Consider the following 57,671-nt stretch of genomic DNA (forward strand, 5'->3'; position numbering starts at 1 on the left):
ACCAGTCTGGCCCCTTTGAGGCTGAGGATACAAAACGCATTAAATCCGGCAACCGATTCCTTCGCTATTACCTGGTTGAAGCTGCCAACTCGGTGAAAAACTGCGATGAAGAATTCGGCGAGTATTACCGGAAGAAGTATAAGGAAGTTCCCAAGCACCAACACAAACGCGCCCTCGTCTTAACGGCAAGAAAACTTGTGCGTCTGGTCGATGTGCTGCTACGCAACGACCAACTTTATACGCCACGGAGGAAGGTGAACAACGCGAAGGGATAACGCCTCCTTTGTCAAAGTCCTTCAAGGATTCCCAGTAAAATTCTGGTAAAAAATCGGATTTTAGGCTGGGTCTGATTTGATGCGTCCATTTTTCCTGACTGATCTACTTTACGGCCAAGAAAATTTCCAATTCGATTGAATCAGGGACTTGACATCATACCGCTGGACTTAACAAATTGGGATGATCAAGCATATGCATATAATTTCCAATTTTCTTCCATTTGTTCCATATCCGCTGCGCCGGTAAAAACGAATACTCTATGTTTGAACAGCTGAGATTGCCCCAGACCGAGCTTCCATTCCCCTGCGATGCAGCGGCTCGGCGATATGCCGAGCTGTCCGTCGACCCGCCAGGGCACCGGATGCTCCGGGTTGTCCGGATGATCCATGAAGGCTACGCCCGCCATACCGATCCTTCCCTCGATCGGCATGCTTACCGCGACCCAGCGGGCGCGCTTTCCTTCCGCCTCCGCATTTTGCAGCCCCTCGCTGTTCATTGCATTCCCGCCCGACTCTTTGCGGTATGGCATGCGGATAAACAAGCCGCCATATTCATGCCGGCCGAAGGTCAGCTCCTTCTTGGCTTGCAGCGTCCATTCCAGGTCGAGGAGGTAGGCTGTTCCAAGATCGCGCAGCGTCCATGCCTGCGTCTCCGCAAGCATAACTTCCCCTGACGGGTGCTTCCAGTCCGTTTCGACAGTCCACCCGGCTTGATTGTCCTTCATGACGGCAGGCTGCAGCGGCTTCGGATGAAAGGTGCCGTCGCTCGGATTGCCGCGGACGCCTTCCTCCCAGAACCCGATTCCGTTAACATCGTTTAACCCGACATAGAGCCCATGCTGCCATGGATGATGCGGCGGCGCATTCTCGGTCAATACGCCCGCTCCGTCGGGAGCGGCGATTGGATGAATAAACGGGCGTTTGTCTGGTTCGGCATTTTGCACGAGAATCGGTTCCTCGCCGCCTGACCTGTAGATACAAACCCTATGCTCCGAATGTGATACCCGCAATCCATCCTTGGATATATCGTTCATGGAATGATCCTCCTATTTTTTAAGTTATATTGAAAGTATAAGATTTTATGCTTAGCTTCGCACAACCTAGACAAACGTGCTCGTTCTCGAAGGAAGGCAGCCGTTTATCCTGGTTGGACCTTCGAGCTTTAGCGAAATACCGGAATATCGACCTGCCGCCCGTTCTGCATCGCCGACTGATGCGCGCAGATGCCCGCACAGGTCCAGTTCGCGGCTGTATACGCATCCGGAAAGGCGGGACGCCGCTCCACGATACTCATCACAAACTCATGCGCCAAATGAGGATGCGCTCCCCCGTGACCGTTCCCCTGCAAAAACGACAAATGCCGGTTATCGTCCGCATCGTAAACGCCTTGCATTGTATACTTTTGTATACTTTCCGGCAGCAGATGCGCATAGTCGGGAATCGTGACCCGTTTGCCTTCTTCTCCCGTAAAAATAATCGGCGCTTCCGCTTCCAGCTGCTGCCATTCGAAGCTCATCCGGTCCGCGTAAATATCGAAGCTTTCGATATATTCCCGGGACGTCTCAAACAACGAGCGGGTGACTTCCATCGCCAGATTCGAATCCCGCAGCCGGAACAAGGCGGATTCCACGGCAAACGGCGAGCCGTATTTGGCTGCGAGCGAGTCCGCTATGGCGCCGGAGCCCAAGCAGGAGACGAACTCCGCCTCCTTGCCGGCAAGGGCAAGCAGCGGGCTTACCGCATGTGTGGCGTAATGCATCGGCGGCAGCCCTTCCCAATAGCCCGGCCAGCCGCCCATTTCCTGCTGATGCGAGCCGCGAAGAAATTGAATCCGGCCGAGGCGCCGACTGTCCCGCAGCTCCCTCACGAACAGAAACTCGCGCGTATATACGGCGGTCTCCATCATCATGTAATTTTTCCCCGAAGCCTGCTGGGCCTGAACAATCCGTCTGCAATCTTCTACGGTCGTCGCCATCGGGACCGTGCAGGCGACATGCTTCCCGGCCATCAACGCCTTGACGCTTTGCTCGGCGTGATCAGGGATAGGCGTATTAATATGCACCGCATCAATGTTCTCATCCTCGAGCAAGGCGTCGAAATCGGTGTATCGGGCCTCTATGCCGAAATGATCCCCGATCTGCCGCAGTTTGTCCTCCGAGCGCTGGCAGACGGCATACATCTCCGTATGCGGATGATGCTGATAAATCGGAATAAATTCGGCGCCGAAGCCCAATCCGACGAGGGCGACGCGTATCGGTTTACTGCTCATGCCTATGTCCTCCTTGATCTTTTCTTATTGCCTTGTCATCTTTATTCCTTTAATCCAGTCATCGTGATGCCTTCGACGAAATACCGCTGGGCGCAGGCATACATAATTAGTACAGGCATCGTCACGATGACGGCTCCCGCCATCAGATAGCTCCACTGATTCGTATACGTGCCTTGAAAAGTCGCAAGCCCAAGCGACAACGTCTTCAACCGGTCGCTGTTAATGTAGATTAACGGAGCCAGGAAATCGTTCCACGTCCCCATAAAGGCGAAAATGGCCAATGTCGTAAGCGCCGGCTTGGCATTCGGCAAAATTACGTGCCAAAAAATTCGCGGGTAGCCGCAGCCGTCGATCATCGCCGATTGCTCCAGCTCCTTCGGGATCGACAGCATAAATTGCCTCAGCAAAAACGTGCCGAACGCGCTGAACAACCCCGGGATAATAAGCGCGTAGTGGGTATCCAGCCAACCCAGCAGTTTAATGATTTTGAAAATCGGAATCATCGTCACCTGATATGGAATCATCATCGTGCCGAGAAACATCAGAAACATCGCATCCCGCCCGGGAAAACGCAGCCGGGCAAAGGCGTAGGCTCCCATCGAAGAGGTTACGAGCTGACCCAGGATGACAAACAGCGTTATTTTGACCGTATTGAAGAAATACAGGCCCCAAGGCGCATTTTGAAACATGTAGCTGTAATTGGCCCACAAAATTTGCTTCGGAATCCATATGGGCGGAAACATATACATCTCATTCGAGCTTTTCAATGAGGTGGAAATCATCCACAGAAATGGGACGATCATCGCCACCGAGCCTGCGATCAACAGGAGATGCAGCACAGCCCGGAACGAATGCTTCCCCCATGAGGCTCTGCGCGTGCGGACAGCTTCCCCCGTCAGCCCGATCGCTTTGTCTCCGGTCATGTTCATTCAGCTTACCTCCTTCCATTCCGCCATCATCGCGCAGCGGTTAAGCTCAATTGACATCTTTGCGCTGGGCGAATTTCATTTGAATCATGGTAGCGATAAAAATAATGGCGAACAAGATGTAAGCCATTGCCGAAGCGTACCCTTGCTTGAAAAACTGAAACGCATTTTGATAAATCCAGTAGACGACCGTCGTTGTAGACGAAGCAGGGCCGCCTGCGGTCATAATATACACCTGATCGAATACCTGGATCGCGCGGATGGTCGACATAACCAGAACGAACAGCGTCGTATGTCTGAGCAGCGGCACCGTAATATAGATGAACCGTTTGAATGCCCCGGCACCGTCTATTTTGGCCGCTTCGTACAGCGAAACGGAAATGCCTTGCAAACCGGCAAGAAAGATGACCATATTGAAGCCGATATGCTTCCAAATACTCATGAGCATGACAGACGGCATCGCCCATGTATCGCTGGTAAGCCATGGAGGCTGATACAGCCCCCATTCGGACAATAGTCCGTTGATCAAGCCATAGTCTGTGCTATACAGCCATTTCCATACTTCCGCCACGGCGACCGTCGAGGTCACGACCGGGATAAAGAAAGCCGTCCGGTACAACACCTTCAAACGAAGATTCATGTTGAGCACGATGGCGATGGTCAAGGCGATGCCGGCGTCCAAAGGAACGGTGCCCAGCGTAAAATATAGCGTATGTGCGAGCGAAGCGAGAAATTTGGCATCCGTCGCCAGCTGCACATAGTTATTGAAGCCGTTGAAGGTTGGCTCCGTTAACCCGTCGTATGTGGTCAAGCTGTAATAGAAGGAAACGATTACCGGAATGCAGGTAAAGACGAGAAAACCGATAAAGATGGGCGCCACAAAGATATACCCCCAGAGCGCTTCCTTCGCAGACAACGAATTGCGAGCCTGAACTGCTCCCGTATGCATGGTTATCCTGTCTCCTTTACTTACTCGCTGACTTCGCTGACTTACTCGCCCATAATTTGATTCATATTGGTTACGATATTTTTCTGGGTCGCATCCGGAGCTTGTTTGCCAAGCATGAGAAGATCCATTTGCTCTTTAACGGCCTGGTGAATTTCCGCCCACTTGGGATGACGGAATTCGTCCATATTGATCAGCGGAGCGCTGTCCACGAACGCCTTCACATTTTCCGGAAACTTGGAATCGATAATCAGCTGGTTCGCTTCCTTATCCGTTGTGGCCGGCAGCGCCATGTTATATTTCGCCACGATCATCATGCCTTCGTGGCCTTCAAAAAACTTCAGCACCTCCCACGCTTCCTTCGGATGCTTCGTCTTGGCCGACATGCCCCAATTGAGCACGCCTGCCTTGACATTCTGATTCACGCCCTTCGGCTGCATCACAACATCCCATTTGAACGGCAGCGGTTCCGCCTTGAAGGGAGGCAAAAACCATAATCCGGCCTCGACCATGGCCGCCTGCTGATTGCGGAACAGCGCATCGGTGCCTTGACCCATCGAGGTGACTTCGGCCGTATTCGGCGTCGAATGATCGTCGACGACCATCTTTTTGATCGTCTGCAGCGATTTGAGCGCTTCCGGCGTGCCGTAGCCGCTTTTTTTGAAATCGGGAGTGAAAATATTGTTGCCGTTGCGCAGCATCCAGCCGCCCCAATTGGACAAACCGTTCGAAAGGACGAAGCCGTACTGCTTTTTTTCAGGGCTGCTGAGCTTTTTGGCAACATTCAGGAAATCATCCTGCGTCCAGCTGCTCGTCGGATAGGGAACCCCGGCCTTGTCGAACAGATCCTTGTTATAATAAATAACGATCGGCGATATTTCCTGGGGGAGCGCATACAGCTTGCCGTCCAGCTTCAATGCATCGATGACGGAAGGATAAAACTGATCGACTTTAAAATCCGGGTCGGACTTAATAAATTCATCCAGCGGCTTTAATACCCCTTTTTGCGCCAATGGAGTCACCCAGTCGTTAATGTACAGGATGTCGGGCGCATCGCCGCCGGCGATCAAAGTCAACGTTTTTTGATAACGGTCTTTTCCGATATCCACCCAGTCGATTTTGATATTCGGATGCTGTTTCATGAACAGCTCCGCCGTTTCTTTTCTCAGCTTCATTTCTTGGTCGCTGCCGCTGATCGTCATTTTGATCGTAACCTGACCGCCGCTTGATTTCGCATTGTCATTGGCGCCTGCGTTCGTGCTTCCATCGCTGCAGCCCGCCAGTAAGCCGATCGGGAGCGCCATGCTGAGAGGCAATGCCATCCATTTCTTCATCGTTTATTTCCTCCTGCATCTCAAGAGATTTTCAATGATTGATTTCGCCACGCGGAAACTGATTTGGAAACCGAGACTGTGAAAGCGCTTCACGTTTTCATTATAGGGGAGTGCTTGTATTACCGTAAATTTGAAATAATTGATTATTTTGTTTGATTTTTTAACTCCCGGTATTGCTTCGGCGTCATTCCGACCATTTTTCTGAAAATTTGGCTGAAATATTGCTGATCGATATAGCCGACCAGCTCGCCGATTTCGTAAATTTTAATGTCGCTGCTTTGCTCAAGCAGTCTGCAAGCATGATTGATCCGCAGCTGGGTGACATACCGTATAAACAGCTCGCCGGTCTTCTCCTTGAACAAACGGCTGAAATATTGGGGGGACAAACGCGCATGCTCGGCGACCTCGTTCAACGACAAGGAGGGCGAAGCATAATGGGATTCGATGTAGCGAATGGCAGACTGGATGGCGCTTTCGTATATGGCCGTCTCGTTATCCGGCTCCAGCCGCTCGCACATTTCAATCAGCTGCTCGTATTCAACCGGCTTCAGCAGCAAATCATGCACGCCGTAGCGAAGCGCGGTCCGTGCATATTCGAACTCGGCATAGCCGGTCAAAATAATAACCTTGAGCGAAGGCTGTACGGCAATCGCCCGTTTGGCCAGCTCCAGCCCGTCCATAAGCGGCATCCGGATATCGGTAATCAATATGTCGACGTGATGCTTCCAAAGCAATTCCAGCGCAGCCTCCCCATTGGCAGCTTGTCCGACAATATGCCAGCCCGGCTTGTGCTTATGAAACTGCATCGATAATCCTCTCGTTACCAGCATCTCGTCATCCGCAAGCAAAATATTCATTTCGTCTCCTCCTCGTTATTTGGCTTCGCTCGATTCCATGCGGCCGTGCAGCGGAATTCGGATTGTAATCTCGGTGCCCTCACCCGGCTCGCTGCTAATATCCATCCCATAGGCCTCGCCGTAAAACAGCTTGATGCGCCGGTGTACATTTTCGATTCCCATCCCCAGGCGCTCTTCCAATATTTGAAAATGATCGGCCATCCGCATCATCGATCGAATGAGCGCAAGCTGCTCCGGTCGAATGCCCGCTCCGTTATCACGGATCGTAATGAGGACCAATCCTTGATCAATGGCTTTCGTCGCAATCGTCAGCTTGCGGTTGCCCGACTTTTTCTCCAGTCCGTGATAAATCGCATTTTCCACCAACGGTTGAAGCAACAGCTTTAATATAGTCACATTCCCGATCGTTTCATCCCATATGCATTCAACCTCCAAATCCTCGAAACGAATTTGCTGAATCTGCAGGTAATTGCGGATATGCTCCAGCTCGGAACGGAGCGGCACCGTTTGGCCTTTCCCGCCAATCGAATACCGGAACAGGTGCGATAAGGAAACGACCACCTTCGCCACTTCCTCCTGACCTCGAATAATGAGCATCCAATATAAAGAATCCAGCGTATTGTACAGGAAGTGAGGGTGTATGTTGGCCTGCAATGCTTTCAGCTCGGCTTCCCGCCGGCGCAGCTCCCCCTCGTACACCTGATTGATGAGAATGTTCAGCTTGCCTACCATGTGATTGAACGATTGGCTCAGATCGTTGATTTCCAACGTATGCGTCACCGGCAAATTCACCTGCAAATTTCCCTGTTCCACCCGCTTCATATTTCGTTGAATGTTGCTGATGGGCTTCGTAATGCGGGCGGATAATAATCTGGCCGTTATAAACACAAGCAGTATGGTGGCGCAGCCCGTTAATATTAATAAGTAGTTTACGTAATCCATCCCCTTCGTTAAGGAAGAAACGGGCAGGATTACGACAGAAGTCCAGTTCGTCCGGTGCAGCTTGTTGTATGTAACGAGGGAATGCACGCCGTTGACGGAATGAATAAAATGACCGGACACATCGTTCCGATCCTTGAAATTGTCGGCTAAGTAACGCTTCGTCTCCATCTCCATGGCTTCGTCGCTGCTCACTATGGCAAGGCCATCCTCATTGACGATGAACATGCTCCCGCCTTGGCCGATATCAATATGAATGAGATCGTTCTCAATTTGCTTTTTATCCAATACGACCATGAAATAGCCGAGCGGGGTGTCGGTAATAAAATTCGGAATGGTCCGGATGCCGAATATAAATGGGTACACATTGTCGCCGACGCCTGTTTTAACCTCAATCCATATCATGCGATCGTCAATATGGGCCAGCTTCTCCGGGTGCTGCAGCGTGAGCTGCCGAATATCCGATTGCTGCAAATAGCTGTTGTTAAATCCGTAGTAGCCGAATCGCGGCGAATACACCTGAGCGGCAATGACGTAAGGCTCCTGATTTACCGCGTTGTAGATCAGATGGCTTATTAAATCGCGGTCGGGCAGCTTCAAAACTTGACCCGAATAAACCTGGTTCAGCATGTTCTGCATCTCGTTATTGCTTAATACGGTGGAAGCGCTGCTCTCCGCCTTGGCGATGATCTTATCGACCTTCTCGTTCTCCTGTTTAATCGTAACCAGAATGTAGTCGGTCGCTATTTCCTGAATGACTTTGACCACGCCTTGATAGACGAGCAGACCGACAATTAAAAAACAACCGATAAATAAACATGAAAATTGGACGGTCATACTTGTCTTTATGCTTGGTTTGCCTTCGCGCCAGGGCGGGCGGAGACGGAATGACATTGGCATCACCTCTCGAGTTAGTGGATTCATATGCCATTATATAACGGTTTTTCCACAACACGGAATGAAAACGAAAAACAGCCCGAAAAATCGGGCCTGACGGCAAACGGGTAGAGGGTCGAACTTCTATCCATTTGTCACGCGTTTGGTGATTTATCGTTTTAAAGTGTTAAAGTATTGTTATTCAGAACAGTCAGCTGGGTTCCGTTGTATAGTCAGCAAGGAATATGTGAATACGGTATCGAATAAGAAGAATATGTTGGTCGTCTCTTGCTTGTTCACTGTTAATGAGATAAGCACTTAAACTTCAACGAACATCCTAAATAAACGGAGGTGAATGTATGCTAACATTCATTTCAGAAATACCTACTGACAAAAATATCAGCGGAGTGCATTGCATACCGGTCTTAGAAAACGGAAATTTAATTTTGACCTGGGATAAAGATGATAAGATATTAACAACAATTGGAGGAAGGCTGGAGAAAAACGAGTCTTTAGAAGATGGTTTGAACCGAGAATCTATGGAAGAGGCGGGTATTGAATTAACCGATGAGAGAGTTCCATTCGCTTGTTGGTATTGGAAGGAATTTGACTCGTGTAGAATTTACTTTTTAACAAAGGTCAAGCGATTTATTGAAATGCCAAAAGGTTTTGAAACAACAGGATACATAATTACTAATTTTGAAACTGCAATAGAAATGATTCAGAAAATAGAAGGTCGTGAAGAACGTATTGCTGTAGTAAAAAGAGCAGGAGTGCTATCAGGTTGGCTCACTAAAAAATAAAGCCCGCCGGTCTTGTGCCGGCAGGCTTATGTATGGCTGAAAACCGCTTTAGCCTTTAATTCCCGTCGTCACGATCCCTTCGAGGAAAAACCGCTGGGCGAGCAAAAACAGGACGATTAACGGCAGCGCCACGACGGTGGTTCCCGCCATAAGCAGCTCCCAGTGGATCACTTCATTTTTAAACACGGTCAGGCCGAGCTGGACATTCATTAAATCCTCTTTATTGACGATAATTAAAGGCCACATGTAATCGTTCCACATATCCGTAATTTTCAGCACGGCGAAGGTGGCGAGCAGAGGCTGACTCAGCGGCAAATAAATTTGGAAATACGTTCTCCATGGCGAACAACCGTCAATCGCGGCGGCCTCGTCCAACGACTTGGGGAAGTTTAAAAAATATTGCCGGCATAAAAACACTCCGAAAGCGCCGGCGAAATGATTGATCATCAAGCCGCCGTACGTGTTGATCAATCCGGTTCCGCCGAAACCGAATATATTGTTGCCGCCGGTCAGCGGAAACGTTTTGATGATCAAAAAAACCGGAATCATCGTAATTTGTGACGGGATCATCAGTCCCAGCATCATGAGCATGAACAGCAGATTCCTGCCCTTGAACTCCAGCCTGGCAAAAGCGAATCCACCGAGCGAATTGAACAGCAGGCTCACCCCCGTAACGACCGCCGTCACATAGACGGTGTTCAGAAACCATCGTCCCCATTTTCCGTTCGCAAACACTTCCGTATAGTTGTGAAATGTAAGCTTCTCCGGAAGTAAATGGAACGTTGCGGCATGGATTTCGGCGGACGTTTTGAACGAAGAGGATACCATTAAAATAAACGGCAGCAGCATAATAACGGATAAGAGCAGAAAGATGACCGAAAGCGCCGTCGAATTCCAAAATTGCCGGCTGCGGTAAGCTGTTTTATATATCGTCAAAGTTTTGTTCCCCCTCCGCTTCCTAACCCATATCCACGTTCTGCCCTTGCTTGCCGAAATAAAAGTTAAGCAAAGTGACAATTAATACGATGAAAAACATAAACACGGCCATGGCCGACGCGTAGCCCATCTGGTACTGTACGAAAGCCCGTTGAAAAATTTGATGAATGACTGTCGTCGTTGCGTTCAAAGGACCGCCCTGCGTCATCACATTGACCTGCTCGAACACCATAAACGAGCTGACACATGACGTTACGAACAAGAAGAACGTCGTGGGCCGCAGCAATGGAACCGTAATGTTGAAAAATTTGTGCACGCCCGTTGCGCCGTCGATCGTCGCCGCTTCGTACAGATGTGAAGGGATTTGCTGAATGCCTGCCAAATAAATGATCATAATGAATCCGACCATTTTCCAAATCCCGATGATAATGAGGCAGAGAAGCGCCAGATTGAGATCGAAAAGCCATTTTTGCGCAGGCAGCCCGAGCGATTTCATCAGCATGTTCAGCAAACCGTCGGAAGTGTCATAGATCCACAGAAAGATCATGGAGATGGAAACCATCGAGATCACATGCGGCATGTAAAAAGAAATCCGGAAAAATTTGCGCCCGATCAGCTTCATATTGAGAAACACGGCCAGCAAAAGACCGATGACAAGCTCCGGCACAATCGTGCACACCGCATAAACAATCGTGTTTCGCAAAGCGATTAAAAAAACCGGGTCGGCGAACATGCGGGTATAATTTGCCAGACCGACGTAATCTTTTGTTTTATAGAAGTCGTAATTGGTAAAGCTTAATTCGAACGTCATCAAAATCGGAATCAACACGAACACAAAATAAATCGAGAAGCTGGGCAGCACCATCAAATAAGGGGTGAGCGACAGCCGCCGCTTCCGTCCGGTTTGCGCGAGCCTGTTTGCCTGTGTCATTCGGGCCAGCATCATGATCACCAACTGTTTTATAGAATGGCTTGCGTTTACCGCCCTGAGCTATGCTGCGTGTTTTATCGGGCGGCTTCATCGCGCTATTTCATTTGCGCAATCTCCTGCTGCAGCGCTTTGGCATTTTCTGCGACGGCCTCGTCCGGCGTTTTTTGACCGAGCAGTACCTGCTGCAGGAAATGAGCCGTATATTTGCTCAAATAAAGGTTCGACCAGGTTACTTTAGGCGAAGCGACGCCGTTTTCTAGCGAGAAGGCGACAGCCGGGCTGAGCCATTTGTCATCCTCGTTCGCTTTTTCCAGCAGCGACTTGCGGACGACCGGCATCTGCGCCTGCTTGTACCGTTCCCACACCTGATCCGCGGTGCTCATATATTCGATAAACTTCCAGGCGGCTTCTTTCTTTTTGCTGTCCGAGCTGATGAAGAAAAATTGCAGTCCGGACCAGTTGGCCGATGCCTTGTCTTTCAAATAAATAAACCCGATTTTATCTTTGGCCGCAGGATCGGCCTTCGTCATTTGCGCAAGCTCCGACGGATACAGCGCTTGTATCGCCGCCTTGCCATTGACGAATTGGCTTGTCTTCTTCTCGTTGCTGCCCGTCGTTTCCGCCGATACCTTTTTATTGCGGTACAAATCGGCTAAATACGTCAGCGCCTTTCTCATTTCCGGTGTGTCGAAGGACGGGTCGGTCGCATCGAGGCCTTTTTTATCGCCGAATATTGTGGCAAACACATACGGAAGATTGCTATCGTCCTGCGGGATGACGAACCCGGAGCGGGTGATCGTGTTCCCGTCCCGCTTGGTCAGTTTTTCCGCCCATCCGGCGAACTCCGTCAGAGTGACCGGCGGCTTCTCCGGATCAAGGCCGGCTTCCTTGGCAAAATCTTTGCGGAAGGCCAAGACGCTCGCAGTCGGATTAAATGGAATCCCGTACAGGTGATTTTTATAAGAGCCGATTTCGAGCAACTTCGGAATAAAATCGCTTTTGCCTTCCCACTTGTTTGCGTACTCCTCCAGCGGCGCAAACTGGCCTTTGGCCGTCCGCTCGCCGATTGTCGAGATCGCATGCGTAATGACATCCGGCACATCGCCGCTGGCATATGCCGCATTCAGCTTCACATCGTAATCGTCGTAGGAAGCCTCGGAAAAGTCGATTTTGTAGCCGGGATTGTCGGCCTCAAATTTTTTGATCGCGTTCAACCAATACGTATGCATAACCGGGTCGTTGCCGCGTCTCCAAAACCGCAGCGTCACCGGTCCTTCACCGCCGGCTTTGCCAATTTGCGGGTCCGCCCCGCTCACCGCCTGCTGCGGCTGGGTAGCCGCGCATCCCGCCAGCAAAACCGATGCGATAAAACTAAGCGTCAGACCTGTTGCAATGCCCTTTTTCATGAACAATCTCCTCTTTCTCGATGAAATAGCAGTCTCTAAGAATGAGAAAAGACACACTCCTTCTTGCTTCGCGCATGCCGAAAGCAAAAAAGAATGTGTCTCCAGCTATCTGGTAGACCACAAATTTCCGTTTATTCTGATAGACTTACTACGAATAGACTATAGCACCGGTCATTTGAGTTTGTCAACGCCTATATCGGTACATGCTCGCTCCATGACCCGGATGTCCATAGCTTGCCATATTGCGCCAGAAACGGCTCCGCGGGACGCAGTCCGATTCCCGCCCGCTCCGGAGACAGATGGTACCGGCCTTCCCGGACGGGCTCGGCCGGATAGGTCGCTTCATGTCTGACGGCGGACACTCCCCATGGGAATTCGAGTGGAACCGCAAGCCGACACAAGACGGACAGATGCGCGGAAAAGGCGGTCGAGATCGGGCCGCTCGGATTGTGTAGCGTAACCCAGACGCCCTGGGCCTCCGTCGCCGGGATCAGCGTCTTGACGGCACTGACGCCTCCGATATGCTTCACGTCCGGCATCACTACATCCAGCCCTCCGTCACGCAACCGCTTCAGCAGCTCCGTGACGCTCAGGGCGGTTTCCCCCGCGACCCAGCGAATATGCGGATAGCCGGCGCGGAACAAATCCAGTCCGATCCGGTCAGCTAGCGGAAATACATCTTCAATCCAGTAAGGCGTCACCCGTTTGTCCTGCAAGTAGTCCATAAACTGCGCCAGGCTTGAGCGGTTAAACCGCTGATGGCAGTCGATCGCAATACGGGACCAAGGGACGGCGTCCGCCAACGCTTCCAGCCGTGCGATCGCCGGCTTCAGATCGGCCTCATACCGATGTGGAGTAAGCTCGTCAAACGGCGTGCACTTGACAGTTTGGAACCCGCTATCCAGCGCCGACCTTCCTCTCTCCGCCAACGCTTCCGGCGCCCGATTGCTCCGTAGCCCACGGTTCAGGTTGGCGTATAACGGGATGTCGTCCCTTCCGAAGGCGCCCAGCAGGTGATACAGTGGAAGACCGAAGGCTTGAGCAGTCAAATCCCAAAGCGCCTGATCGATTCCACTCCAGGCCGTAATCGCGATCCTGTCGGCCAGACGAGAGGGGAAATGCCATTCCCCGACAGGAGCGGTCAGCTCCATCAGCCGCCGCGGATCCCAACCCGCCAAAGAAAGGGCCGCGTGGCTTACGATTTCCGCAGCCGCTTCGTCGTTGCCGCTGTTGGAAATTTCCCCCCAGCCGGTTAACCCGTTCTCCGTCCGGATCGCCACCCAAATCCATGTATCGCCCGGCGGCTGTACGCGATAAACTTGCACGTCCTTGATTTTCATAGCCATACCAACCTCCTTTTTCCATCTCGTGTTTCCGGTTCGTCTGGTCGACCGCGAATTTTAATCACATTGCAATAGTAGGAATTATAGGCGCAAAGCTCCGTATCGTCAATGCTCATCCTCGTCCGATTATTGATTGACAAGCCGGTGGATTGATGATAATTTGGGTTAAACACGTAAATTCCAATATGTTTAATCTACTTTATAGTTGGACGATACGGAAGCAGCCCACCGGACCACCGAAGGCTCTCCATTTGAGGCATGTTATGTACTTAATTGCCACAATTCGGGCCTTTTTTGTTTACGGCAGGTTACCATTATAATATCGAAAGGAAGTAAAAAATGAGCGCAATCCGACGTTTGGAGACGAATCCTATTATTTACCCTGCATTGAATCCCGCCATCTGCGATAACATTAACGGTCCGTCCCTGATCAAAGTGCCTGACTGGATCGAAAATCCGCTGGGTGCCTACTATCTTTATTTCGCCCATCATGAAACGGGACAAAACATCCGTTTGGCTTACGCGGATTCTTTAACCGGGCCGTGGACCCTGTATGAGCCGGGGACGCTGCAAATCGGGCAAACCAAATGCGTCCGGCATGTCGCTTCCCCAGATGTTCATGTCGATCACGATAAAAAGCAAATCCGCATGTATTATCACGGCCCTGTAGCCGGAGAGCAGTTTCAGCAAACGTTCGTCGCCACGTCAAGCGACGGCATCCGTTTCGAGACGAACGATGTCGAGCTGGGCACTTCGTATTTCCGTGTATTTTACTGGGACGGCTACTATTACGGCATCGTGATGCCGGGATTGATTGTCCGGTCCAAGGACGGATTGAGCAACTTCGAAAAAGGGCCCCTGCTGTTTACGGAACATATGCGCCACAGCGCGGTTTACTTGAACGGCAGCACGCTTCTTGTCTTTTACAGCAATGTGAAGGATGTGCCGGAGCATATTGTCGTGTCGCGAATCAACCTGGCCGACGATTGGCTTGAGTGGAAACCGACGGAGCCTGTCTCGGTCATTCAGCCAGAGCTCGACTATGAAGGTGCAGACCTGCCACTTGAGCCGTCCGTAAGAGGCTGGAGCGAGCCGCCGGTACGACAATTGCGCGATCCTGCCATTTATAAGGAGAACGGGGCAGCGTACCTGCTCTATTCCGTTGCGGGCGAACAGGGCATCGCCATAGCCGAAATCGATATTGACGCATTTCTATAAGTGACAGCCCGGCAGCCCGCAAGCTTGTGCGTGCTTGCTTGCCGCAAACCGCATGCCATCCGATTTGCGCCGGTTTCATCGTAAACAAAGGGGCAGTCCCAAATGGGTATCAACCGGTGGGACAATCCCAAAACATATGCAAAGCCGCCTCCAACACCACTGTAAGCGGAGATGGAAGCGGCTTTTCACATGCAATTTCATATCAGAGTCGGAGGCTCAAAATCCAAAAAAGACTTTAATCGCCAAATCCCCGACGTCGGTGGAGCCGTCGCCATTCAAATCGGTCGCCGCGCTTGTTTGTAACGTGCGAACGGATACGGTAGGACCGTAGTCGCTCCAGTTGCCGGTCCGGTCTGCCGCCTTGAATGCCGCAGGAATTCCGCAATTGTTGAACGCTGACGCCAAAGAAGCCGTTATTATCGTACAAATTGAAACGGTCAGCAGCCCGGCGGCAGACGAAATTTCCAAGAAAGCGGCTCAAAGCGGATTGAACTTGTCAGGCGACAGCATCGATTACAAGCTGATCGCGCAAGCACGCTGCATACTTGGTAAATATTCACATCTATCGAGCATTTAAATTCCAAGTCCCTGCTGGATAAACTCGCGGCTAGCTTTGGCACATTCAAACGGTTGCCTGCCACGGCTCAGCCCGTCGTTGCCATTTTGTTCTACCGTAATCCAGCCATGATACCCTTTTTCCTTTATAAGCTGAAAAACTGCCGCATAATCGCAATGTCCTTCCCCTAACGGCGTATTCAAATCGGTCGTTTCATTCCAGTCTTTAAACTCCATAAATTTTATTTTACTCCAATATTTACTAACGAAATGAATCGCCCGCTCCTTGACCGGCAAATCCGTAAAATCTTTGGTGGCATGGCCCAAATCCAGCATCACGAATACTTTATCCGGATCGACATGCTCATGCACCCGCTCCACTTCCGCAAACGTTTCACCAATGCCGCGCGTATGATTATGGTACAAAGTGCGGACACCGTACTGCAAGCTGATTTTCCCGACCTCATTCATCCGCTCGCCCAGCTTGGAAAATTCCTTCGGCAACCCTTTCGGATCGATGTACGCCATATTCGGACAGCGGTTATAAGCTAAAAACTCCGATACTTTTTTGTAATAATCCAAATTTTCCTGATACGTCACATCCAGGCTGGACAGCCCCAGCCCGAAATGATCAAGCAAGTCGTACAGCTCCTTCGGGTGCTCCAAAAAATATTCGAATGCGTGGTTATGGGCGAAGCCCGTTATACCGTCATACCCGGCTTCCTTCACTTCTTTCAGCCATTGAGGAAACTGATCATGACTCGGGTTATTCCACGTGAGCGTCATTGCCGCGAATTTAATGTCCATGCTTATTCCCTCCATTCCACCTTTTCCAATTTTCCGGAATGAACAGATTTCATCAAAGCGTCCGTCACTTTATAATTGGCCAACGAATGCTCCAGCGGCATATTCAAGCTTGCCCCTTCGCGAATGCAGCGGTATATATTTTCCAACTGCAGGGCGTAGCTGTTATGGACGTCGAATGAATGAGCTTCGATCTGCATCGGGCGTCTTTCATAGGAGCCTTCGAGCTGAACCTCGATCGTTCTCGTCTGCGATTTGGTTACGATAGCATGGGGAATGACCAGCGTGCCGAGCGTACCGCATACCTTGATTTCCTCCCTCCAGCACGAACGATGGTTCGTTTCGAATTGCGCGGTGACCCCGTTTTCATATAAAATGGTTCCGGTTTCTCCAATTTCTACGCCGCCGTAATCCGAATCGTTCGATTCGATACAAAAGGCCGCCGCTGCCCGGGCTCCGGAGAACAGATTGCACGCATCTACGAGATAGCAGCCTTTTGCGGTCATTGAGCCGCCGCCAAGCTTGCTGTCGTTGCGCCAATTGCCGGGATTCAAATTTCTGTAATCCGAAAATTGGGCGTGAATATAACGAACGTCGCCAATCGTCCCATTGCCGATAAGTTTCCGGGCTTGCCGGATTTGCGGATGGCTGCGGTACATGAGTCCTTCGACAACCGTCGTTCCCGTTTGTTTTGCGACTTCAATAATTTCTTGCACTTGCCCGGCGTTAAGAGCAACCGGCTTCTCGCAGAGGATCGTTTTAATGCCGTAGCCGACGGCTTCTTTAATTAGCGGCGGATGCACCGTCGGAAACGCGACAATGATCAGCAGATCGAGGGAATGGTTTTGCGCCATCTCCTCCAATGAACCGTAGCTGTATGGCGCTCCATGCGTCTCCGCAAAAAGCCGTGCGCGTTCGGGATCGATATCCGCACAAGCGACAAGTGTAGCAAACGGGCTCTCCGCAATCGTTGCACCATGTGTGTTGGCGTGACCGCCGCAGCCGACAATACCTATTTGAATGGTCATGGATGATTCGCTCCTTTTTCGGTTAAATGATTCAAGAGGGTCCGCGCGCACAATTCGGCAAATGCGAGATCGTTGATCGGACAATCCCGCTCGATCACCTCGATGTCCGGGCGCAGCGACTCCGTTAACGAATCGAACAGCGCCTGATCCGCTTCCGGCCAATAAAAAGCTCCTCCATCGGCGGAAATGACGCTCAGCCCTTGTTTGGGCAATAAAACCGTCACCCGTCCTCTGCTCATATTCAACTTCTCGGCGATCCGTCTGCCGAGCTCGCGATTTTCCTCGATATTCGTTCGCATCAAGGTTACGTTGGGGTTGTGCCGGTAGAGCGTTCGATCGGCAAACCGACCCGGCACCGTCTCCGGAGCGCCGAAGTTGACCATATCCAGACAGCCGGGAACGACGATGGCAGGAACGGCTCCCCGGGCCGCCGCTTCCAAACGGCGGGGCCCCGCGCTGAACACCCCGCCGACCAACTCGTCAGCCCATTCGGTCGTCGTCATGTCAAGCACACCGGCAACCAGGCCGCTTTCAATCAAGGCTTCCATCGTTTTGCCGCCTTGACCGGTACAATGGAAAACTATCACCTCGAAGCCCGCTTGTTCCAGCGTCTTCTTGGCAGCCTCCACCGCCACTGTCGTATTGCCGAACATGGACGCGGCGATAATCGGTTTATCCGCCCCCTTCGGCGGATCGGCCTCCAGCATGCCGCATACCGCTCCGGCCGCCCGGAGAAAAATCTCCCGGCTAATCCGGTTGATGCCGGATACATCGACGATGCTTGGAATCATCGTAATATCTTTCGTCCCCACATAGGCCGACACGTCGGTTCCGGCAACGGTAGACACCATCACCTTGGGCACCCCCACCGGCAGCTCGCGCATGCCGGCGCAGGCGACGGATGTCCCGCCGGTACCTCCCAGCGCCAGCACCGCCTGAAACCGGCCGGCCGCGTAGAGCTCGCCCAGCAGCTTCCGTACACCCCGGCTCATCGCTTCGATAGCCTCGCCCCGGTCCTTCTTCTCCGCCAATTCGGAAAGCTCGGCCCCCGCAGCTTTCGCGACGGCTTCGCGCGTAATATCCGGCTCCAAATACGGCGCTTCCAGTACCCCTACGTCGATCAGCAGTACGTTGTATCCTTTGGACACAATATAATCGCGAACGTAAGCGTACTCCATTCCTTTCGTATCCAAAGCGCCAAGTAATGCTACCGTTTTCGCCATAGCCATCGTTCACCCCCGCTGCCTTTGAATTCGGGCAAACGCCTCGGTTTGTGCTTGAATCGCCCTTTCCACCGGCAGCCGCTCCATCGAGCTCGCTCCGTAGAAGCCGTCCGCCTGCGGACAACGCGCCAGGATGTATTCGGCATCCTCCGGCTCGGCAATCGGTCCGCCATGGCACAGCACGATTACGTCCGGCCGCATTTTTTTCGCTTCACGGGCGATCGCCGCTATTTCCACAGCGCAGTCATCCAGCGATTTGGCCGTTTGGGCGCCGATCGAGCCTGTCGTCGTCAGCCCCATATGGGCAACCAAAATATCGGCTCCCGCTTCCGTCATTTTCAAGGCGTCTTCCACATTAAAAACATAGGGCGTCGTCAGCATATCCAATCGACGGGCGATCCGGATCATTTCGACCTCTTTATCGTAGCCCATGCCCGTCTCTTCCAGATTGGCGCGAAATAGGCCGTCGATCAATCCGACCGTAGGAAAATTTTGCACGCCGGAGAAGCCCAACCGCTTGATTTGCGGCAAAAAGTATTCCATTCGCCTGAGCGGGTCGGTGCCGTTCACTCCGGCGACGACCGGCGTACGCTTCACGACCGGAAGCACCTCACGCGACATTTCCTCAACGATGGCGTTGGCGTCTCCGTAGGCGAGCAGCCCGGCCAGCGAGCCGTGGCCGGCCATCCGGAACCGTCCGGAATTGTAAATGACGATCAAATCGATGCCGCCGGCCTCTTCGAATTTGGCGCTGATCCCGGTTCCCGCTCCGCCTCCGATAATCGGCCGCCCCGACCGAATTTTGTCCTGCAGCCTGCCCAAGATTTGCTCTCTCGCGAACATAGGCAATTCCTCCTCAAGCCAGCTTATTTGACCGAATTGTACCAGTCGTTAACTTCCTTCGTGATTTGCTCCCCGCCGCCGGCTTTCCAGTCCTGGACGAATTTATCGTAGTCTTCGAGCGGCGCCTCTCCGTAAATGATCCGGAAAAACATTTCCTTCTCCATTTTCTCCAGCCGTTCCCATTTCGCTTTCATCGTTTTGGTTGCGGCTCCCGTAAAGATGGTCGGAACCTCCGTATTTTTATATACATTGTTGGATAAATGGCCGGCCTTGATTTGCATCGGCCCGAAAGCCTCGAATTCCTTCTCGATGGACGATTCCGCTTTGCCGCCCTCGTGCAGCTTTTTGTAAATGACCGCTTCTTTTCCGGGGAAATACGCGCGGTTATTCGTCAAATGTTTATCCTTAACCTCTTGTTTGCCGCCCGGTACATTGTACTCCGGCTTTCCGTTCACCATCACATAATCGTAGCCGTCCGCAAGACCGTAACGGAACAGCGTCCCCTGCGGGTTCCAAAATTCGTACAAAGAGTTGAGATAAAGCATGAACGCGTCCATATACTTGAAGTTTTTGTTGATGACCATCACGCTAGAATAAGACTTCTCTCCGGCGTAGCCGACTTTTCCGTCGGGACCCGTCGGCAGCGCATAAAAGTCGTAGCTGGCTCCCGGCACATTTTTTAACAGGTTTTTTGCCGAATTCAAATTCGTATGATGCGGTCCGAACATCACCCCGGCCTTACCGGCAGCGAATGCTTCACTCGCTTTCGTTCCGTCCGATAAGGCGACCTCTTTGGTCAAATAGCCTTTGGCCATCCATTCGCGCAGCTTCGCGAGTGCAGGCTTGATCTCCGGCTGAACCGAGCCATAGCCGATCTCGCCGTTCTTCAGCTTCATCCATTGGGACGGAATAGCGCCATAGGCGCCGAAAATCGGGCTGACGTCCGCCGTTTGCTCGATCAAGCTATTTTTTAAACCTGCGGTAAGACCGATCGTGTTTTTGGCTCCGTTGCCCCCCGGATCCTTGGTCACGAAGGCGTCCAGCACTTTTTCCAGCTCGTCGATCGTTTTCGGCGGCTGCAATCCGAGCTTGTTCAACCAGTCGTTGCGGATAAACATCAGCCGGCCTCCGGGAACGCCCGAGGTTAAGGTCGGAATTCCGTAATGCTTGTCGTTTCGTTTCGTTACATACCATGCCGCAGGATCGACCGAAAACGCTTCCTTCACCGTCGGCGACGCCCATTTGTTAAAATAATCGTCCACCGCCATAATTTTACCGGCATCGATCAATTCTTCCAGCAGCAGCGGGTCCTGAATGAGCATCAAATCCGGCAGCTCCTCGTTTGCGGAAAGCAGCAGCCTCACCTTGGCATTTAAATTATCCCAGCCTTGCACGGTCCAGGGCGTTTTCAAATCGATCCCCAGCTCGTTTTTCATCCAGCGCGTATGCACGTTATCCTGAATATTTTCCCCTTCCTTGTACTTGATGGTAGGAATATTCAGCCTGCCCATGCTGATGGTAACGGTCGGGTCGTACTTGTAGCCGAGCCGCGGGCCGTCCGCCTTGTATTTGTCCGAGCTGTCCGCCTTGGCTGCGTCGTCGCCGTTCTTGGCCGTACAGGCAGCCAGCAAACCGGCGAGCATCACGGTTGACAGCAAAGCGCAATAACCGTTCATTTTCATTTTTTTCATCCTGACGATGTCACCTCTTTGACTTTAATGGATGGATAGTCGACCTTTATTCTTTAACCGATCCAAGGACGATTCCTTTTACAAAATAACGCTGCAGGAAAGGATAGACGACTAAAATCGGCGTGACCGTAATGCAAATCTGGGCCGCCTTTAACGTGCGATCCGACAGCCTCTGGTATTCCTCGGGATCCAGCGTCAGCTTGCTGAGATCCAGCTGCACGACAATCGTTTGCAGCAGCGTAGATAGAGGATAATTTTGTACGTCCGACATGAAGAGCAAGCCGTCGAACCAGGCGTTCCAATGATATACGATCGTAAACAAGGAAATGGTGGCGATCGCAGGCATGGAAATCGGCAAATAGACGAAAACAAGCGTCTTAAAATGTCCCGCTCCATCCAAATAAGCCGATTCTTCAAGCGCTTTCGGCACGGATGTCCGGAAAAAGTTCAACAATAAAATCAGGTTGAACACATTGACGCAGTTCGGTAAAATAAGCGCCCATACGGAATTGATCAACCCCAGTTTTTGTACCACGATATAGCCGGGAACAAGTCCTCCGTGAAACAGCATCGTAAATACGAAAAACCAGACGTACCATTTGCGGCCTTTAAACTCTTCATTTTCCCGGGCCAACGAATAGGCGATCATAAGCATGATCGACATGCCGACGACCGTACCGAGAACGGTTCGCAAAATCGTCGTTTGCAATGCGCCGACGAAATTCCCGTTGCCCAGTACTACGCCGTATGCATCCGTAGCAAAATCGACCGGCCAAAACGAAACGAGATTCGCATTGGCGGCGTGAGCTCCGCTGAACGAAACCGCAAAAACGTGAATCAGCGGCAGCACGCAGACAATGCCGAGCAGAGCCAGCAAAATATTGTTGCACAGGCTGAACATTTTGTAGCTGAAGGAAGAAAAATACACGGCACACCTCCTGAAAAACACGTTAAAAAATCCGGTAATTGGCAAATTTGAAAGCCAGCCTATAACCGATGACGACGAGAACAAGACCGACGACCGATTTCAGCATGCCGAACGCGGTTCCGAAGCTGAAGCTTCCGCTAAGCAGCGCTACCCGGTATACGTACGTGTCGATAATGTCGCCTTCCTTATACACGAGCGGGCTGTACAGATTGAAAATTTGATCGAACCCCGCATTCAGAATATCCCCCAAAGACAAGGTGCCGACTACCATGATCATGGGCGTCAAGGACGGAAGCGTCACATGAAGCACCTGTTTCCACCGGTTCGCTCCGTCGATCGCTGCGGCCTCGTACAAGCTCGGATTAATCCCTGCAAGCGCTGCCAGAAACACGATCGCTCCGAAGCCGAATTCCTTCCATACCGCGCTTAGCACGACCGTAAACCGGAACCAGCTGCCGGATCCGAGAAAAAATATCGGCTCCACGCCGAATGCCGCAAGCAGTTGATTGGCCAGCCCTTTGACGGAGAGCATATCGAGCAGTATCCCTCCGAGTATGACCCAGGACATAAAGTGCGGGAGATAGACGAGCGTTTGGACCGAGCGCTTCAGCCACGAGATTCGGAACTCGTTGAGAAGAAGGGCGAACAAGACGGATGCGGTCAGCTGCGCAACGATTTTCAGGATCGAAATGATTAGCGTGTTCCAAATGATTTGACGCGTTTCCCCCTGCATAAACATGTCTTTAAAATGATCGAGTCCGACCCAAGAGGAACCTGTAAACCCAAGCCAAGGCTTGAATTCCTGGAAGGCCATGACCAAACCGAACATGGGGCCGTAACTGAACAGCAGCACGAGCATAAATCCGGGTAACAGCATGGCGTGAAGCGGCCAGTTACGTTTCCAGTTCCATGACTGGGCAACGGGTTGTTGCCGTGGCAATGCCCCGGTATCCGCATCCAAGTCTGCCACGCTGCGGCTCCCCTGAACTACCATAGATTCACCTCCTTCGTTGAGAATTTCATGCAAGCTTTATTCTAAACACAAACTTACGGATTGAATATAACGAGATTTTTAGCTTGATGTTCCGTTTTTAAGGAAATGATTGTGTTTTCATGTACAGCCTTTTATTTGTGCTATAATTATAAAAACTTACGAAGCCCTTGAAGGAGCCTCAACCATGCCGCTGCGCAAAAACACTTTTCATAAAATGGTAGCCGTGATCGGGTTGCTTGTGCTGCCGATTATCATGATGTACAGCTACTCGAATCAAATCAGCATTCAAGTGGTTGAGCGGCAGCTCACGGAGAATAGTCTGGACAAGCTTCGCTTTCTGCTTAACGACATTGAAGCAAACGTGGAGCAGCTATCCAAGCTCACCGTCATGCTGGCCAACGATCCGAGCATAAAGGAATTCATTGAAGCCAGCAAAAACGGCGAACGGCTGTACAGCTCGATTAAAAGAAAAATGGATTTAATGGATGTGCTGAATTTGTTCAGCTTAACGAGCAACTGGCAGAACAGCTTCACCTTGTATTTGCCCGCATCGGACGAGCCGATCGGCATCGACAACTACAGCACCAAGCCGTTCGACGCCGCTTATCTGAAGCGCTACGCCTCCAAAAGCTGGAGCTATATCCCGGTTGAGACGGAAACGCCTGATATGTTTGTGCGGTTGTTCCCTCAGCCCGCCTCCTCCATGGAAACGATCGAACGGGCGAATTATATTCTGGAAGCCAGGTTTTCCGCCAAAAATATCATTTCCATGCTGAATCATTATCAATATACAAGCAGCAGCGACCCCTTTTTGTACCATCCGGACTTTGCTCCTCTCTTGAACAATAAATCCGATAAACAAACTGTTCGGCAATTGCTCGCACAACTGCAGCCCATGAAGCTGACGGACCATGGCAATATTACGCTCAAGCTGCAAGGCAGCACATATCTGGTCAGCTACTACCGTTCGAACAGTTTGGGGTGGTATTTGATCGATTACGTTCCTTTGAATGAAATCGTGTCTCCGATTAACAAGACCCGGAACTTCTTTTATATCGGCATTACTTTCCTTCTCGCCATGAGCGTCATTTTGACCTTCTTGTTATATCGCAATGTACAGGTGCCGATTCGCGAACTGATCTCCAGTCTGCAAAAATTAAAAAGAGGGGATTATTCCGCCCGATTGACCTCCAACCCGGATAACGAGTTTTCCTATTTGTTCGGAAAGTTTAACGACATGGCCCAACAAATACAGGAATTGATCGAAAAGGTGCTGGCAGAAAAGCTCAGAGCGAAGGAAGCGACACTGAAGCAGCTCCAATCGCAAATCAATCCGCATTTTCTTTACAATTGCCTCTTCTTTATTGTCGGTATGTCGCGTTTGAAAGATCATGACACCGTTGAGGCCATGGCACAGAACCTCGGAGACTATTACAAATATACGACAAGACTCGAAAACGATCAGGTAACCGTTGAAGAGGAGCTGCAGCTGATAACCAATTATATGGAAATCCAAAATATGAGAATGCGTCGGTTGTCCTACGAAATTGTGGTGAAAGACAGGTTGGGGGAAACTATAGTTCCACGACTGCTGCTCCAGCCTATTGTGGAAAATGCAGTTGTTCATGGAATTGAACCGAAGGATGGCCGGGGAATTGTCCGGATTGAAATAAGCGCCTCGAACGAAATGCTTCGGATCGAAATCGAAGACAACGGCGTCGGCATGACAGAAGAAGCGATTCAGCTTATGAATCAAAGGCTGCTGTCCCCCATTTCTCAAGAAATGGGCTTCGCCTTATGGAACGTTCATCAGCGGCTGGTCACATTATACGGCGAGCAGTCCGGCGTAAAACTGTCCCGCTCGGGATTGGGCGGCCTGAAAGTAGAGCTGGTTGGAGTCCATCTGTCGCACCACCAATAAAAGCGAACGAGGGTGAGATTATGTATAAAATGCTGATCGTGGACGATGAGCAATTCGTACTGGATACGATTTCAGTGACATATCCATGGGATCAATACGGCATCACGAATATCGATGTCGCCGGTTCCGGCGCTAAAGCACTTGAATTGTTTAAAACGGAGCCGGCCGATATCGTCATTACGGATATCCGGATGCCGGGTATGAGCGGTCTGGAATTAATAAATGAGATCAAAAAAATTTCCAATAAAACAAAGTTTATTTTGCTGTCCGGCCACTCCGAGTTTGCTTATGCGCAGCAGGCTATCCAAAGCCAGGTGCTGGAGTATTTGCTAAAGCCGGTGAAAGAAAAGGAGCTATTGGCTACGATTCAGCGGGCGCTGGAAGGAATCCGAAAGGAATGGGACGAAATCGTTTCTTATCAACGGGCGCAGTATTCGCTGCGGGAGAATCTGCCGCTTTTGCGTCAGACACTATTGAAAGAGCTGCTTCATGGTAAAAAATACCGAAAAGAGACGCTTGATCACAAGCTGGATATGCTTGAGGTGCCTATCAGGAGCGGCAGTCCTTTCTCCATCATGGCAATTCGTTTAGAGAAAGGCTTCGAGAGATTCGATTATGATGATCTTGACCTGATCGAATATGCCGTTACGAACATCGTCGAGGAAGTATTCGGAGAATATTTTCGACTATGGAAGTGCAAAGATGTGCATGATTATTTGATTCTCATCATTCATCCGTTAGAGACGGAACAAAACCTGTTCGCTGCGGATGCTGAAGTTCATTATATATTGGAAAACTGCGCGCTGCAGCTTCAAAATTGCGTTAAAAATTATTTAAACGGAAATATTACGGTACTGCTTAGTCCTTGGGGCGAATTTCCTAACGATACTGCCGCCTTTTACCAGAATGCACTGCTGGATTTAAGAATGCATTTGGAAAATGACAACGGCTATTATATCAGCCCCTTTAATCGGAAAAAGCCATCGTTGATGACACCTCTTTATAACCTGTACGAACCGCCCACGGTTCTTCATCTGCTCGAGGCAGGCCGTTGGAACGACGCAGAAGCGAAGCTGATCCGCATTTTTACGGAATTGGAGGCAGATCCGGCGTTAAACCGCGAGCATATCCTGGAGGCGGCGCTGCTTATTGCCTATGCGGCTACATACATCACTCATAAAAGCGGTCACTATTTAACTGATCTGAGTTTTTTCCGGCAGGATCTGTACAGCGAATTGGAGCATATCGGATCGGTAAACCATCTCAAAAAATGGACGTTTGACATACTATCGTCGATCAGAAGAAAAGTGGTCGAAGATTTTCAAAATAACCAGACTTCGATCATGCACCAAGTCCGCACGTTTATTGAGCGGCACCTGCTTTCCGACATTTCCTTGCAGTCTATTGCCGATTTCGTTCACCTGCACCCCGCTTACTTGTCCAAAATCTACAAGGACGAGAGCGGCGAATGCATCAGCGACTACATTTGCCGCCTGCGGATGGATAAAGCAGCCTATTTGCTGACCACGTCGGAAGACAAGGTGAACGATATTGCCGCACAGGTCGGATATGTGAACCCTTCCCATTTTATCAAGGTTTTTCGGAAACATTTCAGCGTTACTCCCAACGAATACAGAAGGGGAAACGAAGGATAAACGGAAGCATCGTCAGCCTCGACCGAAATCGAAACTGACGATGTTTTACCCGCCCCCAAAACAAACATGTCCTGACGAACACAATCCGGGATGAAGCGATGCAATGCACCGAAGCTGTGACCGCTTACTTTTGGGGTAGCCCCCGGGAAGCAAGCCGGATCAAATCTCAAACACGACTACGTCGTAGTCTGTTAAGACATCCACCGTCACCTCGGCGATGCCGTCCCGTTTCGTCAGCTCCAGCGGCTTGCCGCTCGAAAGCAAATAGGCTTTCGAGGCGGCTTCCTTGATGCCGACCGTTACGTTATGCAGCGGCACAAGCTCGTTGAACACCCTTCGGCCGCCGGTCAAATTGATCAAATGCGCCATCCGCTTGTTCTCCTTTTGGCGCAGCGAAATTTCGCAGGTAGAAGGCGCGTCCGCCACCAGCGGAATGTTGCCGCGGGCCGCCCAGAGCACGGCGTTGACGAGCAGCCGCTTCAAATCGGGAAAGCCGATTTGAAAGAACAGCCGGTCGAGCCGGCTTGGAAAATAGACGGTTCTGCCTCCGGAATCGCTCCCGCTGACGACGGCCATCGCCGCTCCGGTATCCGGTTCGACCGTGTAGGACAAGCCTTCGGGAAATACGCGGAACGGCGCGGCCAGGGTGAGCGGCGTCTCCGCTTGCCCCGCCTGTCCCCCGCTCCCGCGGACATGCAAGGAGCAGTAATCGCCGGCAATCGGCACGAGCCGGGTTTGCTCCAATCCTTGCACCAGCGGATGGTCCGGATGCTGGATATTCATGTAAGCCTGGGTCACTTCCTTCGTCTTTTTGCCGTTCACCGGCAGCGTAACTCCGTTATACCCAGCCTGGAACACGTCATGCAGCAGAAAGTCGCTCCGCTTGCCCCCGTCCAAATCGTAAAGGGAGGTTTCCCCCGTTGCGACGATGCCGCCGCCCCTTGCCGAATAGCGCCTGACCGCTTCGGCCTGCTCTTCGCTCATGCAAGCGAGCGACGGAAGAACAATCGCCGCGTACCGGTTCAGCACATCGTCCGACAATGTCTGGGTCGAGATGATATCGAACGGAATATGGGCTTCCAGCAGTGCCTGCTCCACACCGCGGATGCATTCGACATAATCGTCGTGGCTGCGGGGATTGCCCGGCTCGTAGAACAACAGCGTATCGAGCGAGTAGACGATCGCTATGCTGGCCGCCGACGCGTCCCCATCGTAATAGTCGTTATGCTTGTCGTGAAACGCGAACAATTCCTTCATCGCGGCGAAGCTTCTCGGGTCCTCATGGACGGCCGGAGGCCCGCCCGACAAATTGACCATCGGCATGGCGCCGTTGGCGGCGATTTGCGCCAAATACACCTTTTGTTCCACCGGCGTCATGGAGCTTCTTCTCCAGGGCCACGCGAGAAAATACGACACGACCACCCAGATCGGCTTGTCGGTCACCGAGGACATATACCGGGCTTCCTCGCCGGTCCATCTGAGCCATTGCCATCCGGCTTCTCCGGCCGCGTTCAGCTTGAACCGGGTTTGCGCTTCCACTTGAATCGCGCTTTGATAACGGGACATCTGCTCCACATCGAGCGAGGACCCGACCGTCCATTCGGGATCTCCGAAGCATACGCTGTTGCCGAACACGGGCATATCGGGATCCACGCTTTTCACCACATCCATCAAATAGTTGACGCAGGCGGTCGTCTTCTGCACCTTCCAACGGGTAAATCGGCGCCAGGCCGGATTCGTCCAATCCATCGCCAGCGGCAAATCGAGTCCGGCAGACTGTTTGAAATCGGCTTGACAATTGCGGCAGTAGCAAATGCCCGACGATTTGAAGCCATAGCTGGCCCCTCCGAATTTAATCCCGTCCACTTCGTAGTTTTCCACGATTTCCCGGACGATGCGGACCGCATAATCTTTCTGGTAGCCGCCCAGCGGACAAGTGACATAGAAGCCGTCCGTCGATTCATACAGGCTGCCGTCCCTGTCGACGGAGCACCAATGCGGATTCAGCAAAGCCGCTTTCTTCGGCAATATGCCCAAATCGATCATCGCGACCGCTTTAATCCCGTAACGATGGGCGGCCTTCACGATGTCGCCCGTAACGTCCATGTCTTGCAAATAGGGACTTATCCTTTGCAAATCGAGCTGCGTAGGATACGTGGTCACGTAGCCGCCGGCAAAAAAGCTGAAATACGATACATGCATATCATGAAAATCTTTGGCCATTTGCTCCGCGTCGAAATTCGCACAATCGATATCGCGGATCGTCAGATGAATGCCTCTGCCTCTTTGTTGAACCCAATCTGTTTTTCCCAAACGACTCACCTCTTCTTTAAAATAGCATGCAGCGTCCTGATTAAATAATCGTTGAACGGCCGTTCGCCGGTAAAATCGTCAGACTTCAAATAAGCGTCCAGCAGCCGGTAATAAAGCTCGCCGGGAATATCCAGCGCCGCGTTCTGCACGAGCGGAATCGTGCGGTTCCGGACTTCACCGAATTGCGTCTCAAGCCATTCGGGAATAGACGCCTCCCCGGCCCGTCCTGCCGGCTTGCTGAACAACAATCGCATGGCATTGCCGGAGAGAAAGGCTTGAAGCTGGCCGGGAGCTACATAGGGGAGCAGCTCCGATAGCCAGGAAACGCACTGCGAATACGTTTCATTGCGCCACAAATATACCGGAAATTCGCTTCCCCATAATATACGCTCCCAGCCGCAGTGCAAGATGACGAATTCGACCCAAGTCAAGTAATCGGGATGCGGATACGGCCGCATCGAGCCGTTGCCCCCTTGACGGGACAATATTGCATAAAACCGCGGGTGGCGCAGCAGCTCTATGCAGCTGCCGTCCAGCTTAGTGCGATCCTGCCAGCCGAAGCCGGGAAACAGAAAATGCGGGGCCGCGATAAAGGAATCCGGATAACGGTCGAGCCACTGCAAATACAGTTCGGCCGCTTCGGTGCTTGCTACGGGATTCAGCGCGTAAATGCACTTCCCCTCATCCCCCAGCAGCTCCAGCATGCCGGGTGTCGCCATGCACTCCTCGAAGGACAGGCGCATGCCGATCACGCCTCCCTTCACCTCGGTCCGCGCCAGCTCCAGCCGCTCGCCGGCATCGGCTCCGAACGGGATGCCGACGCCGCGAATGCGATCCGGACGTTCCCGCATGGCTGCGAATAAGCCGGGCAAATCGGGAACGAGCGGCCCGAGCACGGCGACCGCGTGGGAAACTCCGCAGCTGTCGAGCACATGGAAGATATGCTCGGGGGAGCCGAATCTCGGAACCCCGATATGCATATAAGCGTCAATTACACTCGTACCGCCTTCATTTTGTGCAGCAGCAGCCGTCGCATTACCGGTAGTAGGTGAATAAGTCACGCAAATCGAACCTCCCCGCCGTATCGTCGCAGATGGCTGCATTTTCCCTCACTTCATCGGCGGTGCGCATGCCGATTAGCGCTACATCCACATATGGATTGGACAACACGAACTGAATCAGCGCCCTAGTATAGTCGAACCGGTTATTCGGGTCGGCCAGACTCATCCACCGTTTAAATAAGCCGGAGCTTGTCGTTCGCATGACGGCAATGCCCATTCCGGCTTTATCGGCCTCCAGCATGCTGCCGAAGGGCCGGTTCGGATCGTACGGATGCTGCATGCACAGATTGTAGCAAATTTGCATGATGTCAAATTGACCGCTGCGAATAAATTCGAACACCGCGGCATTGTTGTCCTCGCTGGTGAAGCCGATATAACGGACGAGCCCCTCCTCCTTCAGCCGAATCATTTGCTCCAGCATGCCGCCTTGAAGAATCGTGCGCACGGCTTCTTCCGTGTAGCTCGTGCCGTGAATTTGCAGAAAATCGAGCCGGTCCGTCTGCAGCCTGCGCAAGCTGTTCTCCACGGAGCGCCGCAGTTCGTCGGGAGCGCATACTCCCGCTTTGCTGGCGAGGAATACGCTGTCGCGAAGCCCTTTCAGCGCGTCGCCCAGCAGCTCCTCGCTTTTCCCGCCGCCGTAGCCCGGCGCCGTATCGAAATAGTTGATTCCCGCTTCGAGGGCGGCATCGATCGCGTTCAAAATTTGCCGACGGTCATCCGGAGCGTCCGGGTCAAATGGCTGCAAATAATTTTTGAGCCCGGCCGGCGCCCCTCCGAAACCGATTCTGCTGACAGTCGCTCCGGTATTGCCGAAAATCGCATATTCCATCGATCAGCTCTCCTTCCGAACCGGCATCGCCGGTTTACTGAATCAGACTATGAAATTGATGAACGAGCCGGATGGTTTTCAGCGTATCCTCCATATGAACGACAGGCGTTCTGCGTTCGGCAGCGGAGCGAATAAACTCTTGCAGCTCCAGATCGTATCCCAAATAGGTAAAGCTCGTATGCAGCCCTTGATTGACGTTCCATATCAGCGTATCGCGCTGGTCCGCCAACGCCGCATGCTCCCCGCCTCCGTTCAGCTGCCCCGGCCGGTTGTACGCGATGTTTTTCAAATTGTCTACGATCACATTCCGCCCGTTGCCGATCAGCTCGACCCGTTCCACCGGGAAGGTCATATGCTGTACGGAAGCCGACTGAATATTGCCGATCGTACCGCTCTCGGCGATAAAGGTCAGGTTATAGCCGAAGCGGCGTTCGTCCAATACGAAATGCTCGACATGCGTAATTTTCAATTCCCCGACCAAATACCTGGCCAAATCCAGATGATTGACAATATGATTGAAAATAAACGAGCTTTTCGAGCCATATTCGGATGCATGATACTTGGCTTGATACATATGTACGCCTCCGAATTCGGGGCGTCTAGCAATATCCGCCGCCATCATATAGGCGGTCGCAAAACGCCGGTTAAACCCAACCATGGCATAGCAATTGGTTGTGCGCTGCAGCTCTGCCAGTTCTTCGGCCTGCTCCACGGTATGGCACGGCGTTTTTTCCGCGAACACATGTTTGCCGGCGAGCAGGCATGCCTTGGCCGCTTCGTAATGAACTTGCGGATCGACGGAGCAGATTACGGCGTCCAGCTCTTCGTTCTCAAGCATATTGCGGTAATCCGTGTAGCTGTTGGCAATACGGTACTTCCCTTTGACCAGAGCGAGGCGCTCCAGGTTCGTATCGCATACCGCAGAAATGTCCGCCGGCAAGGACATGAGCCGCAGCAGCAAATTGTCGGCCATATGACCGCCTAATCCTACAAGCCCAAGCTTCACCGGGCTGTTGGCCATTTCATCCCCCCCTTATTTAATGCCCGAAGTGGCGATCCCCTCGACCAAATATTTTTGGAAAAACACGAAAATGCTGAACAGCGGAATCAACGACAGCATCGACATCGCAAACAGCTGGCCGTATTCCGACTTGCCTTCGCCTGATGAAATGAACAAGCTCAACCCGAGCGTCGCCGTAAAATCTTTCACTTGGCTGATATAGATGAGCGGACCGAAAAAGTCGTTCCATACATAGATGAACGTGAAGATCGTCGTCGTCACCAGCGCCGGAAGCGAGAGGGGCAATATGAGCCTCCAGTAAATCTGAAACTTCCCGCAGCCGTCCACCGTTGCAGCACTGTCCAGCTCCTTGGGCAAGTTGCGCATAAATTGCACCATCAAAAAAATGTAAAACGGATCGACGGCGAAAAATCGCGGAACGAGCAGCGGGTAATACGTATTGATCCAATCGAACTGTTTAAATAATATATATTGCGGAATGATGACAACATGATGCGGAAGCATGATCGTGACCATCATCACGGCGAACCAAAACTTCCTCAGCGGAAATTCCATCCGGGCAAAAGGATATGCCGCCAGCGAACAGCTGATCAGATTCCCGACGATGGATACCGTAACGATAAACAGGGAGTTCGCAAAGAACCTGCCGAAGGACGTGCCGGAGAAGCCGAGCCAGCCTTCCACGTAATTAGCCAACGTGACCTCGCTGGGCCATAGGCTGAGATCCTGGAAAATCAGCGTCTGCGGCTTAAACGAGCTGCTGAGCATCCAAAACACCGGGTACAGCATTCCAAGCGAGCATATGAGAATGACGCCGTGATATACGTAGCGGTTTATTGTGCCGGAAGCGTGAATAGCAATCCCTCCTATTCCATGTAATGCACCCAGCGGCGGGATGTCCAAAAGGCCAGCGCGGAGCATGACGCAATCAGCAGCAGCAAAATCCATGCCATCGCCGACGCCACGCCCATCTGATAATTCTGGAACCCTTGCTGGTACAAATACAGCGTATAAAACAATGTGGAATTGACAGGCCCGCCGTTCCCGCCGCTAATAATGTACGCGGGCGTGAACGCCTGAAACGAGCCGATCAGCTGCATGATCAAATTAAATAAAATAACCGGAGTCAGCAGCGGCAGCGTCACCAGGAAAAAGCTTTGCTTCCTCCCCGCCCCGTCGATCGCCGCCGCCTCGTACAATTCTTTCGGAATTTGCTTTAAGCCGGCCAAAAATATAACCATCGGCGAGCCGAACTGCCATACCTTCAAAATAATAATCGTGATCAACGCCGTTTTCGGATTGGCGATCCAGCTCGTGCCGGCCACCCCGAAAAAGCCTAAAGCCTGATTAATTAATCCGTCGCTGCCGAATATTTGCCGCCAGAGCAAGGAAACGGAAACGCTCCCGCCGATCAGGGAAGGAATATAATAAACTCCCCGGTACACATTTACAGCCCGGCTTATGCTGGAATTAAGCACGATGGCCAGTGTGAGCGCAAAAACAAGCTCGAACGGAACGCCGAATAACACATAGGTCAATGTAACTGTAAGGGATTGGAAAAATCGTTTATCCGTGAAAATGTCGTAGTAATTGTTCAGCCCGTCCCACACCGGCGGATTCAGCATATCGTAGGAGGTCAAGGACAAATAGAGCGAAGCCGCTATGGGAAACAAGCTGAACGCGAAAAGACCGATAAACCATGGCGCCAAAAAGGCATACGCGACCAAGTATTCTTTCAGCTTCATACCACTCCCCCTCGCTTATCTTTTTTTCAATCATTTTTTCAACGCTTTTTGCGCTTCCGTAAAGAAATCGTCCACTGCCTGGGCAACCGACTTTTGTTTAAAAGCGATCGCTTCATTGGCCGTACTGATCAGCTTGTTGACCGCGTTGCTTCCGGTCGGATAGGCCACTGTCGACGTTGCGTTCTTGCTCACCTGAATTTGGAAATCATTCACTTTCTTCATGGTCGGATCGATGAACGGCTCCAGCTCCTTCATAATTTTGGTCGAGCCGACAGGGCCGTACAGCTCGCCGAACAGTTTGGCCGCATCCAGATCGTTGACAAACAAATTGATAATTTGCGCCGTTTCCTTCGCCACCTTCGACTTGACGTAAATCGAGGAGTACACGCCGGCCAGCAGATCGAATTCGATGCCGCCCTTCGTTGTAGGAATACGGACGATGCCGAGCTCGTCCTTCATTACATCCTGGAACAGCTTCATCCGGTTGGAGGAGCTCATGGTCGACGCGACCTTGCCCGCCGCCAGAATGCCTTCCACTTCGTTTTTGCCCGCATATTCGGCCGTGACATCGGCCGGCGGGATTCCGCCCTTCTGGCGCAGGTTGTCCCAGATCGTCAGCCAATCGATCATATCTTTTTTGTCAAATCCGAGACTGCCGTCCTCCTTATACAAATCTTTGCTCCGCTGCTTCAAAAAAGATTGCAATAAATTGCTGACGCCGCCCAAATCCTCGCTGCCCCAAATGTCTTTTCCAAGCGCGTCGTGCAAAGCGATCATCGCTTTGGAATAATCTTCCCAGGTCCAGTTGAAATCGGGCTCGCTCACACCGGCTTTCTTGAACATAGCCTTGTTATAGTAGCTGGCCTTGATCGAATTTCCTTGCGAGACCGAATACAGCTTGTTGTTTACTTTGCCGCTGTCCACGATCGTAGGGTTGAAATCTTTAATATTAATGACGCCTTGATCGACAAACGGCTGAAGATCGAGCAGTTGGTTGCGCTTGGCAAAATCGTTAATGTTATCAAGGGTGAATACCATTAAATCCGGAGCGTTCCCGCCTGCCACCTGGGTGTTTAATTTGGTCCAATATTCGCCCGAAGACGCAAATTCGCGGATAATTTTAACATTCGGCAATTTTTTCTGAATCTCATCGAACGTATTGTTATATACCTTGGTTCGGTTCGCGTCCCCGTACCAGCTGACTCTCACTTCTTTAACAGCCGTCGATGTTTCGTTCGTTCCCTTGGCATCCTTCACCGTATCCGTATCCTTGGCCGACGGGCCGCTCCCCGAGCACCCTGCGGCGGCAAAGGCCAGCGAAGCCGATAGCGCCATGACCCAAACTTTTTTCATTTATGACCTAACCTCCGACAATTATTTTTTTAAAATTTTTTGCGCCTCGGCAAAAAAATCATCAACCGCTTGAGCTACCGTTTTCTGCTTGAAAGCGACCGCGTCGTTCTCCGTGCCGAGCAGCTTATTGACGGCGTTGCTTCCGGCCGGATATGAAACCGTGGGCAGCACGTTTTTGCTGACGGTTACCTGGTATTCATTAATTTTTTTCATCATCGGGTCGAGGGTCGGATCCAACTCCTTCATCACCTTGCTTGAGCCGACCGGGCCATACAAAAGACCGAACGCTTTGGCCGCTTCCGCATCGTTGGCAAATGCGTCAATGATTCGCGCCGTCTCTTTGGCGACCTTCGATTTGGTGTAAACCCCCATGTAGACCCCCGCCAGCAGATCGAACGGCGTCCCGCCCTTAACGCTCGGCACACGCACCATCCCCAACTCGTCCTTCATTACGGTTTGAAACAGCTTCAACCGGTTGGAGGCGCTCATGGATACGGCGACTTTGCCTGAGGCCAATATGCTTTCCACCTCATTCTTGCCCTTGTATTCCGCGGAAACGTCGGCCGGGGCAATCCCGCCCTGCTGTCTCATATTATCCCAAAGCGTAAACCATTCGATCATATCCGATTTTTCGAAGCCCAGGCTGCCGTCTTCTTTATACAGATCCTTGTTTTTTTGTTTCAAAAAGGTTTGGAATATATTGTTGGTGCCTGCCAAATCCTCGCTTCCCCACACATCTTTGCCCAATGTTTTATGGATGGCGATCATCGCCGCGGAGAAATCATCCCATGTCCAGTTCAAATCCGGCTCGTTGAGGCCGGCTTTTTTAAACATTTCCTTATTGTAATAAGTTCCCAGTATCGAATTTCCTTGCGAAACCGTATACAGCTTGCCGTCCACTTTACCGCTGTTCACAATCGCCGGATTGAAGTCGCCCAGATGAATGATTCCTTGATCGACGAACGGCTGCAGGTCGGCCAGCTGTCCGCGTTTGGCGAAATCGTACAAATTGTCCAGCGTGAACACCATCATATCGGGCGCGTTCCCTCCGGCCACCTGGGTGTTCAGCTTGGTCCAGTAATCACCTGCCGCCGCAAACTCCCTGACGAGCTTAATATCCGGCATTTTTTTCTGAATGATATCGAATGTATCGTTATACACTTTATTGCGGTTGGCGTCGCCATACCAGCTTACGCGAACCTCAACGGCCTTTGCGCTTTCTTTGGCGGTGCCGACGGCCGGCGCGGGCGATTCAACCGGCGGATGGGAAGTTGACGGAACTGACGTGCACCCTGTCGAAATCACGGCCAAGCCTGCTATGAACGAGATCATCCGTTTTTTCATGTGCTCCTCCTTTGACTCCAAATTATTCGATTGCACTCCAGAAGTCCGGTGAATAATGCCCGCTGCGCAGGCGGATCATAGTTCCGATCGCTGTTCTTTCATCGAGCTTTTAGTCAAGCCTGCTGACCCGGTAGTCCGCTTTTCCCAGCCATTCCGGTCTGATCCTTACTCCCCAACCGGGCCCATCGGGAATAGACACCTTGCCGTCCTTCACCTCCAGATCGGCGTCTTCAAACAAATCGACTGCCCATGGATCGTGTTCGATCGTATATTCCATGAAAGGACCTGCATTTCGAAGCGCTCCGAGCATATGCAAGGTGAATACGAGCGTCATCGTCTTGTTCGCATTGTGAGGCGTGCAGAGCATGCTTGCCTCCTCCGCCATCCCGGCTACGCGCATCGCCCGGCAAATTCCCCCGACATAGGAGATGTTAGGCTGGACAATATCGACCGCGCGCATATGGATCATCCGCTTCCAGTGGGCTATGCAAGTATCCTGCTCGCCTCCCGACACCGGTATGTCCAAAGCGGCGGCCACCTCCGCCGTCCATTCCAACTCGGGAAACGGACACGGCTCCTCGAAATGGCTGAAATGATGCTGCTCCAGCAGACGGCCTACCTCGATGGCCCGCTTGGGCGTAAATGCGCTGTTCCCGTCGGCGAACAGCGTCGTAAGCTCGCCGACGGCGCGGCGTACGGTTGGAATAAGCTCCTCGGTGCGCCCCGGCCACTGATCCTCATCGTTGCCGAACACTTTTCCGACGCGAATTTTAAATGCCCGAAAGCCGTGCTTGTCCTGAAGGCGCCTCATTCTTTCCGCTTCATCCTGCGGCGTAATATCTCTGCGCATGCTGGAGCCGTAAGCATCGATGGAAGTTCTGTATTGGCCGAGCAGCTGGCAGACGCTTTTTCCCTCCGCCTTGCCCCTCAAATCCCACAGCGCGGTATCCAGTCCTCCGATGGCGCGCGTCGTAAAAGCGCCGGGAAACTTGTATTCCTTCAGAAAGCAGCGTTCGACCAGACCGTGGATGTCGAGAGCGTCGCTTCCGAGCGCAATGGGAGCTATTTGCTGGTGCAGCGCCAAAGCGGAAATATTGGCATTCCAGGCGGATATTTGCCCGTATCCCTCATGTCCGTCATCGGTGCGAACCCTCACGAAGCTGACGTCTCTTGTGGCAAACGTTTCAATACTTTTAATTTTCATCGCCTTCTGCCTCCTTTCATTTTTCTTACTATACAACGCGCCAACACGCTTGAAACTATTCTGATGTATCCTTTACTAGCACAAATTCGGATAACTTTAGATTCCGCTGTTGCAGGTATGTCCATCGCTTCCTACAATGAACTTAAGAGGACGGTTCAGTAATCAACTTGCCGAAAGAAAGAAGGATGGATTCCTATGAAAATCGGACAAATACGATTAAAGCCCTTGCTATTTCTGCTGCTCATCCTGCTGTGCAGTTTTTTCCTACTGAGCGTCTCCGTGCTGAATTATCAGATCGTCTCGAAAATCATTGCCCGCGAGCTCGGGGGCGCCCAATTGGAGCTGCTGTATAATTACCAGTCCCGGATGATGGGCCTGATCGAGAACATTGAGAGCACCGCGTTGAATATTTCCACTCACGACAAGCTGAGAGACGCTTTGGAAAAAGATTACACCAACACCTATCAATATTTCACCATGCGCAAGGATTTGGAGGACTGGCTCAATGGCATTATGTTCAGCAACTCGAAAATTAGCAGCATTTATATATACAGCGACAAATTCAAGCCCCGTCCCAAGGTGGGCAACCATCTGCTGCCGCTTGACAGCATTCAATGGAGCTCGGAATTGTCCCGCCTGAACTCCGTAAATTCCATATGGATTCAATCCCGTCCTGAAACTGGTAAAAATGCCCAAAACCCGAAACGCATTCTGACCTATGTAACGCAAATTTACAGCCTGAGCGGTGCACCGATCGGCTATGTAGAGGTCAATCTGGATGCCGAACTGCTGCAAAATGTGATTCGATCCGATACGAACCAAAACCTGCCCAATCAAGCGTTTCTGCTGCTCGATACCGAAGGAAGGCTAATGTCGGACTTGAATCCGGGACAATCCGCTTATAAGCTGAACGATGCGGAGCGAACCCGTATCGTCGACTTGTCCCATCAATTGGATCAGGGCATCTACTCGATTACATTGGACAATAAGCCTTCGCTGTACATCAACTATCCGAATAAATATTCCAATTGGGGGCTCATCGAGATCACCCCTTTTGACAGCATGTTTCAAATTTTATCCGAGTTCCGGCATTATGCGATACTGATTGGAGCATCCGGACTCATTATTATCTTTTTGGTGGCATCCTTCCTGTCAGGACGTCTCATAGCTCCGATCCGGGATATTTTGGCCGGCTTCAAGAGCATTGAGGCGGAGATTTATTCTTCCGTTTTGAAGCAGCATGTCATTTTTGAATTTAACCAGCTGCATGTCAGCTTCGGCCGAATGGCCGACAGGCTCAAGCATAATATCGATAATCTGCACAAACAGCATGCGCTGATCCGGGAGGCCGAGCTGCGCGCCCTGCAAAACCAGATCAACCCGCATTTTTTGTACAACACGCTCGATATTATCAATTGCATGGCGGCGGAGAAAGGAATTACGGAAATCAGCCTTGTCGCCAATCGTCTCGCCAACCTGTTCCGCATCGGTTTAAATAAAGGCAATTCCTTCGTCACGCTCAGGGAGGAGCTGGAGCATTGCCTTGCTTATGTGGACATTCAGCAAATCCGGTTTCCCGACAAATTTAGCTATACGGAGACGGTGGAAGACGAATTAAAGCAATGCCTTGTCCCCAAAGTCATATTGCAGCCGTTTATTGAAAACGCAATCAAACACGGCTTTACGGGCCTGCCTGCCAGGCCAGACGCCCGCATCCGCATTTATACGAAACGGCAAGGCGTTTCCGCTTATCAGATTATCGTCGAAGATAACGGAAGAGGACTCCCGTCCTCCGATGAGACTGCAAACCCGAGACCAAACCCGTTGTCCAGCGGATACGGAGTCAAGAATGTAAACGAACGAATCCGGCTCTATTTCGGCCGGGAGTTCGGCATTGAAATGCGCAGCGGTCCTGTCCGTGGGACGCAAGTGAGGATTACTTTGCCTGTAATTCAAGCAAATGACGAGAGGGGCACTATGTATGAAAGCATTATTAGTTGACGACGAAAGATTCAGCATCAATGCTCTGAAGAAAATGATTCCCTGGACCGAGATGGGCGTCGATTCGCTGATTACGGCCGAAGACGGCATTGACGGCTGGCGCCAATACAAGCTGCACGATCCGGATCTTATTTTGACGGACATCAGTATGCCGAACTTGAACGGACTCGAGCTGGTCAAAAGAATTCGAACCGTCGACTCCCAAGTGCCTGTCATCATCTTAAGCGGTTACGACGATTTTGACTACGCCAAGGAAGCCGTGCATCTGAAAGTATCTCATTATTTTTTAAAGCCGATCGTTCATACCGAAATCATCCCCATCATCCGGCAATTGCTGGATGAAGCAGGGACGGTTCGGACGCAGCAGCAGTATTTTCTGGACATGCAAAAGCAGCTGAAGGAAGCGCTTCCGGTTTTAAGGGAGCAGCTGCTGTTTGATATCGTCAACGGAAAAGTAAAGGAAGGCGAAGAGCTGCGGAGGAAGCTGGATTTCTTCGCCATGGACGCCAAAATCACGCAGGGCGGCTTGATCATGAGCCTGGAGCTTTACCGTCTGAACAATGAGAAAACGTTCTCCGAAAATGATTGGTATTTATATAAGTATGCGGTATCCAACATCGCTCAGGAAGTGATCGATCAATTCGGAGGCGGCGGCTATATAGTCAGATATGAAGACGACCGGCTGCCCTTGATCATTTTCGGAAACAATGCGGAGGAGGTTCGTGCAAGGGCCGGGACGATCGCTTCGAAAATTATAGAACATACGGCGAAGTGGCTGGAAATCCCTTCCAACATAGGGATCGGGCGCTATATCGGCGGATTTAACCGGTATGTGCAATCCCATAAAGACTCCAAGAACGCGCTGCAGAACAGCGCGATGAACGGGTTCGAGAACATCTCGCATTTCGAGGAATATGATATGCTCCGGACGGGATTCGAATCGTTCAGCGCTGAGGAAACCGATATGATTGTACATGCGATTTTAAAAAGCGATAAAACGGAGCTGCTTGCTTTCTGGAGCTCGATCGAGAAGCGTCTCGCCAATTCACCGGAGCATCTGCTCGCTTATATTACGATGGTTTGTTCGGGGTTTTTGATCGGCGTGATCATGAAAATCGTAGAGGAAACCGAGCGGGCCACCGAGCTTCAGGCGGCGATTCAATTGCAGGATCTGTACAGTATACCGTCTACGGAAACGCTCGTTTCCCGCATGAAAGAAAAGCTGCTGCTGCTGTGCGAATGCCTGCAATCCGGTCATTGCGAGCATAAATATGTCGAGATGATTAAACAATATATCGAGACTCATTATCAAACCGAATTGTCCGTTCACGATATTGCCAGACATCTTCACCTGTCGCGCACCTACATCAGCAAGCTGTTCAAAAGAGAAACGGGCGACAGCATAACCGGATACATCATTAAGTCCCGCATCCGTATGGCCAAAAAAATGATGGAGCAGGAACCGGATTTATTGATTTATGAAATCAGCTCCAAGGTCGGCTACGCCGATCAAAATTATTTTTGCCGCGTATTTAAAAGCGTCGCGGGTCTGACACCGTCCGAATATATGGTCAAAGCAAAGCGGAAGCAGCGGGTACCTGTTGCCGCGTTAACCGGGGAAAAGGGCTCCGTCTAGCGGATAAAACAGTCTGAAGGCCCCAAGCTCGCTTAGGGCCTTCTCCGTATACATTTTGGGGCGGATGCTACAACAATCTATGTGAGAGATTGATGCAATATCGCGGTATAGAAATGGCGCTAAATAAATTGGTAAAAATTGTAAATAATAAATACTATCAACGATTCAGCAAACGCACGGCCTGTCACAGACGGATTTCTTGATACATGAAAATCCGTCTGCGAACTCTGGCCTGCCCGTTGACGTTTACTTTCTGTTGAAAATCCTGTACATGATGACTGCCGTCTCCGCTCTCGTTGCATTTCCAAGCGGATAGAGCCCTATTCCGTCACCTTCAAATCACAGCCGGTCCTCTGCGCCTTATATTTAACAATGCATTCCATCCAGCGCATTCAGAAATGCGACAGCCGCAGGCGGAAGTGGATCGCCCGCACGAACGCATCGGGAAATCGGATTTGCTACCGGCGGGACGTTGGTTTCAAGTCTAGCCAACAAGCCGGCATCCACATAAGTCTGCACCTCCATTCTGGACGCAATAGTAATGCCGAGTCCTTCAACCGCGGCACGAATCGTTTCCTGCGGACCGTCCAGTTGCACGGCCGGCTGCGGCGGCGTGACGCCTGCCGTTCGGTACAATGAAAATAACGCCTCCCGCGTAAAGCTTCCCGGCTCGCGCAAAATGAACGGTTCCTTGGCAAGCTCGCCAAGTGAATGAACGCCAGCCGCCAAGCGGTGATCCGGAGGAGCGACGAACCACAGCTCATCCTCATAGCACGGCAAGGAGATGATAGAGGGCGGAAGACTGTGCTGCCCTCCGATCCACGCAATATCCGCTTCATAATGAAGCAGCTTGGTCAATACGGCTTGCGCATTGCCGGACGCTACCGCCACTTTCACCTCCGGTGAGGAATGACGAAAGGAGCCTATCCACGCAGGCAGCATGAAATTGGCCGGCAAATAGGTCGCCGCCAATTTCAAATCCCCTCTTTCGCCGCGCCGGTACGCTTCACACTGGGCGTCGATATCGGCTTCAAGCAAGAATAGCCGGTCGGCTTGGGCAAAGAGCCAGCTGCCGGCCTCGGTCATAACAATGCCGCGTCCATGGGGACGCGTTAATGCGAAGCCGAGCTCCTTCTCCAGCTTGCGAAGCTGGATCGTAACCGCAGGCTGGCTAATATTCAGCCGTTCCGCCGCTCCCGATACAGTTCCCGTTACAGCAATCTCGCGAAATAACCGAAGAGCATGTAAATTCAACGGATCCTCACCTCACAATTATATAATTATAATTTATGATTAGTTAAATAACATATATTATATTTATTCGTTCAATTCCTTTATTGTAGAGTAGAACACATGATACGTAAAGGAGTTGTTCACATGGCGAACGAGGCAAATGGGGTTCAAATTTACTGTACCGATTGCGGAACGGTCATGCAGGGATGGAAGGAAACGATATGCCGTTGCGGCGGCACATGGGATGTTCGCCGACCGATCGCGTCAATGGACGGCGAGCGATTGCGCCGGCTGTTTGACGAACGTCTCGGGCAGCGCAGCGGTGTTTATGCAAGCGGAGTATGGCGATATCGCGAGCTCATCGCGCCGGAATTGCCGGAAGAGGCTCTCGTTTATCGAGGCGAAGGCAACACGGGTCTTTACGATTCGACTGCCGCCGCCCAATATGCGGGGGTAAGACGGATATGGCTGAAGGCGCAGAGCGAAAATCCGAGCGGCTCGTTCAAAGATAACGGCATGGTCGCCGCCGTTTCCCACGGGCGATCGCTTGGCAACAAATGGTTTGCCTGTTCTTCGACGGGGAATACATCCGCATCGCTGGCGATGTATGCGGCCTGGTGCGGTTTGCAATCGCTCGTGCTCGCCCCGGCCAAAGGCATTTCCCCTGCGAAGATCAGCCAGACGTCGGCTTACGGAGCACGAATACTGGCTTTCGACGGTACGTACGACGATGGCATTCGTTTTCTCCGGCAAAGCGCCGAAAAGCTTGGCCTCTATGTATGCAATTCGTTGAATCCTTATCGAATCGAAGGCCAGAAAAGCATCGTGTATGAGCTGGCACAGCAGCTGGACTGGTCGCTGCCCGATTGGATCGCCATCCCTGGCGGAGCGCTTAGTCATGTTTCGGCGCTGGGCAAAGGATTGGAGGAATTGTTTGCTCTTGGGCTAATAGGCAGGCTGCCGCGGATTGCGCTTATTCAGGCGGAAGGAGCAAGCCCGTTTCATCGCATGGTGCAAAGCGGAGCCGCTTCGCTCACGCCCGAACCGAAGCCGAATACGCGCGCCAGCGCGTTAAATATCGGAAATCCGCCGAGCTGGCGCAAAGCGCTGAAAGCTCTGCAGATGACGAACGGAGTGACGGCAGCGGTCAGCGACGAACAAATTATGGCGGCCAAACGCATCATCGACAGGTCCGGCATCGGCTGCGAACCGGCTTCAGCCGCAACTTTGGCGGGTGTCTTGAAGTTGCGGACGGAAGGAATCATCGATGGCGATGAGACAGCAGCCTGCATCCTAACGGGGAATTTGCTGAAAGATATCGATGCGCTTCACGAGCTGTACGAAAATGCCGGTGACGCGTCGGGGGGAACCCTGAACGTAGAGCGGGTGGCGGAGTTATGTTCAGTTCAAGCGTCTCCGTGAAGCATCGGTTAAGTTAAGGGAAAGCCCGACTAATCATTGTCTGGTAATTCAAAAAAAGCTGACGCTTGATTTTGTCAGGCGTCAGCTTGCGAATTATTATTGATTAAGTGAAAATTTTTTATAATTTTGCGCGAATTTATCCAGCAGCTCTTTGGCCGCCTGTTCGTAAGCCTCCGCATGTACCCAAGTATTTCGAGGCTGCAGCAATTCGCGGGGAACCTCTTCTATGAAATCGGGGCATAATAAATTGAAGATCGGATCGGCAGTAAATCCCGCTTTCTCGATGCTTCCATCCAAAGCCGCACTAACCATCTTGCGGGTATACGATAAATTCATTCTTGTCCCTACTCCGTACGGCCCTCCGGTCCAACCGGTATTGACCAAATACACCTTAACTTGATGCTCTTCAATTTTTCTCCCCAGCATGTCCGCGTACACTTTCGGATGCAACGGTAAAAACGGCGCCCCGAAGCAAGCGGAAAATGTCGCTTCAGGCTGGGTAACTCCCCGCTCCGTACCGGCCAGCTTGGACGTATACCCGGACAAGAAGTGGAACATCGCCTGTTCCTTGGTCAATTTCGAAATCGGGGGCAGCACCCCGAACGCATCCGCCGTTAAAAAGATGATCACGCCAGGTTGACCGGCTATGCCGGGAATGACGGCATTGGAGATTCGATCGATCGGATAGGCGGCACGGGTATTTTCGGTCAGGCTTGTATTCTTGTAATCGGCAATGCCCGTAATCGGATCAAGTACTACGTTCTCCAGCACCGTTCCTTGTCCGATGGCCCCCCATATTTGCGGCTCCTTCTCTTCCGAGAGACTTGCGCATTTGGCATAGCAGCCGCCTTCAAAATTATAAACGCCATGATCCGACCACCCGTGCTCATCGTCCCCGATCAATCTGCGTTTCGGGTCAGCGGATAAGGTTGTTTTGCCGGTTCCCGAAAGTCCGAAGAACAGCGCGACATCCCCGGCCTCCCCTACATTAGCCGAACAATGCATCGGCAATATCCCCTTCGACGGAAGCAAATAATTGAGCACGCTGAAGATGGACTTCTTCATTTCGCCCGCATATTCCGTTCCCCCGATCAGCACCAGCCTTTGTTCGAAAGAAACGCATATGAAGGTTTCTGAGAATGTGCCGTCTTTTTCAGGGTCTGCCTGTAATCCCGGCAAGGAAATCACGGTAAATTCCGCGCGATGATTCCGCAATTCATCGTCAGTTGGACGAATAAATAATTGACGGGCGAACAAGTTATGCCAGGCGTATTCATTGATGACCCGAATAGGCAGTCTTTCATTGGGATCAGCCCCCGCGAATCCGTCGAAAACGAATAACTCCTTGTCTTCCATATAAGCCAGCGCCTTCTGGTACAGACGATTGAAATCCGCGCAAGTCATCGGCTGATTCACTTTCCCCCAATCGACCGATGCGGAAACGGCAGCCTCTTCAACAATATACTTATCTTTGGGGGAACGTCCGGTAAAGTTACCTGTGAATGCCCGCAGCGCTCCGGTCGAAGCCAGCGCGCCTTCCTGACGATCCAATGCATGTTGAATCAACTGTTCTACGGACAAATTATGATGCAAGGCGCTTGTTTTAGACGAAATCAAATCGGTTAGCATGTTATTGGTTCCTTTCATAGGAAATTAACATTCTTGTTTTTCCTTTATTTCTTTTCGAAGCTCCAGACACTCCGGCTGCCTGCAATCCGAATAATAAGTAATCAGTCTTTCCGAATCAAAGGTCGCAATCGTCGATTGGCAATGTTTGCAAACGATAATCCCCAAGTCTAAACACTTTGTTGTGTCATCCATACTTGATTCATCTCCTTTGTCATCAATCCGACTAATTCAACTACACGACTCGCATAAGCCCATTCGTTGTCATACCAGGCAAGCACTTTAATTTGGTTATCCATAACCATAACGGATGTACCGTCAATAACCGCCGACTTGGAGCAGCCGATATAATCCGATGAAACGAGTAGCTCCTCCGAATAACCCAGGTAAGCCGACAGTCGGCCTTGGGCTGCCTGCTTAAACGCTTCTTTGACCTGCTCTAAAGCGGCTGATTTCGCTACCTTCACCGTTAGATCGATAAGAGATACATCTTGTGTCGGTACTCTGAGGGAAATGCCTTGAATATGGTTTGCCAAATGTGGAAGCACGTCAACAAGCGCTTTGCCAACACCTGTTGTTGTAGGGACGATAGAATCCATGCAAGAACGGGCTCTTCGCAAATCTTGATGCGGATTATCCAGATGGTTCTGATCCGAGGTAACCGAATGCACCGTCGTCATCCAGCCCGACTGAACCCGGAAAGCTTGATCGAGGACATAAAGTATCGGGGCGAGACAGTTCGTTGTGCATGAAGCAGCGGATACAAGACGATGCTTGTGCGAATCAAATTGATGGTCGTTCACACCTGCAACAATCGTCAAATCCATCCGCTTGCCCGGGGCAGTAATCAGGACATGGGAAGCGCCTCCCGTGAAATGCTTGCTTGCGCCATCCCGATCGTTAAACTGGCCGGTAGCATCAACGACAAACCGTACCCCGAAAGCGGACCAAGCGATACGGGCCGGTTCCCTTTCGTACGTAATTTGAATGACTTGCCCGTTAATTTCAAGGTTTCCGTCTCGGACCTGAATGTCGGCGTCCCATCTGCCATGTACCGTGTCGTATTTCAAGAGGTGTGCAATCGTTTCTACAGGATAAATGCTATTAATCACCTTTAATTCGTAATCCGATTGCTGCTTGGAATAAATAATCCGGATCAACAGCCTGCCAATTCTCCCCATCCCGCTAATTCCAACACCAATCCCCAATACTGCTTCCTCCCTTTACTTCTATATAATACGTCATAATAATGAATTTAGTGTACTATATTTATGGAACCATGCATAATTAAAAATTTTTATAACGGTAAAACAAAATATATATCGCATTTATTGTAATTATGACGTACTATTTGATTTGCTTAATTGTACCGAGTTATATAAATAGATTGAGATAAACGCGCTTACGTCTCGCCGGCAAAGGGCAGAACAAAGTCCCCCAAAAGTGACGTGAAGCTCTGAAGCCAATTCCGATTACTTTTGGGGGAGCCCCCGGTTTCCACAGAAATTTGCTGCGCATAATTTCCTAAACAAATAAAAAACGCCTTGCGGCGTCCTTGGTGTAGGATATACGTTTAAGCGTTGAGAGGGATGGATGTGTGGTGACAGCACTCGATTCCACTCCTCGGTTTCACCGTACGAGCAGGTTGTGCAAAATCGACCTCCACGTATATTTTTCCTTGCTTCTTCACATTTTGCATGTCAAAATAACAAGCCGCTTATTCCACTTGACCGCCGGGATAGAGCGTGGAGCTGTAAAGCCGTTTAATTTGCTTTAAAGGTTTGCCGGAAACCGGTCTGGACAGGTCGGTTTCCTTGCTGGCGAAAATCGAAGCCGCCTCATGATCATAGATGATCACCTGTTCTCTCCCCTCTCCAAGCAGATCGGCATGAGCCACATAACCGTCGACCGGGAAGCTGACGACAGCGTTCATATGCCCGTCGTACAGCGTAGGATTGATCCCGCCGCCTCTCCGGTAAGCCAATATATAATCGAGCGGACCGTCGTCCCAATGGCTGATCGTTTCGACGATCGTCAACCAGCCGCTTGTCGTCCGCTTCTCTTTCCATAATTCCCGGCCGTCCGCATCCAGAAGGAACATGGCATCCAGGCCCTTCTGCCGCTTGCCCGTATCCTCCCGTACGAGCCGGTCCAGCCCTGCGACCTGCAGCCCCGGCAGGTCATCGCGGAATTTGCCGAGCGCCACATGCTGCGATTCCACCGACCCTTCGTACCTCCACAGCTCCTTGCCGCGCCGATCGTACATCACCGTCACGCTTCCCCCGATGACGAGCTCCGGTTCGCCGTCTCCGTTCACGTCGCCGGTCCAGATGCAGTCGGCGTGGTCTTCCAGATCATGACAGGACCACAGCAGCTTGCCTTGATGGTCCAGCATATCGTATCCGGCCATCACTTCGTCCCGGCCGTCGCCGTTCCAATCGTATGCCCACGGGTAGTGCCCCGTGTTCCCTTGATGCGTCCACAGCAGCTGAAACTGCCGGTCGAATGCCCACATCCGCGAGTAACGGTCTTTCAAAATGAGATCGCCCGGACGCCCGCGGCCGGACAAATCGGCAATGATTATGCAGTCGTGAGCCTGCGGATCGAGCAGCGCCTGCGTCTGCTTGATCATTCCTGTTGCGCCATCCACAATGACAAGCCTGTCATCCATGACGCAAAGGACCTCAAGCCGTCCGTCACCGTCCCAGTCATACACTTGCGCCGGGTAATCCGCGCCCGGTCCTCCAGCCTCAGCACTAGGCTTGCCTGTCTGCCAAAGCAGATTGCCAAGAAGATCGTACGCCGTCAAACATTGCACTTGATGCGGAATATGACGGACATCTTTCCGGTCGCCCGGCTGCACCATCACGATTTCCATTCGTCCGTCGCCGTCCAGATCGCCAAGCAGCAGCTTGCACCGGGGACCGGCGCTCCGGATATCTACCTTGCCCAATAACAAGCAGCATTCCGGTTGTGTCGTTGAGCTCATACAAGATCCTCCTGACTTTCCATTTATGATCCAAACTGTTATTGATCGTAACCAACCGAACCTTGAACCGCAACCGCATTATTTTGTTCCGCACACTGCCGTCGTTACAAAATAATACTACAGCTTGAAACGAACGGAGCAAAAAAGTGCGGTTGTAGGAAACCGCTGCATTTTATATATTGATGACTATACATGATTTACGACTTACGAGGAGTGTGATGCTATGGAAGCGGAAAGACGAAACGGGCCGCAGACAGCCGCCGTCAAAGAAGCGCGGCTGTCTGCGGCCCGAAACGGATATTTTCCCCGGCTTTGGACGGATGTCAGGCGCGATAAATATTTATTCATTTTGGCGCTGCCGGGTATTGTCTATTTTTTACTGTTCAAATACGTCCCGATGTGGGGCATTTTGATGGCGTTTCAAAACTATTCCCCATATACCGGCATTTGGGACAGCCAGTGGGTAGGCCTGGAGCATTTTCGCCACTTCTTTACGATACCGGATTTCGCTCTGCTGTTCCGCAACACCATGGGCATCAGCCTGCTCAATTTGCTGTTCTTTTTCCCGCTGCCGATCGTTCTTTCCTTGCTGCTGAACGAAATGCGCAGCCAGCTCTATAAACGATTTGTCCAATCGATCGTGTACATGCCGCATTTTTTGTCCTGGGTCATAATTGCGGGCTTGACGTTTCTGCTTTTCGCCAAGGGCGAAGGCTTGTTCAACAAAATGCTTGCCGCCGCCGGTTTCGCCCGCATCGATGTGCTGACCAATCCCGACGCGTTCTGGATCATGCTTACGCTGCAGTCGATTTGGAAGGAAGCCGGATGGGGGACCGTCATTTTCCTCGCTGCGATTGCCGGGATCGATCCCGGGCTGTACGAAGCGGCGAAGATCGATGGAGCAAGCCGGCTCCGTCAAATGTGGCATATTACGCTGCCTGCCATGCGTACGGTTATTATTATTTTGCTCATCCTGCGATTGGGCCACATTATGGATGTCGGGTTCGAGCAGGTGTTCCTCATGTACAACGGGGCCGTATCCCAGGTTGCGGAAGTGTTCGATACGTATGTATACCGCGTCGGAATTCAGCAGGCGCAGTTCAGCTACAGCACGGCGGCCGGCTTGTTCAAGGCCGTGGTAGGGCTGGCGTTGGTCGTGCTGGCCAATAAGCTGGCCAAAAAATTCGGCGAAGAAGGCGTCTATTAAGGGGGCGAAAATTTAATGAAGCATTCGATCAGCGACCGGTTGTTTTCAATTATAATTGCCGCCGTTCTTGCCCTGATTGCCATTGTGACGTTTTTCCCGTTTTATTACGTGCTGGTCGTTTCCTTCACCGAGCCGTCGGAATATTTGAGCAAGCCGTTTATTTTGTTTCCCCGGCAATGGTCGTTCCAGTCGTACGAATACTTGTTGACGACGAAATCATTCGTTCGAGCGCTCAGCAACAGCGCGTTTCTCGCTACGGTAGGAACGGCTTGCAGTCTGGTCGTCACGGCCGCGCTGGCTTATCCTTTATCGCGCAGAAGAATGCGGGGCCGGAGAAAAATCATGATGATGATTTTATTCACCATATTATTCGGTCCCGGGATGATCCCTTCCTACATGCTGGTTCGCGATATCGGGCTGATCAACAGCATCTGGTCGTTGATTATTCCTGCGCTCGCCAGCGGATGGAACGTCATTTTAATGAGAGGATTTTTTGACAGCATCCCGACCGAGCTTGAAGAATCGGCTGCGATGGACGGCTGCAACGATTTGTCCATCTGGTTTCGCATTATTATTCCCCTCTCCTTGCCTTCGCTGGCCGCTTTCGGGTTATTTTACGCGGTGGGCTACTGGAATCAGTTTTTTTCCGCGATTTTATATTTGAACCAGCCGGAAAAATGGCCGATCCAGGTATTCCTGCAAAATATGCTGATTACGGCTACCAACAGCGAGCTGAATTCGGACGTATATGCCCAGCCCCCTCCTTCGGAGACGCTGAAAATGGCCGCCGTCATCATCGCGACCGTGCCGATTCTTGCCGTTTATCCGTTTCTGCAGAAGCATTTTGCCAAGGGGGCCATGGTCGGCTCCGTGAAAGGATAAACAAAGCCGGATTCGTTTTATCCGATTACGACTTTATCGGGTTAAGACCTCCACCTCTAAGGCGGGCCTTGAATCAGGTGGGGGAGAGTCCCCATCTGATTCCCCGATGTTCAGCAAAGCTGAACGAGTTCACTGCAGCAGCTTGCGGCGCGTATTGGACGCGCCTTTATTTTTTGGAAGCGGAGGTAGGGTTTCCGACCTTCTGTATAGAATTGCTAAGAAAAACAACTGCAGGATGATGAGGTGATCGGCTTGATCTTGGAGTCTTGGTTAACGTACAAAAAGAGTGATCCCACATTAAAAAGAGTGTTTTACCGGAAAATATGGAGTATCATCCTGCTTATTACGAGCATACAGGGACTATTTATCGGCCTGGCCATCTATTGGGTGGCCAAGGAAAACATCGGCAATGAGCTGCTGAGGCTGCACCGCAACCAAATCGTGCAGCGTGCGGAAAACATAGACGATCAATTTGCATATCTGGAAATGATGTTCGCTCACTGGGCATTCGATCCGAAATTCGACGATAAGCTGAAAAACCTCGATTTCCGCTATAAATACGAGCAAATTCTCGATCTTTACCGCACGCTGCTCGTGATGGAAGGCAACCATCCGCTCATCCAAGGGGTCGAGCTGTATTTGAACACGCCCCGGCCGTTTATTATCAACAAAAATATTTACGTTTATTTGGAGGATCAATCGGACATCAGCCGCTACCAGCATTTATTGCAGCAAAAAAAGCCGATGTTTTGGACGGAAGGCTTCCGCCACAAAACGCTGCAGGACGATGAAACCGCTATCACGGTTGTCAATCATATACCCGGCGGCAGTTCGGAGCCTATAGGTTTTATTACGGCCTCCCTGAATAAAGAACGGATGGTGAAGCTGCTGAAAACATTGACCCCGTACAATGAAGGGTCCACGTTTCTTATGCCCCGGGACGGCAGCTGGATCATATCCGGCAATGAAGAAAAAAACGATGACCTGGTCGACGCGCTGCGCGCAAAACTGGCTCAAAATGAAAACCAGCCGGACGCTTTTCTGTTTAATTACAACAACGTCGCCTATTCGGTTTCCTACGGGCAGTTCAGCAGGCTCGGAACGACGTGGATCTACGTATCCGCCGCTCCGCTTACGGCCGTCACGAAGCCGGTTATTTTTATATCGCAAATCTTTTTGGTGGTCAGCTTCGGCGGATTAATGCTGGCGCTGGTTTTATCCTGGCTTGCTTCGCACCGGCTGTACTCGCCGATCGACCGGTTGGTCCGCTTGCTGAAGAGAGAACGCGGAGGCGATCAACGGTCCGATAATAAAGACGAGTTCGAGTGGATCGAAGGCCAGTGGACCCGTATGGCACAGGAAAGCAGGTCGCTGCGGAACCGGCTGGAGGATCATCTGCCGATTGTGCGCGAAAGCTTTATTCACCAATTCGTGCAAGGCTATCAGTTTGCGTTGAACGAGGAAGAGATCGCGGAGCGTCTCAGCCAATACGGATGGGACCTGTCCGGCAGGCTTTTTGTCATCCTGATCGTTCAGCTCTCCGGATTATCCAACTTGAACGGCCGTTTCTCGCCCGGGGATGAAGGATTACTTACGTTTGCCGCTGCCAATATCGCCAAAGAATTGGCGGAACAAAACTTCGAACAGTTTCACGTGCTTAATTTTCACGATTTATCGATAGCGCTGCTGGTCGCCGTTCCCTCGGAAATGCCGGTAAAAGAAACGAGAAAACATTTGCGCGGATTTGCGGAACAATTAATGGAAATGATTCATCGTATACTGAAAATGCGAATTTCGCTCTCGATCAGCAAAATGACGCAGCACATCAAGCAGATTCCTTTTCTGTTAGAGGAGTCCAGACAGGCGTTAAGCTACCGGAATTTGTCCGACGAGAACCAGGTGATCGATCAGGAGGAATTGAACATTTCCGACCCGTCCAATGCGTTTTATTATCCGTTGGCGCTGGAAAAAGAAATTATACGCTGCATTCAACGCGGCTCCGAAGATGATGCGGTGAAGCTGATCGGGCGGTTTCTGCAGGAGCTGTCCGACAAATGTCTGCACGAGGTTACGGTTCAGCATGCCATGCTGCAGCTGCTCGGCGGTATCCTTCATACCTTGATGCAATCGGGGGTCAACACGATGAAAATATACGAGGGCGCCAATCTGTTCGAACAGCTCGTCTCCCATAAAGAAAAAGCGGATTTGCTGCGGTGGTTCCAAAATCAGGTGATCGAGCCGATCATCCGGGAGCTGATCAGCAAGCAGGATTATCACTTGAAGCAAATGGTGGATAAGACGGTCGTCATGTTGAAAGAACGCTATATGATGACCGATCTTTCACTTGAATATTGCGCCGATCAATTCGGAACGAGCCCCTACACGCTAAGCAGAGTGTTCAAACAAATTACAGGTACGAACTTCATCGACTATTTATCCAATCTGCGTATCGAACGGGCGAAAGATTTGCTGCTCGGCAGCGATATGAAAATAACGGATATCGCCGACCGTGTCGGTTACCAGAACAATTATTTCACACGCGTATTTAAAAAATACGAAGGCATCACGCCAGGCCAATTCCGCGAACGGTACCGGTCGGGTTAAATATATGCGAAAGGCGCCAACCCTTAAGCTATACGAAGCTTACGGCCGGCGCCTTCTTTCTGTCTATTTGCCTGCTGCCGTACGCTGCTTATAAGCCGCGTTGATTTCCTGAATCATTTTGGCGACGTTCGGATCGGCCTTCAGCTTGGCAGCATAATCGTCCCAGGCGGAAAGCGGCTCGACGCCGATGACGATTTTCGTTTTTAAATCCTGATTTTTTTTCATCAGCTCCGCGTTGATTTTTTGCTGCGTTTCCGAGTACAATCCGAGCGCATAGTTCGGCACGGTCGTTTTCCGCCGCTCTTCCTGCGCCTTGGCGAACCTGTCGCCCATGTCCCCGAAAATCTCTTTCGGGAAAGAAACCTTAAAGTACTCCGGATCGGGGGGGCCGCCGATGAAAATTTGCTGATAATCGCCAATCGCATCGCGGTTTTTGGCTTCGACGTTGATCACTTTTTCACCGTTTTTCACATTGTAATGAACGCCTTCCAAACCGTATTTAATCAATTCATATACGTCCTTGTTCATCCCGGCATCCATGACTTTCAAAATCCGCTTCATTTTCGCTTCCGGCACCTTCTTCGGAATCGCATAAATACCGGCAAAGCCGCTTCCTTTCGGATTGTAGCCGTTCACATCGACCAGTTCGGTCACATTCGCCTTAGGGTCGATTTTCCGCTGTTCGTTCACATAATTGGCCATCGTGCCGTCTTTCTCCGACACAACGCCGGCTTTCCCCACTTTGAACAAATCGCGCGCCTGGCTGACCTTCAGAGCGGCCAAATCTTCAGGCAGCAGCTTTTCCTTGTACAGCTTGGCCATATATTCCAACGCTTGCCTTTGCTCGGGCATTAAAGGGACATATGCCAGTGTTCCGTCCTGCTGCAGCTTCCAATCCCCGGTCGCGCCTGTAAAGATCGCTTCGAAGGGGCTCATTCCTCCCATGCTGTCAACGTTAAAATATCCTCCGTATCCGATCGTATCGTTTTTGCCGTTTTTGTCAGGATCGTTTTCCGTGAACGCTTTCATAACCTGGTACAGCTCATCGGATGTTTTGGGCACCTTTAACCCCAGATTATCCAGCCAGTCCTGGCGCAGAATGAGGAAGGTTTCGCCGTCGACCGAGCGCGGGCGCGGCACGCCGTAATTTTTGCCGTCCTGCATTTTGGTTGAATCCCAAGCAACTTTATCGATGTACTGGGATAAATTCGGGTAATCTTTGATATACGGGCTGACATCCCAAAATGCGCCCTGCGCCGTCATGGTGCGGAACACTTGGGTGAAAGGGTCGCTGATATAAACCATATCCGGCATATCCCCCGACGCTAACGTCACATTCAGCTTATCGTTATAATTGTTCGATGAAACCCATTGAATTTTCAGATTGGAATTCGTCAACTGCTCCAATTTCTTTTCAAATTCCGTATTATCCGCTGCCGGAGTCTGGGCGAAGAAGTTCGTCATAACCGTGATGTCAACCGGCCCTTCCTGATTCGCAGTCTGTCCTGCCTGATTCCCCTTGGCATCGCCCGGGTTTGAGCTTGGGCCGGAACCTGAACCCGAACTGCATGCGCTCGCAAGCAATGAAACAACTGTCGTCATGCAGACAAAAGTAAAAGCGGCTTTGTTCATACTCGATCCTCCCTCTGATTTGCCGATATAAAACGACGATGATTACATAAAACGATTTGCTGATAACAGGCAAAGCGCCTTCTGTTTTCAGGTTAGCCGAGCCGAACGTTTCCTGCAACCGCACTTTTTTGTGAACGTACGAAACCGCAGCGATTACAAATAATGGATATCCGCGCAAAAAAATGATACGTGCCCATCGGCCCAGCAAACAGGGGCTTGAAGCCTTATTGAGCCGGGAGCTCGGGCAGTGCGCCGGCCTGCTCGGGGATATCCAGCATATACAGGTTGCCATAGCCGTTCTTATCCGTCGTAAACAGCAGCCTGCTCCCGTCCGGACTAAAGCGTGGATGCGCATGAACGTTTTGCACATGGAAGCTGCAGCGATGCTCGCATAATATTTTGGGCCGGGTAAAGCCGCCGTCCCTCTCCTTTTTCCAATACACCATAACGGTAAGCGGCGACCGTCCGTCCGCGACGACCCGGGAGAAATCGTTGGAATGGGCATGCCAATTGCGGAACGCGAACTCCACCTCCTCCAGACCGGTGTTATCGGGCTTGATACGGCCGATGAATCCGGTGCCGTCCGCCCGGAAGCCGTGGTAGCCTATCGACTCCCCGTCCTGCATCCAATATTCATGACCGACCATTTCACGCTCTTCTTTGCGCTCGCGGATTTTCCATGCTTTTCCCGAAGCAAGATCATATCCCCAAATCCGGTGATCGACCAGCTGCCAGGGACCTTCATGACAAAAGGTAATAAGCCCCGGGTTCGTCGGAGAAGTATTGATGTGTCCGATCCAATTATAGTCCTGAAACAGGATTTCCGCTTGGGCTTGGCTGCCTTGCGCGGGTATGCGGATAATTCGGCAATCCGGCTTCGCCTCCATAATTTCTCTGTGGCCGACATAGCCGTTGCCGAGATCGATGCGGATCGATTGCGACAAATCTTCCGACAGCACCGTAATCACATGGCTGCCGTCCGAGGTACAGCTTAATTGTCCCAAATGATAGCCTGGCGGGGCTTCATACAGCATCGTTTCTTCCAAGGTCGCCAAGTCCAGCTTGATTACCCGGTCGCTGCAGCGGTAAAAAGCTTCGGTGCCCTGCGGATTCAGGCACACGCTGATGCCGTTTCTTCCGGATAAATCCGTCAGCTGCCTGATTTCTCCCGATTGAACATGAACGCCGTACAAGTTGGTCGCATTTGTTCCGGTCGGATATGAATAAAATGCGCTGCCCCCCGTCGTACCAGCCGTTTTCGGTAAAGTATACATGATAGCTGTGCGCCGTATAATCCGTCAGCTGCGTGATCGGCAATCCGGATAAAGGGTCCAGGTAGGACTTCTTCTCCGACGGCCAAACCTTTCCCTTATTTCCTCCTGTCATTTTCGCATCCTCCTTATTTTACCTGCTTATTGAAGCAGTTCTTACTATATCCGCATAAAAAGGTGCACACAATCTAACTTTTTTGCATCGCCCGGTTTTATGGATAGCATTTTATTGCAGCCGCAGCTCATTTTTGCGCGCGGCTTGTTTTTCTGTCGGAAATGAAGAGAACCGTCCGAAAAAAAAACGGGCAATCTCTCGATGCATAAATCCCTACGTTGTGCGCTCCGAGAAATGGGTATGGGGTTCCACGCGTTGTTAAAGCCGTGTACCTTTGATTAGACCAGGCGGTGGAACACGGCTTCAACAACGGTTTTTCACACCAGGCGGTACGGTTGCATGACAGCGATCGACCTCATACGCCTGTAAACTTCCCCACCCCACTCCTTACTTTGTTCACCGATGGGCCGGTAGAGCTTTATAAGTAACGTTTGCTCGAGGCCGCGGGTAACGGACTCAGATGCCGTTATTTGGCCCATTTTCTTCCTTTCCGCGTTTAACGGACAGGAAAGCCGCTGTATGGCGCTCCTGCCACTATTTGCACCATCTGCTGCGAAATAACGTCACCTCGGTTCGTTACATTTTAAAAACCTACGTTTGGCCCAAATTAAGGGCTCTGGAGTCCGTTACGATGATGGCGCCGCCCTACGGCAACGAAAACAGCCCGCCGTAAACGTAAACGGCAGGCTGTGCATCCTATGTTTCAACTATCGCTTATCAAGAATAGATGGCCCCAGCAAGTAATCGATAATCTGGTACGGTCCGAAATGCCACCAGCTCATAACGATCCAATTCGGGGTAAATCGAATCTGATTGTTGCGCACCGCCTTCATCGTATGCTGGGGGCTGGGCCTCGCAGGCTCGCAAAAGCGACAATCAACAGGAAGGCGATCATCAGACTTGCCGTTATTGCCAACCGGCGGCATCCGGCAATATAGCTCTGACCGCTTCAGCCCTCAAACAAACCGTCCATCGCAGCGCGGACCGTTTCCTCCGTTTCCGCGGCGAACGGGGCGGGCAAGCCGAAATAATAAATGAAATCGACGGCTTCATAGCCTCCTTCGGCGAGCTGCTCCCGGGTGCAGACATAGCCGAGCAGGCCGTTGCTGTAGCCTACGGGGAGCACGCTTCCGGCGAAGCGGCTTTTGACGTAGGCGCCATAGGCGCCAGCCAGCTCAGCGTTCGCGGCCAGCAGCGTACAGCCCTGCGCGAGCTCAATCGCGCTCAGCTCCAGCGCCGCGGGCCGATGCAGCCGCTCCGGCTCTGCGAGCAGAAACCGGCTCCAGGCGGCTAGCACCTCGCGGTCCGGGCCGAGCTGCTTGAGCTGCCCGGCGGCCGATGCCGGCTGTCGGCCGGCTGTCGCGGCGGTGGCCGGAGCCGCCGTGAACGCATCGATGGCGGACGGCCGGGACCCGTTCGGGGACCCCACAGCGGCGGATGGCGCTGCCGTCCCGTCCCCGGCGCCGCCGGCGTCTTCCTGCA

At 51.6% G+C, this 57,671-nt stretch carries 47 protein-coding genes (1 of these 47 running past the window's edge); 12 read left to right on the forward strand and 35 right to left on the reverse strand.

Annotated elements, in window-relative coordinates; translation table 11 throughout:
* Positions 1-275 (forward strand): transposase (locus E1757_RS30890; RefSeq protein WP_165972368.1); only part of this gene is annotated, 275 nt, incomplete at its 5' end.
* A gap of 185 nt (positions 276-460) precedes the next feature.
* Here E1757_RS30890 and E1757_RS30895 read toward each other — a convergent pair.
* The 7 genes from E1757_RS30895 to E1757_RS30925 all read right to left on the reverse strand — a co-directional run bounded on the left by E1757_RS30895 (position 461) and on the right by E1757_RS30925 (position 8,440).
* Positions 461-1,309 (reverse strand): DUF6807 domain-containing protein, encoded by an 849-nt coding sequence (locus E1757_RS30895; RefSeq protein WP_133235572.1) that lies wholly within the window; start codon positions 1,307-1,309, stop codon positions 461-463.
* 128 nt (positions 1,310-1,437) lie between these two features.
* Complete coding sequence (locus E1757_RS30900) at positions 1,438-2,544, reverse strand: Gfo/Idh/MocA family protein (protein WP_133235574.1); 1,107 nt, start codon at positions 2,542-2,544, stop codon at positions 1,438-1,440.
* Positions 2,545-2,585: 41 nt separating this feature from the next.
* Positions 2,586-3,473, reverse strand: coding sequence for a carbohydrate ABC transporter permease (locus tag E1757_RS30905; RefSeq protein ID WP_246079664.1), 888 nt, complete (start codon positions 3,471-3,473; stop codon positions 2,586-2,588).
* Positions 3,474-3,519: 46 nt separating this feature from the next.
* Entirely contained in the window at positions 3,520-4,419 is a 900-nt protein-coding gene (locus E1757_RS30910) for a carbohydrate ABC transporter permease (protein ID WP_133235576.1), read from the reverse strand.
* Positions 4,420-4,460: 41 nt separating this feature from the next.
* Positions 4,461-5,750, reverse strand: a complete 1,290-nt coding sequence (locus E1757_RS30915) for an ABC transporter substrate-binding protein (RefSeq protein ID WP_133235578.1) — start codon at positions 5,748-5,750, stop codon at positions 4,461-4,463.
* Between the two features lie 143 nt (positions 5,751-5,893).
* A complete protein-coding gene (locus E1757_RS30920; RefSeq protein ID WP_133235580.1) occupies positions 5,894-6,607 on the reverse strand; it encodes a response regulator in 714 nt (237 codons plus the stop codon).
* Positions 6,608-6,622: 15 nt separating this feature from the next.
* The gene (locus tag E1757_RS30925; protein WP_165972369.1) at positions 6,623-8,440 is read right to left on the reverse strand and encodes a sensor histidine kinase; all 1,818 of its coding nucleotides are present in this window, start codon (positions 8,438-8,440) and stop codon (positions 6,623-6,625) included.
* Positions 8,441-8,781: 341 nt separating this feature from the next.
* Here E1757_RS30925 and E1757_RS30930 point away from each other — a divergent pair, with 341 nt between their 5' ends.
* Entirely contained in the window at positions 8,782-9,225 is a 444-nt protein-coding gene (locus tag E1757_RS30930; RefSeq protein ID WP_133235584.1) for an NUDIX hydrolase, read from the forward strand.
* A 48-nt stretch (positions 9,226-9,273) separates the two neighbouring features.
* Here E1757_RS30930 and E1757_RS30935 read toward each other — a convergent pair whose 3' ends face one another.
* The 4 genes from E1757_RS30935 to E1757_RS30950 all read right to left on the reverse strand — a co-directional run bounded on the left by E1757_RS30935 (position 9,274) and on the right by E1757_RS30950 (position 13,844).
* Positions 9,274-10,161: a carbohydrate ABC transporter permease gene (locus tag E1757_RS30935; RefSeq protein ID WP_246079665.1), complete on the reverse strand. Its 888-nt coding sequence runs from the start codon at positions 10,159-10,161 to the stop codon at positions 9,274-9,276.
* A 22-nt stretch (positions 10,162-10,183) separates the two neighbouring features.
* Positions 10,184-11,092 carry a carbohydrate ABC transporter permease gene (locus E1757_RS30940; protein WP_246079666.1) on the reverse strand — a complete coding sequence of 303 codons (909 nt, stop codon included), beginning with the start codon at positions 11,090-11,092 and terminating at the stop codon, positions 10,184-10,186.
* Positions 11,093-11,187: 95 nt separating this feature from the next.
* The gene (locus tag E1757_RS30945; RefSeq protein ID WP_133235588.1) at positions 11,188-12,498 is read right to left on the reverse strand and encodes an ABC transporter substrate-binding protein; all 1,311 of its coding nucleotides are present in this window, start codon (positions 12,496-12,498) and stop codon (positions 11,188-11,190) included.
* 191 nt (positions 12,499-12,689) lie between these two features.
* Entirely contained in the window at positions 12,690-13,844 is a 1,155-nt protein-coding gene (locus tag E1757_RS30950) for a mandelate racemase/muconate lactonizing enzyme family protein (RefSeq protein WP_133235590.1), read from the reverse strand.
* A 336-nt stretch (positions 13,845-14,180) separates the two neighbouring features.
* On the opposite strand from E1757_RS30950, the gene E1757_RS30955 reads away from it, so the two are divergent.
* Positions 14,181-15,059, forward strand: a complete 879-nt coding sequence (locus tag E1757_RS30955) for a glycoside hydrolase family protein (protein ID WP_220446559.1) — start codon at positions 14,181-14,183, stop codon at positions 15,057-15,059.
* Positions 15,060-15,444: 385 nt separating this feature from the next.
* The gene (locus E1757_RS30960) at positions 15,445-15,636 is read left to right on the forward strand and encodes a hypothetical protein (protein ID WP_133235592.1); all 192 of its coding nucleotides are present in this window, start codon (positions 15,445-15,447) and stop codon (positions 15,634-15,636) included.
* On the opposite strand, the gene E1757_RS30965 is transcribed toward E1757_RS30960, so the two are convergent.
* Genes E1757_RS30965 through E1757_RS30995 form a run of 7 tightly spaced genes read right to left on the reverse strand, consistent with a single transcriptional unit; the run spans position 15,633 to position 23,125 of the window.
* Positions 15,633-16,421, reverse strand: coding sequence for a sugar phosphate isomerase/epimerase family protein (locus E1757_RS30965; RefSeq protein WP_165972370.1), 789 nt, complete (start codon positions 16,419-16,421; stop codon positions 15,633-15,635). The two genes, E1757_RS30960 and E1757_RS30965, sit on opposite strands and share 4 nt — an antisense overlap.
* 2 nt (positions 16,422-16,423) lie before the next feature.
* A complete protein-coding gene (locus tag E1757_RS30970; protein WP_133235596.1) occupies positions 16,424-17,446 on the reverse strand; it encodes a Gfo/Idh/MocA family protein in 1,023 nt (340 codons plus the stop codon).
* Positions 17,443-18,675, reverse strand: a complete 1,233-nt coding sequence (locus E1757_RS30975) for a Tm-1-like ATP-binding domain-containing protein (protein ID WP_342774618.1) — start codon at positions 18,673-18,675, stop codon at positions 17,443-17,445. The genes E1757_RS30970 and E1757_RS30975 overlap by 4 nt, the downstream gene beginning before the upstream one ends.
* 3 nt (positions 18,676-18,678) lie before the next feature.
* Positions 18,679-19,512 (reverse strand): phosphoenolpyruvate hydrolase family protein, encoded by an 834-nt coding sequence (locus E1757_RS30980; RefSeq protein ID WP_133235598.1) that lies wholly within the window; start codon positions 19,510-19,512, stop codon positions 18,679-18,681.
* 23 nt (positions 19,513-19,535) lie between these two features.
* Positions 19,536-21,203 carry an extracellular solute-binding protein gene (locus E1757_RS30985; protein ID WP_133235600.1) on the reverse strand — a complete coding sequence of 556 codons (1,668 nt, stop codon included), beginning with the start codon at positions 21,201-21,203 and terminating at the stop codon, positions 19,536-19,538.
* A 46-nt stretch (positions 21,204-21,249) separates the two neighbouring features.
* A complete protein-coding gene (locus tag E1757_RS30990; protein WP_425464873.1) occupies positions 21,250-22,131 on the reverse strand; it encodes a carbohydrate ABC transporter permease in 882 nt (293 codons plus the stop codon).
* A gap of 22 nt (positions 22,132-22,153) precedes the next feature.
* Entirely contained in the window at positions 22,154-23,125 is a 972-nt protein-coding gene (locus E1757_RS30995) for an ABC transporter permease (RefSeq protein WP_133235602.1), read from the reverse strand.
* Positions 23,126-23,309: 184 nt separating this feature from the next.
* Here E1757_RS30995 and E1757_RS31000 point away from each other — a divergent pair, with 184 nt between their 5' ends.
* Together E1757_RS31000 and E1757_RS31005 are read left to right on the forward strand one after the other, a co-directional pair.
* Positions 23,310-25,046 (forward strand): cache domain-containing sensor histidine kinase, encoded by a 1,737-nt coding sequence (locus tag E1757_RS31000; protein WP_133235604.1) that lies wholly within the window; start codon positions 23,310-23,312, stop codon positions 25,044-25,046.
* A 20-nt stretch (positions 25,047-25,066) separates the two neighbouring features.
* Positions 25,067-26,701: a response regulator gene (locus E1757_RS31005; protein WP_165972371.1), complete on the forward strand. Its 1,635-nt coding sequence runs from the start codon at positions 25,067-25,069 to the stop codon at positions 26,699-26,701.
* A 159-nt stretch (positions 26,702-26,860) separates the two neighbouring features.
* On the opposite strand, the gene E1757_RS31010 is transcribed toward E1757_RS31005, so the two are convergent.
* The 9 genes from E1757_RS31010 to E1757_RS31050 all read right to left on the reverse strand — a co-directional run bounded on the left by E1757_RS31010 (position 26,861) and on the right by E1757_RS31050 (position 37,571).
* Complete coding sequence (locus E1757_RS31010; RefSeq protein ID WP_133235608.1) at positions 26,861-29,014, reverse strand: family 10 glycosylhydrolase; 2,154 nt, start codon at positions 29,012-29,014, stop codon at positions 26,861-26,863.
* A 5-nt stretch (positions 29,015-29,019) separates the two neighbouring features.
* Entirely contained in the window at positions 29,020-30,075 is a 1,056-nt protein-coding gene (locus E1757_RS31015; RefSeq protein WP_133235610.1) for an amidohydrolase family protein, read from the reverse strand.
* Positions 30,050-30,904 carry an aldo/keto reductase gene (locus E1757_RS31020; RefSeq protein WP_133235612.1) on the reverse strand — a complete coding sequence of 285 codons (855 nt, stop codon included), beginning with the start codon at positions 30,902-30,904 and terminating at the stop codon, positions 30,050-30,052. Before E1757_RS31020 ends, E1757_RS31015 begins: the two co-directional genes overlap by 26 nt.
* Before the next feature lie 34 nt (positions 30,905-30,938).
* Positions 30,939-31,925 carry a Gfo/Idh/MocA family protein gene (locus tag E1757_RS31025; RefSeq protein WP_133235615.1) on the reverse strand — a complete coding sequence of 329 codons (987 nt, stop codon included), beginning with the start codon at positions 31,923-31,925 and terminating at the stop codon, positions 30,939-30,941.
* Positions 31,926-31,937: 12 nt separating this feature from the next.
* A complete protein-coding gene (locus tag E1757_RS31030; protein ID WP_342774619.1) occupies positions 31,938-32,873 on the reverse strand; it encodes a carbohydrate ABC transporter permease in 936 nt (311 codons plus the stop codon).
* The gene (locus E1757_RS31035) at positions 32,792-33,670 is read right to left on the reverse strand and encodes a carbohydrate ABC transporter permease (RefSeq protein WP_133235617.1); all 879 of its coding nucleotides are present in this window, start codon (positions 33,668-33,670) and stop codon (positions 32,792-32,794) included. The genes E1757_RS31030 and E1757_RS31035 overlap by 82 nt, the downstream gene beginning before the upstream one ends.
* Positions 33,671-33,700: 30 nt before the next feature.
* Positions 33,701-35,023, reverse strand: a complete 1,323-nt coding sequence (locus E1757_RS31040; RefSeq protein ID WP_133235619.1) for an ABC transporter substrate-binding protein — start codon at positions 35,021-35,023, stop codon at positions 33,701-33,703.
* A gap of 21 nt (positions 35,024-35,044) precedes the next feature.
* Entirely contained in the window at positions 35,045-36,367 is a 1,323-nt protein-coding gene (locus E1757_RS31045; RefSeq protein WP_133235621.1) for an ABC transporter substrate-binding protein, read from the reverse strand.
* Positions 36,368-36,476: 109 nt separating this feature from the next.
* Positions 36,477-37,571 carry a mandelate racemase/muconate lactonizing enzyme family protein gene (locus E1757_RS31050; RefSeq protein WP_133235623.1) on the reverse strand — a complete coding sequence of 365 codons (1,095 nt, stop codon included), beginning with the start codon at positions 37,569-37,571 and terminating at the stop codon, positions 36,477-36,479.
* Between the two features lie 195 nt (positions 37,572-37,766).
* Between E1757_RS31050 and E1757_RS31055 the strand changes: the two genes are divergently transcribed.
* Positions 37,767-39,572 (forward strand): cache domain-containing sensor histidine kinase, encoded by a 1,806-nt coding sequence (locus E1757_RS31055; RefSeq protein WP_133235625.1) that lies wholly within the window; start codon positions 37,767-37,769, stop codon positions 39,570-39,572.
* Positions 39,553-41,208: a response regulator transcription factor gene (locus E1757_RS31060; protein WP_165972372.1), complete on the forward strand. Its 1,656-nt coding sequence runs from the start codon at positions 39,553-39,555 to the stop codon at positions 41,206-41,208. The genes E1757_RS31055 and E1757_RS31060 overlap by 20 nt, the downstream gene beginning before the upstream one ends.
* A gap of 366 nt (positions 41,209-41,574) precedes the next feature.
* Here E1757_RS31060 and E1757_RS31065 read toward each other — a convergent pair whose 3' ends face one another.
* Positions 41,575-42,462, reverse strand: a complete 888-nt coding sequence (locus E1757_RS31065) for a LysR family transcriptional regulator (protein ID WP_133235629.1) — start codon at positions 42,460-42,462, stop codon at positions 41,575-41,577.
* Positions 42,463-42,585: 123 nt separating this feature from the next.
* On the opposite strand from E1757_RS31065, the gene thrC reads away from it, so the two are divergent.
* The gene (gene thrC / locus E1757_RS31070) at positions 42,586-43,863 is read left to right on the forward strand and encodes a threonine synthase (RefSeq protein ID WP_133235631.1); all 1,278 of its coding nucleotides are present in this window, start codon (positions 42,586-42,588) and stop codon (positions 43,861-43,863) included.
* Between the two features lie 96 nt (positions 43,864-43,959).
* Here thrC and pckA read toward each other — a convergent pair whose 3' ends face one another.
* The 4 genes from pckA to E1757_RS31090 all read right to left on the reverse strand — a co-directional run bounded on the left by pckA (position 43,960) and on the right by E1757_RS31090 (position 48,478).
* The gene (pckA, locus tag E1757_RS31075; RefSeq protein WP_133235633.1) at positions 43,960-45,492 is read right to left on the reverse strand and encodes a phosphoenolpyruvate carboxykinase (ATP); all 1,533 of its coding nucleotides are present in this window, start codon (positions 45,490-45,492) and stop codon (positions 43,960-43,962) included.
* Positions 45,493-45,516: 24 nt separating this feature from the next.
* Positions 45,517-45,684 (reverse strand): GapA-binding peptide SR1P, encoded by a 168-nt coding sequence (locus E1757_RS37005; protein ID WP_281282560.1) that lies wholly within the window; start codon positions 45,682-45,684, stop codon positions 45,517-45,519.
* A complete protein-coding gene (gene gap, locus E1757_RS31085; protein ID WP_133235635.1) occupies positions 45,660-46,697 on the reverse strand; it encodes a type I glyceraldehyde-3-phosphate dehydrogenase in 1,038 nt (345 codons plus the stop codon). The genes E1757_RS37005 and gap overlap by 25 nt, the downstream gene beginning before the upstream one ends.
* 509 nt (positions 46,698-47,206) lie before the next feature.
* Positions 47,207-48,478, reverse strand: a complete 1,272-nt coding sequence (locus E1757_RS31090; RefSeq protein ID WP_133235637.1) for a rhamnogalacturonan lyase family protein — start codon at positions 48,476-48,478, stop codon at positions 47,207-47,209.
* 223 nt (positions 48,479-48,701) lie between these two features.
* Between E1757_RS31090 and E1757_RS31095 the strand changes: the two genes are divergently transcribed.
* From E1757_RS31095 to E1757_RS31105, 3 genes are all read left to right on the forward strand, one after another.
* The gene (locus E1757_RS31095) at positions 48,702-49,685 is read left to right on the forward strand and encodes an ABC transporter permease (protein WP_133235639.1); all 984 of its coding nucleotides are present in this window, start codon (positions 48,702-48,704) and stop codon (positions 49,683-49,685) included.
* Between the two features lie 15 nt (positions 49,686-49,700).
* Positions 49,701-50,567, forward strand: coding sequence for a carbohydrate ABC transporter permease (locus E1757_RS31100; RefSeq protein WP_133235641.1), 867 nt, complete (start codon positions 49,701-49,703; stop codon positions 50,565-50,567).
* A gap of 258 nt (positions 50,568-50,825) precedes the next feature.
* A complete protein-coding gene (locus tag E1757_RS31105; RefSeq protein WP_133235643.1) occupies positions 50,826-53,171 on the forward strand; it encodes a helix-turn-helix domain-containing protein in 2,346 nt (781 codons plus the stop codon).
* A gap of 63 nt (positions 53,172-53,234) precedes the next feature.
* Here E1757_RS31105 and E1757_RS31110 read toward each other — a convergent pair whose 3' ends face one another.
* From E1757_RS31110 to E1757_RS31120, 3 genes are all read right to left on the reverse strand, one after another.
* A complete protein-coding gene (locus E1757_RS31110) occupies positions 53,235-54,803 on the reverse strand; it encodes an extracellular solute-binding protein (RefSeq protein WP_133235645.1) in 1,569 nt (522 codons plus the stop codon).
* Positions 54,804-55,027: 224 nt separating this feature from the next.
* The gene (locus E1757_RS31115; RefSeq protein WP_246079667.1) at positions 55,028-56,077 is read right to left on the reverse strand and encodes an oligogalacturonate lyase family protein; all 1,050 of its coding nucleotides are present in this window, start codon (positions 56,075-56,077) and stop codon (positions 55,028-55,030) included.
* Between the two features lie 1,061 nt (positions 56,078-57,138).
* Positions 57,139-57,671 carry the end of a neutral/alkaline non-lysosomal ceramidase N-terminal domain-containing protein gene (locus E1757_RS31120; protein WP_133235647.1) on the reverse strand. The gene runs 940 nt beyond the window's last position, so 533 of the gene's 1,473 nt are visible here — the last part of the coding sequence; its start codon lies beyond the right edge, outside the window; it ends in the stop codon at positions 57,139-57,141.

The organism is Paenibacillus piri, from assembly GCF_004354045.1.
Taxonomy (GTDB): Bacteria; Bacillota; Bacilli; order Paenibacillales; family NBRC-103111; genus Paenibacillus_S; species Paenibacillus_S piri.

Coding starts and splice junctions, on each gene's coding strand:
- E1757_RS30895 (WP_133235572.1), bottom strand. CDS start 1,309: ATGAACGATATATCCAAGGATGGATTGCGGGTATCACATTCGGAGCAT.
- E1757_RS30900 (WP_133235574.1), bottom strand. CDS start 2,544: ATGAGCAGTAAACCGATACGCGTCGCCCTCGTCGGATTGGGCTTCGGC.
- E1757_RS30905 (WP_246079664.1), bottom strand. CDS start 3,473: ATGAACATGACCGGAGACAAAGCGATCGGGCTGACGGGGGAAGCTGTC.
- E1757_RS30910 (WP_133235576.1), bottom strand. CDS start 4,419: ATGCATACGGGAGCAGTTCAGGCTCGCAATTCGTTGTCTGCGAAGGAA.
- E1757_RS30915 (WP_133235578.1), bottom strand. CDS start 5,750: ATGAAGAAATGGATGGCATTGCCTCTCAGCATGGCGCTCCCGATCGGC.
- E1757_RS30920 (WP_133235580.1), bottom strand. CDS start 6,607: ATGAATATTTTGCTTGCGGATGACGAGATGCTGGTAACGAGAGGATTA.
- E1757_RS30925 (WP_165972369.1), bottom strand. CDS start 8,440: ATGTCATTCCGTCTCCGCCCGCCCTGGCGCGAAGGCAAACCAAGCATA.
- E1757_RS30930 (WP_133235584.1), top strand. CDS start 8,782: ATGCTAACATTCATTTCAGAAATACCTACTGACAAAAATATCAGCGGA.
- E1757_RS30940 (WP_246079666.1), bottom strand. CDS start 11,092: ATGACACAGGCAAACAGGCTCGCGCAAACCGGACGGAAGCGGCGGCTG.
- E1757_RS30945 (WP_133235588.1), bottom strand. CDS start 12,498: ATGAAAAAGGGCATTGCAACAGGTCTGACGCTTAGTTTTATCGCATCG.
- E1757_RS30950 (WP_133235590.1), bottom strand. CDS start 13,844: ATGGCTATGAAAATCAAGGACGTGCAAGTTTATCGCGTACAGCCGCCG.
- E1757_RS30955 (WP_220446559.1), top strand. CDS start 14,181: ATGAGCGCAATCCGACGTTTGGAGACGAATCCTATTATTTACCCTGCA.
- E1757_RS30965 (WP_165972370.1), bottom strand. CDS start 16,421: ATGGACATTAAATTCGCGGCAATGACGCTCACGTGGAATAACCCGAGT.
- E1757_RS30970 (WP_133235596.1), bottom strand. CDS start 17,446: ATGACCATTCAAATAGGTATTGTCGGCTGCGGCGGTCACGCCAACACA.
- E1757_RS30975 (WP_342774618.1), bottom strand. CDS start 18,675: ATGGCTATGGCGAAAACGGTAGCATTACTTGGCGCTTTGGATACGAAA.
- E1757_RS30980 (WP_133235598.1), bottom strand. CDS start 19,512: ATGTTCGCGAGAGAGCAAATCTTGGGCAGGCTGCAGGACAAAATTCGG.
- E1757_RS30985 (WP_133235600.1), bottom strand. CDS start 21,203: ATGAAAAAAATGAAAATGAACGGTTATTGCGCTTTGCTGTCAACCGTG.
- E1757_RS30995 (WP_133235602.1), bottom strand. CDS start 23,125: ATGGTAGTTCAGGGGAGCCGCAGCGTGGCAGACTTGGATGCGGATACC.
- E1757_RS31000 (WP_133235604.1), top strand. CDS start 23,310: ATGCCGCTGCGCAAAAACACTTTTCATAAAATGGTAGCCGTGATCGGG.
- E1757_RS31005 (WP_165972371.1), top strand. CDS start 25,067: ATGTATAAAATGCTGATCGTGGACGATGAGCAATTCGTACTGGATACG.
- E1757_RS31020 (WP_133235612.1), bottom strand. CDS start 30,904: ATGGAATATGCGATTTTCGGCAATACCGGAGCGACTGTCAGCAGAATC.
- E1757_RS31025 (WP_133235615.1), bottom strand. CDS start 31,925: ATGGCCAACAGCCCGGTGAAGCTTGGGCTTGTAGGATTAGGCGGTCAT.
- E1757_RS31030 (WP_342774619.1), bottom strand. CDS start 32,873: ATGGATTTTGCTGCTGCTGATTGCGTCATGCTCCGCGCTGGCCTTTTG.
- E1757_RS31035 (WP_133235617.1), bottom strand. CDS start 33,670: ATGAAGCTGAAAGAATACTTGGTCGCGTATGCCTTTTTGGCGCCATGG.
- E1757_RS31040 (WP_133235619.1), bottom strand. CDS start 35,023: ATGAAAAAAGTTTGGGTCATGGCGCTATCGGCTTCGCTGGCCTTTGCC.
- E1757_RS31045 (WP_133235621.1), bottom strand. CDS start 36,367: ATGAAAAAACGGATGATCTCGTTCATAGCAGGCTTGGCCGTGATTTCG.
- E1757_RS31050 (WP_133235623.1), bottom strand. CDS start 37,571: ATGAAAATTAAAAGTATTGAAACGTTTGCCACAAGAGACGTCAGCTTC.
- E1757_RS31055 (WP_133235625.1), top strand. CDS start 37,767: ATGAAAATCGGACAAATACGATTAAAGCCCTTGCTATTTCTGCTGCTC.
- E1757_RS31060 (WP_165972372.1), top strand. CDS start 39,553: ATGAAAGCATTATTAGTTGACGACGAAAGATTCAGCATCAATGCTCTG.
- thrC (WP_133235631.1), top strand. CDS start 42,586: ATGGCGAACGAGGCAAATGGGGTTCAAATTTACTGTACCGATTGCGGA.
- pckA (WP_133235633.1), bottom strand. CDS start 45,492: ATGCTAACCGATTTGATTTCGTCTAAAACAAGCGCCTTGCATCATAAT.
- E1757_RS37005 (WP_281282560.1), bottom strand. CDS start 45,684: ATGGATGACACAACAAAGTGTTTAGACTTGGGGATTATCGTTTGCAAA.
- E1757_RS31090 (WP_133235637.1), bottom strand. CDS start 48,478: ATGAGCTCAACGACACAACCGGAATGCTGCTTGTTATTGGGCAAGGTA.
- E1757_RS31095 (WP_133235639.1), top strand. CDS start 48,702: ATGGAAGCGGAAAGACGAAACGGGCCGCAGACAGCCGCCGTCAAAGAA.
- E1757_RS31100 (WP_133235641.1), top strand. CDS start 49,701: ATGAAGCATTCGATCAGCGACCGGTTGTTTTCAATTATAATTGCCGCC.
- E1757_RS31110 (WP_133235645.1), bottom strand. CDS start 54,803: ATGAACAAAGCCGCTTTTACTTTTGTCTGCATGACGACAGTTGTTTCA.
- E1757_RS31115 (WP_246079667.1), bottom strand. CDS start 56,077: ATGTATACTTTACCGAAAACGGCTGGTACGACGGGGGGCAGCGCATTT.